56 protein-coding genes, 2 tRNA genes and 1 riboswitch (2 of these 59 cut by a window edge) are annotated in these 55,073 nt (G+C 64.2%); of the genes, 30 read left to right on the top strand and 28 right to left on the bottom strand.

Going from position 1 to position 55,073, the window contains the following annotated elements; all coding sequences use genetic code 11:
• The 6 genes from XH91_RS01385 to XH91_RS01410 all read right to left on the bottom strand — a co-directional run.
• A protein-coding gene (locus XH91_RS01385) for a P-II family nitrogen regulator (RefSeq protein ID WP_027535364.1) crosses the window boundary here: on the bottom strand, positions 1-60 show its beginning. The gene continues 279 nt to the left of window position 1, outside the view; only the first 60 of its 339 coding nucleotides appear in the window; the start codon lies at positions 58-60; the stop codon falls past the left edge of the window.
• Between the two features lie 382 nt (positions 61-442).
• A complete protein-coding gene (locus XH91_RS01390) occupies positions 443-1,045 on the bottom strand; it encodes an ATP-dependent Clp protease proteolytic subunit (RefSeq protein WP_128948929.1) in 603 nt (200 codons plus the stop codon).
• 41 nt (positions 1,046-1,086) lie between these two features.
• Complete coding sequence (locus tag XH91_RS01395) at positions 1,087-1,434, bottom strand: SRPBCC family protein (protein WP_128948930.1); 348 nt, start codon at positions 1,432-1,434, stop codon at positions 1,087-1,089.
• Positions 1,431-1,745, bottom strand: a complete 315-nt coding sequence (locus XH91_RS01400) for an ArsR/SmtB family transcription factor (protein WP_057752481.1) — start codon at positions 1,743-1,745, stop codon at positions 1,431-1,433. The genes XH91_RS01395 and XH91_RS01400 overlap by 4 nt, the downstream gene beginning before the upstream one ends.
• A 39-nt stretch (positions 1,746-1,784) precedes the next feature.
• Positions 1,785-3,086 carry an ammonium transporter gene (locus XH91_RS01405; RefSeq protein WP_128948931.1) on the bottom strand — a complete coding sequence of 434 codons (1,302 nt, stop codon included), beginning with the start codon at positions 3,084-3,086 and terminating at the stop codon, positions 1,785-1,787.
• A gap of 78 nt (positions 3,087-3,164) precedes the next feature.
• A complete protein-coding gene (locus tag XH91_RS01410; protein WP_028176997.1) occupies positions 3,165-3,503 on the bottom strand; it encodes a P-II family nitrogen regulator in 339 nt (112 codons plus the stop codon).
• Between the two features lie 246 nt (positions 3,504-3,749).
• Between XH91_RS01410 and XH91_RS01415 the strand changes: the two genes are divergently transcribed.
• A complete protein-coding gene (locus tag XH91_RS01415; RefSeq protein ID WP_128948932.1) occupies positions 3,750-4,640 on the top strand; it encodes a DUF4339 domain-containing protein in 891 nt (296 codons plus the stop codon).
• Positions 4,641-4,644: 4 nt separating this feature from the next.
• Here the strand turns inward: XH91_RS01415 and tesB are convergent, their stop codons facing one another.
• The gene (tesB, locus tag XH91_RS01420) at positions 4,645-5,508 is read right to left on the bottom strand and encodes an acyl-CoA thioesterase II (protein WP_128948933.1); all 864 of its coding nucleotides are present in this window, start codon (positions 5,506-5,508) and stop codon (positions 4,645-4,647) included.
• A 196-nt stretch (positions 5,509-5,704) separates the two neighbouring features.
• On the opposite strand from tesB, the gene XH91_RS01425 reads away from it, so the two are divergent.
• Positions 5,705-6,925: a ubiquinone biosynthesis hydroxylase gene (locus tag XH91_RS01425; protein WP_128948934.1), complete on the top strand. Its 1,221-nt coding sequence runs from the start codon at positions 5,705-5,707 to the stop codon at positions 6,923-6,925.
• A 204-nt stretch (positions 6,926-7,129) separates the two neighbouring features.
• Here XH91_RS01425 and XH91_RS01430 read toward each other — a convergent pair whose 3' ends face one another.
• Positions 7,130-7,327: a Trm112 family protein gene (locus XH91_RS01430; protein ID WP_128948935.1), complete on the bottom strand. Its 198-nt coding sequence runs from the start codon at positions 7,325-7,327 to the stop codon at positions 7,130-7,132.
• Between the two features lie 56 nt (positions 7,328-7,383).
• A complete protein-coding gene (locus XH91_RS01435; protein ID WP_128948936.1) occupies positions 7,384-7,914 on the bottom strand; it encodes a TetR/AcrR family transcriptional regulator in 531 nt (176 codons plus the stop codon).
• 106 nt (positions 7,915-8,020) lie between these two features.
• Here XH91_RS01435 and XH91_RS01440 point away from each other — a divergent pair, with 106 nt between their 5' ends.
• The 5 genes from XH91_RS01440 (at position 8,021) to XH91_RS01460 (ending at position 11,124) form a co-directional block, all read left to right on the top strand.
• Positions 8,021-8,371 (top strand): hypothetical protein, encoded by a 351-nt coding sequence (locus tag XH91_RS01440; RefSeq protein WP_128948937.1) that lies wholly within the window; start codon positions 8,021-8,023, stop codon positions 8,369-8,371.
• A 39-nt stretch (positions 8,372-8,410) separates the two neighbouring features.
• Positions 8,411-9,214, top strand: a complete 804-nt coding sequence (locus XH91_RS01445; protein WP_128948938.1) for a crotonase/enoyl-CoA hydratase family protein — start codon at positions 8,411-8,413, stop codon at positions 9,212-9,214.
• A complete protein-coding gene (locus XH91_RS01450; protein ID WP_128948939.1) occupies positions 9,211-10,023 on the top strand; it encodes an SDR family oxidoreductase in 813 nt (270 codons plus the stop codon). The genes XH91_RS01445 and XH91_RS01450 overlap by 4 nt, the downstream gene beginning before the upstream one ends.
• A 215-nt stretch (positions 10,024-10,238) precedes the next feature.
• Complete coding sequence (locus tag XH91_RS01455) at positions 10,239-10,517, top strand: PepSY domain-containing protein (RefSeq protein WP_164933951.1); 279 nt, start codon at positions 10,239-10,241, stop codon at positions 10,515-10,517.
• Positions 10,518-10,542: 25 nt separating this feature from the next.
• Positions 10,543-11,124 carry a cytochrome b/b6 domain-containing protein gene (locus XH91_RS01460; RefSeq protein WP_128948940.1) on the top strand — a complete coding sequence of 194 codons (582 nt, stop codon included), beginning with the start codon at positions 10,543-10,545 and terminating at the stop codon, positions 11,122-11,124.
• A 64-nt stretch (positions 11,125-11,188) separates the two neighbouring features.
• Here the strand turns inward: XH91_RS01460 and XH91_RS01465 are convergent, their stop codons facing one another.
• Together XH91_RS01465 and trxA are read right to left on the bottom strand one after the other, a co-directional pair.
• Entirely contained in the window at positions 11,189-11,866 is a 678-nt protein-coding gene (locus XH91_RS01465; protein WP_128948941.1) for an LON peptidase substrate-binding domain-containing protein, read from the bottom strand.
• A 32-nt stretch (positions 11,867-11,898) separates the two neighbouring features.
• The gene (trxA, locus tag XH91_RS01470) at positions 11,899-12,819 is read right to left on the bottom strand and encodes a thioredoxin (protein ID WP_128948942.1); all 921 of its coding nucleotides are present in this window, start codon (positions 12,817-12,819) and stop codon (positions 11,899-11,901) included.
• 274 nt (positions 12,820-13,093) lie between these two features.
• Here trxA and XH91_RS01475 point away from each other — a divergent pair.
• The 4 genes from XH91_RS01475 to XH91_RS01490 all read left to right on the top strand — a co-directional run bounded on the left by XH91_RS01475 (position 13,094) and on the right by XH91_RS01490 (position 15,568).
• A tRNA-Gly gene (locus XH91_RS01475) sits at positions 13,094-13,168 on the top strand.
• Positions 13,169-13,541: 373 nt separating this feature from the next.
• Positions 13,542-13,796: a hypothetical protein gene (locus XH91_RS01480; RefSeq protein WP_128948943.1), complete on the top strand. Its 255-nt coding sequence runs from the start codon at positions 13,542-13,544 to the stop codon at positions 13,794-13,796.
• Entirely contained in the window at positions 13,793-14,530 is a 738-nt protein-coding gene (locus XH91_RS01485) for a Fic/DOC family protein (protein ID WP_128948944.1), read from the top strand. Before XH91_RS01480 ends, XH91_RS01485 begins: the two co-directional genes overlap by 4 nt.
• Before the next feature lie 51 nt (positions 14,531-14,581).
• Positions 14,582-15,568, top strand: a complete 987-nt coding sequence (locus tag XH91_RS01490; RefSeq protein ID WP_128948945.1) for an NAD-dependent epimerase/dehydratase family protein — start codon at positions 14,582-14,584, stop codon at positions 15,566-15,568.
• An 8-nt stretch (positions 15,569-15,576) separates the two neighbouring features.
• On the opposite strand, the gene XH91_RS01495 is transcribed toward XH91_RS01490, so the two are convergent.
• Positions 15,577-16,827, bottom strand: coding sequence for an adenylate/guanylate cyclase domain-containing response regulator (locus tag XH91_RS01495; protein WP_128948946.1), 1,251 nt, complete (start codon positions 16,825-16,827; stop codon positions 15,577-15,579).
• A 14-nt stretch (positions 16,828-16,841) separates the two neighbouring features.
• Positions 16,842-18,542, bottom strand: coding sequence for an ATP-binding protein (locus XH91_RS01500; protein ID WP_245477263.1), 1,701 nt, complete (start codon positions 18,540-18,542; stop codon positions 16,842-16,844).
• 718 nt (positions 18,543-19,260) lie between these two features.
• Between XH91_RS01500 and XH91_RS01505 the strand changes: the two genes are divergently transcribed.
• Positions 19,261-20,538 carry a PQQ-dependent sugar dehydrogenase gene (locus XH91_RS01505; protein ID WP_128948948.1) on the top strand — a complete coding sequence of 426 codons (1,278 nt, stop codon included), beginning with the start codon at positions 19,261-19,263 and terminating at the stop codon, positions 20,536-20,538.
• 188 nt (positions 20,539-20,726) lie between these two features.
• Positions 20,727-21,320, top strand: a complete 594-nt coding sequence (locus XH91_RS01510; RefSeq protein ID WP_128948949.1) for a c-type cytochrome — start codon at positions 20,727-20,729, stop codon at positions 21,318-21,320.
• Positions 21,321-21,505: 185 nt separating this feature from the next.
• On the opposite strand, the gene panE is transcribed toward XH91_RS01510, so the two are convergent.
• The 4 genes from panE to XH91_RS01530 all read right to left on the bottom strand — a co-directional run bounded on the left by panE (position 21,506) and on the right by XH91_RS01530 (position 25,251).
• Positions 21,506-22,429: a 2-dehydropantoate 2-reductase gene (gene panE, locus XH91_RS01515; RefSeq protein WP_128948950.1), complete on the bottom strand. Its 924-nt coding sequence runs from the start codon at positions 22,427-22,429 to the stop codon at positions 21,506-21,508.
• An 88-nt stretch (positions 22,430-22,517) separates the two neighbouring features.
• A complete protein-coding gene (locus XH91_RS01520; RefSeq protein ID WP_164933952.1) occupies positions 22,518-23,126 on the bottom strand; it encodes a 2-hydroxychromene-2-carboxylate isomerase in 609 nt (202 codons plus the stop codon).
• A 90-nt stretch (positions 23,127-23,216) separates the two neighbouring features.
• On the bottom strand, positions 23,217-24,566 hold the full coding sequence (locus XH91_RS01525) for an MATE family efflux transporter (protein WP_206733524.1): 1,350 nt from the start codon (positions 24,564-24,566) through the stop codon (positions 23,217-23,219).
• Positions 24,567-24,654: 88 nt separating this feature from the next.
• Positions 24,655-25,251 carry a DUF2239 family protein gene (locus tag XH91_RS01530; protein WP_128948953.1) on the bottom strand — a complete coding sequence of 199 codons (597 nt, stop codon included), beginning with the start codon at positions 25,249-25,251 and terminating at the stop codon, positions 24,655-24,657.
• Between the two features lie 148 nt (positions 25,252-25,399).
• Here XH91_RS01530 and XH91_RS01535 point away from each other — a divergent pair, with 148 nt between their 5' ends.
• Positions 25,400-26,065 carry a glutathione S-transferase family protein gene (locus XH91_RS01535; RefSeq protein ID WP_128948954.1) on the top strand — a complete coding sequence of 222 codons (666 nt, stop codon included), beginning with the start codon at positions 25,400-25,402 and terminating at the stop codon, positions 26,063-26,065.
• A gap of 30 nt (positions 26,066-26,095) precedes the next feature.
• Here XH91_RS01535 and XH91_RS01540 read toward each other — a convergent pair whose 3' ends face one another.
• Together XH91_RS01540 and ggt are read right to left on the bottom strand one after the other, a co-directional pair.
• Positions 26,096-27,391, bottom strand: coding sequence for an MFS transporter (locus XH91_RS01540; protein ID WP_128948955.1), 1,296 nt, complete (start codon positions 27,389-27,391; stop codon positions 26,096-26,098).
• Between the two features lie 95 nt (positions 27,392-27,486).
• The gene (gene ggt, locus XH91_RS01545; protein WP_128948956.1) at positions 27,487-29,238 is read right to left on the bottom strand and encodes a gamma-glutamyltransferase; all 1,752 of its coding nucleotides are present in this window, start codon (positions 29,236-29,238) and stop codon (positions 27,487-27,489) included.
• Between the two features lie 100 nt (positions 29,239-29,338).
• Between ggt and XH91_RS01550 the strand changes: the two genes are divergently transcribed.
• Complete coding sequence (locus XH91_RS01550; RefSeq protein ID WP_128948957.1) at positions 29,339-30,724, top strand: MFS transporter; 1,386 nt, start codon at positions 29,339-29,341, stop codon at positions 30,722-30,724.
• A 118-nt stretch (positions 30,725-30,842) separates the two neighbouring features.
• On the opposite strand, the gene purH is transcribed toward XH91_RS01550, so the two are convergent.
• From purH to XH91_RS01565, 3 genes are all read right to left on the bottom strand, one after another.
• Positions 30,843-32,435 (bottom strand): bifunctional phosphoribosylaminoimidazolecarboxamide formyltransferase/IMP cyclohydrolase, encoded by a 1,593-nt coding sequence (purH, locus tag XH91_RS01555; RefSeq protein ID WP_128948958.1) that lies wholly within the window; start codon positions 32,433-32,435, stop codon positions 30,843-30,845.
• Positions 32,436-32,459: 24 nt separating this feature from the next.
• A riboswitch (ZMP/ZTP riboswitch) is annotated at positions 32,460-32,541 on the bottom strand.
• A 59-nt stretch (positions 32,542-32,600) separates the two neighbouring features.
• Positions 32,601-34,319: a heparinase II/III family protein gene (locus XH91_RS01560; RefSeq protein WP_164933953.1), complete on the bottom strand. Its 1,719-nt coding sequence runs from the start codon at positions 34,317-34,319 to the stop codon at positions 32,601-32,603.
• A gap of 157 nt (positions 34,320-34,476) precedes the next feature.
• A complete protein-coding gene (locus tag XH91_RS01565) occupies positions 34,477-35,823 on the bottom strand; it encodes an RsmB/NOP family class I SAM-dependent RNA methyltransferase (RefSeq protein WP_128948960.1) in 1,347 nt (448 codons plus the stop codon).
• Positions 35,824-36,011: 188 nt separating this feature from the next.
• Between XH91_RS01565 and XH91_RS01570 the strand changes: the two genes are divergently transcribed.
• Positions 36,012-36,221 (top strand): DUF1674 domain-containing protein, encoded by a 210-nt coding sequence (locus XH91_RS01570; RefSeq protein ID WP_128948961.1) that lies wholly within the window; start codon positions 36,012-36,014, stop codon positions 36,219-36,221.
• Between the two features lie 43 nt (positions 36,222-36,264).
• Positions 36,265-36,855 (top strand): thermonuclease family protein, encoded by a 591-nt coding sequence (locus tag XH91_RS01575; RefSeq protein ID WP_128948962.1) that lies wholly within the window; start codon positions 36,265-36,267, stop codon positions 36,853-36,855.
• 56 nt (positions 36,856-36,911) lie between these two features.
• Here XH91_RS01575 and XH91_RS01580 read toward each other — a convergent pair whose 3' ends face one another.
• Both XH91_RS01580 and acs read right to left on the bottom strand, forming a co-directional pair.
• The gene (locus XH91_RS01580) at positions 36,912-37,427 is read right to left on the bottom strand and encodes a L,D-transpeptidase (RefSeq protein ID WP_128948963.1); all 516 of its coding nucleotides are present in this window, start codon (positions 37,425-37,427) and stop codon (positions 36,912-36,914) included.
• 401 nt (positions 37,428-37,828) lie between these two features.
• Positions 37,829-39,775 carry an acetate--CoA ligase gene (gene acs, locus XH91_RS01585; protein WP_164933954.1) on the bottom strand — a complete coding sequence of 649 codons (1,947 nt, stop codon included), beginning with the start codon at positions 39,773-39,775 and terminating at the stop codon, positions 37,829-37,831.
• A 401-nt stretch (positions 39,776-40,176) separates the two neighbouring features.
• Between acs and XH91_RS01590 the strand changes: the two genes are divergently transcribed.
• Positions 40,177-41,346, top strand: coding sequence for a DNA topoisomerase IB (locus XH91_RS01590; RefSeq protein WP_128948964.1), 1,170 nt, complete (start codon positions 40,177-40,179; stop codon positions 41,344-41,346).
• 12 nt (positions 41,347-41,358) lie between these two features.
• Here XH91_RS01590 and XH91_RS01595 read toward each other — a convergent pair whose 3' ends face one another.
• The gene (locus XH91_RS01595) at positions 41,359-41,814 is read right to left on the bottom strand and encodes an SRPBCC family protein (protein ID WP_128948965.1); all 456 of its coding nucleotides are present in this window, start codon (positions 41,812-41,814) and stop codon (positions 41,359-41,361) included.
• Between the two features lie 100 nt (positions 41,815-41,914).
• Here XH91_RS01595 and XH91_RS01600 point away from each other — a divergent pair, with 100 nt between their 5' ends.
• Positions 41,915-43,006 (top strand): adenylate/guanylate cyclase domain-containing protein, encoded by a 1,092-nt coding sequence (locus tag XH91_RS01600; protein WP_164933957.1) that lies wholly within the window; start codon positions 41,915-41,917, stop codon positions 43,004-43,006.
• 83 nt (positions 43,007-43,089) lie between these two features.
• Here the strand turns inward: XH91_RS01600 and XH91_RS01605 are convergent, their stop codons facing one another.
• From XH91_RS01605 to tsaD, 3 genes are read right to left on the bottom strand one after another with little or no spacing between them, the layout of a single operon-like run.
• Complete coding sequence (locus XH91_RS01605; protein WP_128948967.1) at positions 43,090-43,503, bottom strand: EVE domain-containing protein; 414 nt, start codon at positions 43,501-43,503, stop codon at positions 43,090-43,092.
• Positions 43,504-43,505: 2 nt separating this feature from the next.
• Entirely contained in the window at positions 43,506-44,486 is a 981-nt protein-coding gene (locus XH91_RS01610) for an NAD(P)H-dependent glycerol-3-phosphate dehydrogenase (RefSeq protein ID WP_128948968.1), read from the bottom strand.
• Between the two features lie 2 nt (positions 44,487-44,488).
• Positions 44,489-45,562, bottom strand: coding sequence for a tRNA (adenosine(37)-N6)-threonylcarbamoyltransferase complex transferase subunit TsaD (tsaD, locus tag XH91_RS01615; protein WP_128948969.1), 1,074 nt, complete (start codon positions 45,560-45,562; stop codon positions 44,489-44,491).
• A 151-nt stretch (positions 45,563-45,713) separates the two neighbouring features.
• On the opposite strand from tsaD, the gene XH91_RS01620 reads away from it, so the two are divergent.
• The 11 genes from XH91_RS01620 to XH91_RS01670 all read left to right on the top strand — a co-directional run.
• Entirely contained in the window at positions 45,714-46,460 is a 747-nt protein-coding gene (locus XH91_RS01620; RefSeq protein WP_128948970.1) for a uroporphyrinogen-III synthase, read from the top strand.
• Between the two features lie 65 nt (positions 46,461-46,525).
• Positions 46,526-47,758 carry a COG4223 family protein gene (locus tag XH91_RS01625; protein WP_128948971.1) on the top strand — a complete coding sequence of 411 codons (1,233 nt, stop codon included), beginning with the start codon at positions 46,526-46,528 and terminating at the stop codon, positions 47,756-47,758.
• A gap of 35 nt (positions 47,759-47,793) precedes the next feature.
• Complete coding sequence (locus tag XH91_RS01630; RefSeq protein WP_128948972.1) at positions 47,794-49,563, top strand: heme biosynthesis protein HemY; 1,770 nt, start codon at positions 47,794-47,796, stop codon at positions 49,561-49,563.
• Positions 49,564-49,663: 100 nt separating this feature from the next.
• Positions 49,664-49,739 (top strand) — tRNA-Thr (locus tag XH91_RS01635).
• 187 nt (positions 49,740-49,926) lie between these two features.
• Positions 49,927-51,183, top strand: a complete 1,257-nt coding sequence (locus XH91_RS01640) for a tyrosine-type recombinase/integrase (protein WP_128948973.1) — start codon at positions 49,927-49,929, stop codon at positions 51,181-51,183.
• A gap of 12 nt (positions 51,184-51,195) precedes the next feature.
• Positions 51,196-52,134, top strand: coding sequence for a hypothetical protein (locus tag XH91_RS01645; protein WP_128948974.1), 939 nt, complete (start codon positions 51,196-51,198; stop codon positions 52,132-52,134).
• Between the two features lie 190 nt (positions 52,135-52,324).
• The gene (locus XH91_RS01650) at positions 52,325-52,540 is read left to right on the top strand and encodes a helix-turn-helix domain-containing protein (RefSeq protein ID WP_245477264.1); all 216 of its coding nucleotides are present in this window, start codon (positions 52,325-52,327) and stop codon (positions 52,538-52,540) included.
• A 95-nt stretch (positions 52,541-52,635) separates the two neighbouring features.
• Positions 52,636-52,827, top strand: a complete 192-nt coding sequence (locus XH91_RS01655) for a hypothetical protein (RefSeq protein WP_128948975.1) — start codon at positions 52,636-52,638, stop codon at positions 52,825-52,827.
• A gap of 301 nt (positions 52,828-53,128) precedes the next feature.
• Positions 53,129-53,992: a hypothetical protein gene (locus XH91_RS01660; RefSeq protein WP_128948976.1), complete on the top strand. Its 864-nt coding sequence runs from the start codon at positions 53,129-53,131 to the stop codon at positions 53,990-53,992.
• Positions 53,979-54,383 (top strand): hypothetical protein, encoded by a 405-nt coding sequence (locus XH91_RS01665; RefSeq protein WP_128948977.1) that lies wholly within the window; start codon positions 53,979-53,981, stop codon positions 54,381-54,383. Before XH91_RS01660 ends, XH91_RS01665 begins: the two co-directional genes overlap by 14 nt.
• 20 nt (positions 54,384-54,403) lie before the next feature.
• A protein-coding gene (locus XH91_RS01670) for a hypothetical protein (RefSeq protein WP_206736849.1) crosses the window boundary here: on the top strand, positions 54,404-55,073 show its 5' portion. Its footprint extends 320 nt past the window's final position; the window shows 670 of its 990 coding nt (coding positions 1-670); the start codon lies at positions 54,404-54,406; its stop codon lies off the right edge, out of view.

Below are 55,073 nucleotides of genomic sequence, written 5' to 3' on the forward strand. Positions count from 1 at the left end.
CAGGGCGTCACGGACTTCTTCCAGCTTGAATGGCTTGATAATCGCCATAACAATTTTCATGGGTCCTATCCCCGCTTGGGCCCGGTCCGGACGTGGCCGGGCGTTTCTCGACTGGTTCGCCACGAGGGAGAAGTTTCACTACGCGGGCACAGCCACGCCCCGTAGAATCAAATGCCGTGCCAGATCGGGCGACTTGCCTAACGGGCTATGAAAGCGGGTGTTTTCGCGCTCAGCTTGTACCGCGCTGCACTGCGCTAATACGTCGCGCTCAAAACGTGGTCACGGCTGATCAAAATGCAGGCACGACAGGCTGTCGACACAATGCTGCTCATGTGTCGGGCAGCAGAAAGGTATTTTGTTACAGGCATCGCCCGCCGAAGGCTGCAGAAGAGAGAGCGCGAGCTTCGGCTGCTTACAGGATGGTCGCAACCGGTCAGGCCAATCAGGCCGGGGCGCGTTCCGTGAACACCCGGTCGACCAGGCCCCATTCAACCCCCTGCTGCGCGGTCATGAAGTGGTCGCGGTCCAGGGTCCGTTCGACCTCCGCCTCCGTGCGACGGCAATGCTGCGCATAGAGGCGGATGATGCGCCGCTTGGTTTCCTGCATCTCGTTGGCGTGGATCAGGATGTCGGAGGCCTGGCCCTGAAAGCCGCCGAGCGGCTGGTGCACGTGAAGGCTGGCATTGGGCAGGGCGGCGCGGTGGCCGGGCTCGCCGGCCATCAGCAGGAACGAGCCCATCGAGCGCGCCGTGCCCATGCACAGCGTGTGCACCGGCGCCTTGATGAACTGCATGGTGTCGTACATCGCAAGGCCTGACGTGACCACGCCGCCATAGGAGTTGATGTAGAGATTGATCGGCCGGTTCGGATTCTCCGCTTCCAGGAACAGGAGCTGCGCGCAGACGAGGCCCGACATCGCGTCATTGACCTCGCCATTGAGGAAGATGATGCGCTCGCGCAAGAGGCGCGAATAGATGTCGAAGGATCGCTCGCCGCGAGCGGATTGTTCGACGACCATAGGGACGAGCTGAAGCATGTCGCGCATCGGCGACCTCCATGTCTGCAAGTGATGAAGTCGTGTGGGTGTCAGGCCGCCGCGCGCATCACGCAGCAATTGCTGTTGGCCGGCCGCGGCAGCGTCGCGCAGGCTTGCTGAATGATGCGAAAACGCGTGCCGCCCGACACGTTCGGCTCGATCTTGAAGATGACCTGGCTCTCACGGAACGGCGGCTCCGAATCGCGCATCCGGTAGCGCACCTCTTCGCCGGGAATCGATGTTTCAGGCTCGGCGCCGGCGAGGTCGCAATCCGGCAGCCAGCGCTCGCGCAATTCCGGAATCGTGACCGCGCGCCAGACTTTTGCAGGCGGTGCATCGAATTCATATTCGAGCACCAGCTGTTCATCGGAGGGACCAGGCTTCGCTGCGTCGCTCATTGATCCATCTCCTTCAAGAGATCGGCGAGTGCGTCCATGCGCTTCGGCCAATAGGCGCGGTAGCGCGCAAGCCAGGCCCCGATGGCGACGATTCCTTCGGGATCGACTTCGTAGTTCACGAAGCGGCCCTGCCGCTGCTCGCGCACGAGCCCTGCCGCGCGCAGCACCGAAAGATGCTGCGACATCGCCGGCTGGCTGATCTCCAATCCGTCGCGCAAGGCGCTGGCATTCAGGCTGCCGCCGGCGAGCTTCTCAAAGACCTTGCGGCGGGTCGGGTCGGCCAGCGCCTTGAAGATGTCGGCTTCGATCATGTCAACACATAAGCATTTACTTATGTGTTGCGCAAGCTCTTATTGCAGGGCTTCGCCGTGCTGGGTGATGTCGAGGCCTTCGAGTTCCTGCTCGCGCGAGACGCGCAGTGGTATGAACGCCCCGACCAATTTGAGCAGGATGAAGCTGATCCCGGCCGACCAGACGAAGGTGACGGCGACGCCGTAGAGCTGGATCAGCAATTGCTGCGGATGGCCCTCGAGCAGGCCGGCGGTGCCGCCGATTGCGCTGGTCGCAAACACGCCCGCGAGCAGCGTACCGGTCAGCCCGCCGATGCCGTGCACGCCGAACACGTCGAGCGAGTCGTCATAATTGAATCGGTGCTTCAGCCAGGTGCAGGCCCAGTAGCAGATTGCGCCGGCGGCGATACCGATGACGATGCCGTGCCATGGTGCGACGAAGCCCGAGGCCGGCGTGATGGTGCCGAGGCCAGCCACCGCGCCCGAGATCATGCCGAGCACGGAGGGCTTGCGCCGCGCATACCATTCGATCGCGCCCCAGGTCAGCGCGCCGGAGCAGGCTGCGAGATGCGTCGCGATGATCGCCATCACCGCGCGCGAATTGGCTGCGCCCGCCGAGCCGCCGTTGAAGCCGAACCAGCCGACCCACAACAGGCCCGTGCCCATCACTGCGAGCGACAGATCGAACGGCGAGAGATTCTCGGTGCCGTAGCCGTGACGCCGTCCCATCACCTTTGCGGCGACCAGACCGCCGGTGCCGGCCGACAGATGCACGACGAGGCCGCCGGCGAAATCCAGCACGCCCATGCTGTTGAGGAAGCCGCCGCCCCAGATCCAGTGCGCCAGCGGAATGTAGACGAAGATGAACCAGGCGACCGAGAACAGGAGATAGGCGGAGAACCGCATCCGGTCCGCGACCGAGCCCGCGACCAGCGCCACGGTGATGATCGCAAACGTCATCTGGTACAGCATGAACAGCGCTTCGGGGATGGTCTTCGCCGCCGGGTTGATGCTGTCCATGGTCATGCCGGCGAGGAACCAGCGGTCGAGCGAACCGAGCCACGGGCCGTCGCCGACGAAGCACAGCGAATAGCCGAACGCGACCCAGAGAATGGAGATCAGCGTCACCGCGGCAAGGCTCTGCGCCATGGTCGCGAGCACGTTCTTCTTGCGAACCATGCCGGAATAGAACAGCGCCAGGCCCGGGATCGTCATCATCAGCACCAGCGCGGTGGCGACGATCATCCAGGCGGTGTCGGCCGTGTTGATCTCGCTCGTTGCGGCCCGCGCCGGCGCAGCCATGGCCAACGCAAATCCTGATCCCGCAGCCATAGCGGCTACGCGGCGCAACAATCCCGCCATGTCATTTCCCCCGGCATCGTGATGGCGTCGCACGCTATGGCGTCGTTGCCCGGTGCGATCGAAGATGAAGAACTGGAGCTAGAGCGCGTCGCTGTCGGTTTCGCCGGTGCGGATGCGCAGCGCGTGATCGATCGGCGTGACGAAGATCTTGCCGTCGCCGATCTGCCCGGTGCGGGCGGTCGCGGTGATTACGCTGACGGCCTTGTCGGCGACGTCGGAAGCCACCGCGATCTCGATCCGCAGCTTGGGCAGGAAGTTCACGACATATTCCGCACCGCGATAGATCTCGGTGTGACCCTTCTGGCGGCCGTAACCCTTCACCTCGGTCACGGTCATGCCGTGGACACCGATCGCCGTGAGGGCCTGACGGACTTCATCGAGCTTGAAGGGTTTGATGATCGCGACGACGAGTTTCATGATTAGGCCTGTTCCCCGGGGATGCGCCCGCCGTGTGTCCCCGGCGATGCGTCAATCTGGCATCTTTCCGGGCAAATGGCACAAAAAACTTGCATATTGAAGCGGAAAAACGCTTGGCCAGGGGCGGTCATGTGAACGGCCGCCTCTGTACAGGGCATCCGTTCATCCCTCACAATCCACTTTTGGCATGGATGCGGTGAACCCGCGACGGCCGAACGGTACATAAGTATTTTGGGGGGACGCGTCATGGCGAGTTGGTTTTATGCATCCGAGGGCAAGCAGCAGGGGCCCTATCCGGACGGGCAATTCCGCGATCTGATCGCACAGGGCGTCGTGCGCCCGGACACGTTGGTGTGGTCCGAGGGCATGGCCGGCTGGCAGAAGGCCGCCGAAATTCCAGGATTGATCTCGGGCGGCGGCACACCGCCGATCATTCCGGGCGGGGGCCCGCCGATGACGGCGGGTGGCGCCTATGCCGGCGCCGGCAGCGCGGCCGGCGGATCGCTATCGGTCGATTTCGGGATCGTCGACTTCACCTGGCGCACGCTGGTGATGCTGATCCTCTCGTGCCTCGTCATCCCGGTGCCGTGGGTGTTCGTCTGGTACACGAAATGGATCGTGTCCTGCATCAAGGTCCCCGGCCGGCCAAACCTGTCCTTCACCGGCAATGCGATGACGATGGTGCCCTGGTTCTTCGGCTTCATCGTTCTGGCTGTCGTCGTCGGCTATTCCGGCGTCCAGGTGCTGAACCTTGCGCTCTTTCTCGTCGAGATCGTCCTGTACTGGATGCTGCTCAAGTGGATTGTCGCCAACCTCGCCTCCAACGGGCAGCCGCTGGGCCTCAGCTTCAACGGATCGATCGTCGGCTATATCGGCTGGAACCTGCTGTTCGCGGTCTCCATGATCACCATCATCGGATGGGCTTGGGTCGCTGCCGCCCAGCTGCGCTGGATCTACCGCAATATCGAGGGCACGCGCCGCGAGATCATCTTCAAAGGCACCGGGCTCGGAATCCTCTGGCGCGGAATCGTGGCGGCGTTCCTGTCCGGCTTCCTGATCCCGATCCCGTGGGTCTATCGCTGGATCATGAACTGGTTCGCCTCGCAGACCGAGCTCGCGCCGCGCGGCTCGCGCTGAACGATCAGCTCCTCCGCTCGCGCACGGAACCTTCCTGCGCGACGGAGGCGATCAGCGTGCCGTCGGGCTTGAAGATCGAGCCGCGGGTCAGGCCGCGGCCCGATTGCGCGCTCGGCGAATCCTGCGCGTAGAGCAGCCATTCGTCGGCGCGGAACGGGCGGTGAAACCACATTGCGTGGTCGAGGCTTGCCGGCATCATGCGCTTGTCGAACAGCGTGCGGCCATAGCGCGCCATGATCGCATCCAGCAGCGAGAAATCCGAGGCATAGGCCAGCGCACACATGTGCAGCGCCGGATCATCGGGCAGCTTCGCCGCCGTCTTGATCCAGACGTGGATGCGGCCGTCCTCGATCTTCTGGCCGAAATAACGGCCGAGCTCGACCGGGCGCAGCTCGATCGGGCGATCGGATTCGTAATAGCGGCGGATGAACTCCGGCATCTCGCGGAACATCGGCTGCTTCGCCACCTCCTCCGCCGTGAGCTTCTCGGGCGGCGGCACGTCAGGCATCTTGTCCTGGTGGTCGAATGCGCTCTCTTCCTCGGCATGGAACGACACCATGATCGAGAATATCGCATTGCCATGCTGGATGGCGGTGACGCGGCGTGTCGAATAGCTCTTGCCGTCGCGCAGGCGCTCGACCTGGTAGATGATCGGGATCTGCGGATCGCCCGGCAGGATGAAATAGCAATGCAGCGAATGCGGCAGCCGCCCCTCGACGGTGCGGCACGCCGCCACCATCGCCTGGCCGATCACCTGTCCGCCGAACACCCGCTGCCAGCTCGTCTTCGGGCTGTTGCCGCGGAACAAATTCACCTCGAGCTGCTCGAGATCGAGGATCGAAATCAGGTCGATCAGGCTTTTGGACATGACAGCAACTCTCTCAGTCGTCATTCCGGGATGCGCCGGAACAGCGCAGGCCCGGAATCCATAATCCCGGCTCGTGTCGCGACTTTGCCGCGCCCCGGAATGGCACAGGCGGGCGTCGTTCCGCCCTTGTTTCACCGCACTGTTTCGCCCACCTCAAGTCTGCTAGCAAGACCCAGAGTTAGACGGGAATTTTGGTATGTCGGTACAGGGTCACATTGTCATCGGTGGCGGCGCGTTTGCGGGCTTGGCGCTCGCGTTGGCGCTACGGCAGGGGCTCGGGCCCGAGATTCCCGTCATCGTCGCCGACCCCGCTCTCGCCACGCGGCCGAGCCGCGATCCGCGTGCGACCGCGATCGTGGCGGCCTGCCGCCGCCTGTTCGAGGCGCTCGGCGCCTGGGACGATGTGAGAGCTGAAGCGCAGCCGATTCTCGACATGGTCGTCACGGATTCGAAGCTGGAGGACGCCACGCGTCCGACGTTCCTGAATTTCGCCGGCGATGTCGCGCCCGGCGAGCCCTTCGCGCATATGGTCGAGAACCGCCGCCTGATCGACGCGCTGGTCGTCCGTGCCGAAGCTGCCGGCATCGATCTTCGCGCAACCACCGTGTCGTCCTACGATGCGCGCAGCGAGGGCATCGACGTCACGCTCGGCGACGGCAGCGTGATTGCGGCGAGCTTGCTCGTCGCAGCCGACGGTGCGAAGTCCAAACTTCGCGAGCGCGCGGACATCGCCACCCATGGCTGGGAATACGATCAATCCGGCATCGTCGTCACCGTCGGCCACGAGCGGGATCATGAAGGCCGCGCCGAAGAGCACTTTTTGCCCGCGGGTCCGTTTGCCATTCTACCGCTCACCGGCAAGCGCTCCTCGCTGGTCTGGACCGAGCGCCGCACTGAGGCCGCCCGCATCATCGCGCTCAGCGACGAGGAATTCCACGCCGAGCTCGAGCGACGTTTTGGTCTGCATCTCGGCGAGGTGAAGGCGCTCGACAAGCCGCGCGCGTTTCCGCTGTCCTATTTCGTGGCGCGTTCCTTCGTCGCCGAGCGCCTCGCGCTGGTCGGCGATTCCGCGCACGTCATTCATCCGATCGCGGGGCAAGGCCTCAACATGGGGCTGAAGGATGTCGCCGCCTTGGCCGAGGTCGTGGTCGATGCCGCGCGGCTCGGCATGGATCTCGGCGGCGCCGACGTGCTCGATCGCTATCAGCGCTGGCGTCGCTTCGATACCATGGCCATGGGCGTTGCCACCAACTCGCTGAACTTCCTGTTCTCGAATCAGTCGACGCTCTTGCGCACCGTCCGCGACATCGGCCTCGGCATCGTCGATCGCACCCCGCCGCTGAAGAATCTCTTCATCCGCCAGGCGGCGGGTCTGACCGGAGAGATCCCGAAGCTGTTGAAGGGTGAGGCGTTGTAGTTTTCGCCCTCGACGGGGCCTAACTCTCCGCTGTCGTCCCGGCGAAGGCCGGGACCCATACGCCGCAGCAGTCGTTTTGCGAAGACTCGGAGTGACAAGCTCGCCCCAAACCACTCAGTGTGATTATGGGTCTCGGATCTGCGCTTCGCTTGTCCGGGACGACACCGAGCGTATGGCGCGATCATCGCACATCGGCAGCCACCCTCAGTCGATCTTCCTCGCTTCTTCCGGCAGCATGATCGGGATGCCGTCGCGGATCGGATAAGCGAGTTTTGCAGAGCGCGAGATCAGCTCCTGCCTGCCTGCGTCGAATTCCAGCGGGCCCTTGGTCAGCGGGCAGACCAGGATCTCCAGCAGTTTCGGATCGACGCTGTTTTCGGGGCGTTCGGTGGACGCGTTCATGGGGGTCTCCGGCATTCCCTTGCCTCTAACATAGAAATTCGCGGTCGCCCATCAACTCAGCCCGAGACCATCTTCCGGATCTCGTCCAGCAGACCCTGCAGCCGTGCGGCCGGTACCGGCACCGCCGACAGCGCGAAGCCGAGAAACGTCCAGTACAGGATCTGCGCCCGCGCCTGCGCCGTCGCAGCGTCGAGCCCCCGCTTCTCCAGCAACGCCCCGATATAGTCGAGCCTGCGGCGGTCGATGGCGCGGACGGCCGCCTGCGCCGCCGCGTCGAATGCGGCCCAGTTGCGCACCGCGCGCTCGAGATCAAGCCGGGCGCCGAAGGTCCGGCGCAACAGCGCTTTCAGCTGTTCGTCGCTGTCGGCCTCGACGCGTGCGATGATCTCCTCGGCCGCGATCTCGCGCCAGCGTTTCAGCACGGCCGCGTGGAACGCGCCGAGATCGGCAAAATGCCAGTAGAAGCTGCCACGCGAGACGCCCATGGCCCTTGCCAATGGATCGGCCTTCAGCGCGGTAAAGCCGCTTTTGCTGAGCGCCTTGATGCCCTGGCTGATCCAGTCGTCCGCGGTGAGCTGTTCGGTCATGTCCGGTCCCGATATCGGACCATACACTAGTGTATTGACAGGCCGCAGGCCAGCCTCTATCTCACCATACACAGATGTATGGACGAAGATCCAGGGAGCCTTGTCGATGCGTGATCTCCTGCTGCAGTGCGCCGGCATCCTCGCGATTCTGGTCGCCCTGATCCACGGCCTGCTCGGCGAGACCAAGGTCTTTCCCCGCGCCACCATCGAGCCGCCGCGGCTCCGCACCCTGATCCGGCTGGTCTGGCAGGCCTCGACCGTCGCCTGGATCGGCTGCGGGGTGCTCCTGATTGCAACGCCCTGGATGGATTCGGCGTCGGCGCGCCGCTGGATCGTGCTGACCATGATCGGGGTGTTCGGCTTCTCCGCCTGCGCCAACGCATGGGCGACGCGTGGTCGCCACTTCGGCTGGATGGCGCTCACGGCAGTCGTGGTCATGGCGGTGGCCGGCTATTGATCGTCGCAACGACAGGCCACGCATAAGCGGAGTGACGTTATGGAAGATTGTGTTCAGTTGACCATCGTAGACGGCGTGGCCCATGTCCGTCTCAATCGGCCTGACAAGATGAATGCCCTCGACCCCGCCATGTTCGAGGCACTCATCGCCGCCGGCACAAAACTCGGTGCGCGCAGGGATGTCCGCGCCGTCATTCTCTCCGGAGAAGGACGGGCGTTCTGCGCCGGCCTCGATCTGGATCGCCTTCTTGCGACGACGCGAGGCGAATCGCTGATCCCGTCCGTCGACCTCATGCAGCGAAGCCACGACATGGCGAACTATGCGCAGCACCTGGTCTGGCTGTGGCGCGAGCTGCCGGTGCCCGTCATTGCCGCGGTCCATGGCGTCGCCTTCGGTGGTGGCTTCCAGCTCGCGCTCGGTGCGGACCTTCGCTATCTGGCGCCGGCGACGAAGCTTGGCGTCATCGAGGCCAAATGGGGCTTGGTGCCCGACATGGCCGGCACGTTGTTGATGCGCCACCTTGCGCGCGAGGATGTCGTGCGCGAGCTGACCTATACCGGCCGCGTGTTCTCGGCCAGCGAAGCGCTGGCCTACGGCTTCGCGACGGGAGTGGCCGACGATCCACTGGCGGCGGCGCAGTCGATCGCCCACCAGATCGCCAGCCGCAGCCCGGATGCCGTTCGCGCTGCCAAGCGTCTGCTCAATCTCGCCGCGACCTCCGACGTCGCCACGGGTCTTGCCGCCGAGACCGCCGAGCAGGCCGCACTGCTTGGCACCCCCAATCATATCGAGGCCGTGAGCAGCAATCTGGAGAACCGCGCACCGCGATGGAGCCGGGCATGACGCTGACACTCGTTACCGGAGGCACCGGTCATCTCGGTCGCGACATCGTCGATCGTCTCGTCGGCGACGGCCATCACGTCCGGCTGCTTGCGAGGTCTCCAGGCGCGCGCCCGGATGTCGAATGGGCCGTTGGCGATCTTGCCACAGGCGTAGGCCTGAGCGACGCCTTGCAGGATGTCGACACGGTCATCAACGCCGCGACGTATTCGCCGATCGCGCGGCGCGGCGGCGTTCGGCCAGTCGATTTCTTCAGGTCGCCTTCGGCGGTGGATGTCGAGGGAACGGAGCGCTTGCTGTCGCTCTGCCAGCGGCAATCCATCCGGCACTTTCTGCACGTGTCGATCGTCGGTCTCGATGATGCGACATTGCCCTATGCTCGCGTCAAGCTCGCCGGGGAAAGGCTGGTTCGTGCCTCCGCACTGTCCTGGTCCGTCGTTCGCGCAATGCCGTTCTATTATCTGCTCGACAAGATGATTACGAGCTTCGCCTGGCTTCCGCTGTGGCCGATGCCGACGACGTCCTTCAATCCCGTCGATACCAGCGATGTCGCCGATCACATCGTGGCCTGCGCCTTCGACGGGATATTCGGCGAGCGCACCGAGATTGGAGGTCCCCAAGACATTAGCATCGCCGAGCTTGGCGGCCAGTATCGGGATGCGCGAGGGCTGCACCGAAAAATCCTTCCGGTGCCGATGTCCGAGGCAAAAGCGCGCGGCATGGGCTTTGTCATCAGCCGAGGCGCACGTGGACGCCTTACGTGGGCGGACTGGCTGCAACACCGATATTCCGTCACACACCAAGCGGCTTAGGGCTCGCTCGCCGCTGAATCCGGCCGTGAGGCTTAAGGCCGCAGCACGCTGCCAAACCCGTGTTGCACGCGGAGCGCGCTGATGTTTTGGCCACCGCTAGAATATCTCTAACGGCGCGCCGACATGCGGCGCAATTGACTTCACCTTCGTCTTCGCTTCCTTCCATCGCGCGTCGCGCAAGCGCTGCGCATACGACAGAAGAGGGAGATACATCAGTGAGTGTCATTCGTGTTCTTGCCATCGCGCTGATCGTCGGGACCGGCATCGGATCGACGGCGATGGCCGACGGCTTCAGGGACTGCACCAAGCTCGACAAGCCGTCGTGGAAGCCGGCGAGCGATGCCGAAGCCAAGGCGAAAGCCGCGGGTTATGAGGTGCGTCGCTCCAAGATCGAAGGCTCCTGCTATGAAGTCTATGGCGTCAAGGGCGGCAAGCTGTTCGAGCTGTTCTACAGCCCCGAAGATCTCAGCCTGAAACACACGATCGCCAAGTAAGGCCTAAGTTAAGGGTTGTGCCGGCTTGAACGACAAAGCGGTATCAGACGCGCGCGGGGTGTCCGACAGACGTCTCGCTCATCGGACCATCTCAGTCTGGGATCTTCCGCTGCGCCTCTGGCACTGGACCCTCGCGGCGTGCGTCCTGGCCGCGTGGTTCACGCCGACTGTCTACGACAGTCTTCACCGCATCGTCGGTTATACCGTCATTGCGCTGCTCGTCTTTCGCCTGGCCTGGGGCTTTTGCGGCAGCCGCTATTCGCGCTTTCGCATGACCGGTGTCAGGCTGCGCGCTGCGCCCTCCTATCTCCGGAATCTGGGCCGCGGCATTACCGGCCGCTATATCGGACTCAATCCCGCGGGCACGTTGATGCTGGTGGCGCTGCTGCTGTTACTCGCCGTCTCGGCGATCACGGGCGCGCTGTCGGTGACGGTCGCCTTCTTCGGCGTCTGGTGGATCGAGGACACGCACGCCGTCGCGTCGGACGCGGTCATGATCCTGATCGTGCTCCACGTTGCAGGCGTGGTGCTGATGAGCTGGCTTCAGCGCGAGAACCTGCTCCGCTCCATGATCACCGGCCGCAAGCGGATCCGTGGTCGGTCGTAGCGCGCGAACACTCTCTCCTCGTCATGCCCGGGCTTGACGGAGTTTGTGGCTTGCCGCGGACGCCTCACTGCAACGGCGGGTCGCCGCTGGTGCGTTTCTTGGCGAGGTCCATCTCGGTCACCGCGATCAGGATCTCGGCACGGGTCTTCAGGTCGGGCGCTTCCAGCATCGCCTGCTTCTCTGCGGGGCCATAGGGCGACATCATCGCCAGCGCATTGACCAGGGCCTCGTTGGGTGCGCTCTCGACGCCCTCCCAGTCGACCTTGAGATTGTTGGCTTTCAGAAAATCCGCCAGCGCCACCAACAGCGCCTCGCGGTTGACTGCCTCCTCGCCGAGGCGCGCCTTGAAATCGTCGGCGAAGGCGAAGAAATCGACCTTGCACTGCCGGTAGGCGGTCAGGACGTCGAGCTCCTCGATCACCTTGAAGCGGGCAACGCCCGTCAGCTCGAGGATGTAGCGGCCGTCGCCGGATTCGGCGAGCTGGGTGATGCGGCCGACGCAGCCGACGCTGAACAGCGCCGGCTTGTCGGAATTTTTCGGCGAATGCGCCACGTCGGGCTGGATCATGCCGATCAGGCGGTGCCCGTCGCGGAAGCTGTCGTCGACCATCGCCAGATAACGCGGCTCGAAGATGTTGAGCGGCATCTGGCCGCGCGGCAGCAGCAGCGCGCCCGGCAGCGGAAACACCGGAATGATTTCCGGAAGGTCGGCGGGGCCGCGATATTCGATGTTGATCGGCATCTCAGTCCCCGCGTCGATTTTGCGACCTGCGCTTACGAAAACAGGATCGTCGACAAGCGCTTGCGTCCCTCGACGGTGGCCTCGTCCGCACCGCCCCAGGCCTCGAAGAACTGCACAAGCTGCTTGCGGGCGCCGTCGTCGTTCCACTTGCGATCGCGCTTGACGATCGCGAGCAGCTGCTCGGTGGCGGCGGCCCGGTCGCCCTTTGCGTTCAGCGCGGTGGCAAGGTCGAAGCGGGCCTGATGATCGAGCGGGTTTGCGGCGACTTTCTGTTCCAGTTCAGCGATCGGCCCGAGCTGCTCCGCCTGTTCGGCGAGATCGATCGCCGTCTGCACCGCCTTCACTAGGGGATCGTTGCGCTTGGATTCCGGCACCATGGCCAGCGTCTGCTTGGCCTGCTCCATCGCGCCCGAAATGGCATAGCATTTGGCAAGGCCTGCAAGCGCGGGGATATTGGTCGAATCATACTGCAGCACTTCGGCGTAGATCTGTGCGGCGGCCGCAGTGTCGCCCTCGGCGAGAACGGCCTCCGCCTCCTGCAGGATCTCGGCGATGTTGGGCTCGCCCGGCGCAGTGACGCCCTTGGTCAGCTTCTCGATGAAGGCGTTGACCTGGCTCTCAGGCACCGCGCCCATGAAGCCGTCCGCGGGCTGGCCGTTGACGAAGGCGATCACGGCTGGGATCGACTGGATGCCCATCTGGCCCGGGATCGCCGGATGCTGGTCGATGTTCATCTTGACCAGCTTGACCTTGCCCTTGGCCGCCTTGACCGCCTTTTCCAGCACGGGGGTGAGCTGCTTGCAGGGGCCGCACCATTCCGCCCAGAAGTCGATCAGCACCGGCTGGCGCTTCGATTCCTCGATGACGTCCTTCACGAAGGTCTGGGTGGTGGTGTCCTTGATCAGATCGGCCGCAGCCGGGCCCGCTCCGTTACCCTGGTCGATGATCGTCACGGGATCCCCTCGTCAGATGTCTGGAATGGCGGCTCTTTAGCACGTCGCCATCGCATATGCTTCGTTTCAGGCCCTAAAATTGGGCCGGGGCGGCCGAATTTCAATCCATCGCAGCCGATTCGGCAGTTCCGGGCCAGTTTCGGTCGATTTGGCCGCTTCAGGGCTCATATTGGGGCTCGGAATGCGCATCTACGCTGCCGGTAGCTGTTGCATTCGCCTCGCGCTTTTGGCATACGACAGCCGTTGCCGGCGCGTCATGCGACCGACACAGGATGCGGGTGTAGCTCAGTGGTAGAGCACGACCTTGCCAAGGTCGGGGTCGAGGGTTCGAGCCCCTTCGCCCGCTCCAATTTTTCCCAGAGCATCCAGCCAAATCAGGTCGGGCCGTGGTTTCCCACGCCGCTGGCGGCTGGCTTGGGTCTCACATGACAATCTGGTCACTGGCAGTGCCGGCCACTATTGGGCTCGGGCTGTTCTCATTTGGCGTTTTTCGTGCGCTTTTGGCAGCCTCTAATCAAGAACGTCCCACCTGTTCCAACGCCTGATTCAGATGAATGCTTTTGTTGTCGGCTTCGGCCTTCCAGAAGACCCTGTTCGTTGGAAAAGGTGGAAGAGATTTTGAGGGCTTTTCAGAGGCTTACAGGCTCGTGGAGGCCGTTTGGAAGCCTGCAACTTAATGGATTTTCAGGCCTCGACGTACTATATTTGGCGGAGGAGAATCCATGTCCGCCCAACGTTCCGCGACCAAGCCCCATTACACCGCTGGCGTAATCCAGCGGCTGGCGACCGCCAACAACGTAGCGGTGGTCGTGACCTCGAACGATGTCTTTGCACAGCACGTGACACGGCTTTCCGGCGATGACGTGAATTTCGATCCCATCGAGAACACGATCGTCGCGCTTCAGCGCGCCGGGATTTTGGACCGCGTTCAGGCCGTGCGCCTTCAGGCCCGCTATCTACGCGAAAGCCGTCCGTGACGTTTGATCCGTTCGGGGATTTTGCGACGCGCGGCTATTTGCGCAACGTCGCAAAAGCCAAGGATCCCGCGATCGTTCATCGCCTCCTGCACAATTCTTTCCTGACCGGCATCGACGCGGCATTGGAACACCTCAAGGCGCGGCCTTCCTTAGGCTACACCGACGTCCTGCAAACGCACAAAACGCTTTTCGAAGGTGTGTTCCCGTGGGCTGGAGAGGATCGCCTCGCGAACGCATCCCATATCTTCGTGAAGAAGGATTCCGTGATCTTCGCCCACCCCAATGACATTCGCAAAGCGATCGACTACGCGCTGGAAAGGGGACAAGACAAGGCGTTCATGGTCGAGAAGCCCGGCGAGGTCATGGGTTATCTCGCTTACGGTCATCCGTTCCTCGACGGCAATGGCCGTACCATCATGCTGATCCATGCGGAGCTCGCGCGCCGCGCCGGCATCGGCATCGCCTGGGTCGCGACGGATAAGGACAAATACCTCGCTGCTTTGACGGAGGAGCTCGAAGAACCGGGCAAGGGCAAGCTGGATGCTTATCTGAAGCCGTTCATCCGCAAGGGCTCGGAGAAAAACACCGCCGATGCGATCAAGGCCGCGCCGGGGCTGGACGGCGGCAATGCGGACACGGTCGCGGGCGAGACGAACAATCCCACGCTCAAGGCGCAATACGAAGCTCAAGAGGTCAAGCGTAAGGGCGAGCAAGGTGCTGGGCAAAACGAATAACGATACTGAACGGACGGTGGTTCTGTTGTTGTCGGGTTCACTCGATCCCACATGACAATCCTGGTCACCGGCAGCGCCGGCCACCTCGGAGAGGCCATTCTCCGGACGCTCCGGCGCCGCGGGTCGCCGGCGCGCGGGCTAGATCTGAAGGCGTCGCCCTTCACCGATGCCGTTGGCTCGATCGTCGATCACACCTTCGTCCGGGCGCAGATGGACGGCGTCACCGCCGTGATCCACACGGCGACGCTGCACAAGCCGCATGTGGCGACCCATTCCAAGCAGGCGTTTGTCGACACCAACGTCACCGGGACACTCAATCTGCTCGAGGCGGCCCTGGCGGCCGGCGTGAAGAGTTTTGTCTTCACCAGCACCACCAGCGCGTTCGGCGCGCAGCTCCGGCCCGAGGCCGGGCAGGCGGCGGTGTGGGTGACCGAAGAGCTGGCGTCGGTGCCGAAGAACATCTACGGCGCGACAAAGCTGATGGCGGAAAATCTGTGCGAGCTGTTCTTTCGCGAGAGGGGCCTGCCGGTCGTCATCTTGCGGACCTCGCGGTTTTTTCCGGAGGACGACGATGATGCCGCAACGCGCTCGGCCTATTCGTTGGACAACGCGCAGGCCAACGAGCTGCTCTATCGACGGCTGGATATAGCCGACGCGGTGAGCGCCCATCTGCTCGCCGTCGCGCGCGCGGGCGAGATCGGTTTCGGCCGCTACATCGTCTCCGCGACCAGTCCGTTCGCGCAGCATCACCTCGCGGCGCTCGCCCGTGACGCCACCGCTGTCGTGTGCGAGCTCTATCCGGATTGCGCACAGCTCTATGCTACGCGTGGCTGGCGGCTCTTCCCCGAGATCGACCGCGTCTATGTCAACGAGCGCGCGCGGCGCGAGCTCGGATGGCACCCGGAATTCGATTTCGATGATGTGCTGCGCAGCCTGCGTGCAGGCCTCGATTTTCGCAGCGCCCTGGCGCGCGAGGTGGGATCGAAGGGCTATCACGATGCGCAATTTGATGACGGGCCGTATCCCGTCGCCACGTAACTCGACCGTTATTCCAGGCGGATCCGCACGCCGCCGGCTCCGTTCAGCAGACGTCGCAGATGATATCCGGCAAGATGATCGCCGGCATTGCTTGCCACCAGCGCTGCGAAAGCCGATACCGCATCCGCCTCCCGCGCTTCCAGCTTGGCATAGGCCTTAAGATAGCTGGCGGTGTTGTCGCTCTCGAAATCTGCCACCGACAAGGGTTCGAAACCCTGAATGGGTTCGCTCTTGCCGCGCAGCATCAATTGGCCGATCGGCCGTCCCTGGAAGCGGTCCGCACGGCTGGCGACATCGCCGCTGACGCAAATCCTGGTTCCCAATATCTTGTTCGCGGCCTCCAGTCTCGCGACCGTGTTCATGGTATCCCCGTGAGCGGTGTAATCGAAAAACCTCGCCCCTCCGAAATTGCCCACCAGCGCCGTGCCCGCGTGCACCCCTATGCGGGTCGAGCCGAAATCGACGCCCTTCTGCTTCCAGCGCAATCTGAAATTCTCGGCCCAATTGTCGAGGGCATGTGCGCATGAAAGGGCACGCGTTGCATAGTCAGTCTGGTCGGCCGGCGCATTGAACAGGACCTGGATCGCGTCGCCGACCACCTTCGCAACCGTACCGTCATAGTCGAAGACGATCTCGGTCATGCCGAACATGTATTCGTTCAGCATGTCGCCCAGAATCGAGGGCGACATCTTCTCGACGAGTGAGAGAAAGCCGGTGATATCGGTAAAAAGGACGGCAATCTCCCGCGAGTGTACGTCCATGCCGTCGCCTTCCGAACCCGAGGCAAGCCGCGCCGCAAGTTGCGGCGAGAAATAACGTGACAGAGAAGCGTGGGCGCGTTCGGCTTCCATCTGGCGCCTGCGAATGTCGCGCATCATGTTGACGTGACGCACCGTCCTCTTGAGCGTCAGCTCCAGATCTTCGAGGTCGATCGGCTTGGTCACGAAGTCGAACGCTCCCCGGTTCATTGCGCTGCGGATGTTCTCCATGTCTCCATAGGCCGAGACGATGATCGTGGACTTCATGTCGTCCGCCTGTTGTAGCTTCTGCAACGTGGACAAGCCGTCGAGACGAGGCATGTTCAGGTCGAGCAGCACGACCTCGATTTGCGGGTTCCCCTGGACGGACTGCAGCGCTTCCAGCCCGTCATGGGCGAACATGAAGCTGATTTGTCCTTCGCCAATCTGCCGCTCGAAATGCTGGAGGATGACCTCCTTCAGGTCGGGCTCATCATCGACAACAAGAACCGTTGCGGTCATGGGCGTTTCCCAAGTTACTCGAACTTTCCGCGGGGCAAGCGCACGATGAACTCACAGAAGTCGCCCGGCGCCGTTTCGACGTTGATGGTGCCGCCATGCTGCTTCACCACCACATCGTGAGAGATGGACAGACCGAGGCCCGTGCCTTCACCGGCGGGTTTGGTCGTGAAAAAGGGATCGAATATCTTGTCCCTGATCAGCGGGGAAATGCCCTCGCCGTTGTCGCGGATGCGCACCTCGACAGCATCACCCAGATTGACGGTCTTGACCGTCAGTATCGGCTCGAATTCGGGTTTCGAACTGTCGGTCCGACGATGCGTCGCTGCGTAAAAGCCGTTTGCGATCAGGTTGAGAAAGACGCGGGAAATCTCTTGCGGGTAGAGTTCGACTTTCCCGGCTTGGCCGTCGAGTTCCCTCACCACTTTCACACTGAAGCCGGGCTGTTGAGCCCGCGCACCGTGAAACGCCAGATTGAGAGTTTCGTCCAAAAGGCAGTTTATCTCGACGGAGCGATGGTCGCCCGATCCGGAGCGCGAGTGCAGAAGCATGTTGTTGACGATGCTGTCTGCACGTTTGCCGTGCTGATTGATCTTGGCCAGATTTTTCTGAATGACCGTCGTGAGGCGGTTGATATCGCCCGCGGCTTTCGAAGTCGACGGGACCTCATCGAGCAGGGCCGCCAGCTCTGCGATCCGGTCGATCGACAAGCGGGCGAAATTGTTGACGAAGTTCAGGGGATTCTTGATTTCATGCGCGATGCCGGCGGTCAGTTGACCAAGGGATGCCAGCTTTTCGGCCTGGATCAGTCGATCTTGCGTGGCGCGCAGCTCTTCGAACGACTGGGACAGTTCCTGCGCCAGCTTCTTGTACTTCTCTTCGCTCCGGCGCAGGGCCTGTTCGGCGAGCACCTGGTCCGTGACGTCGGCGTGGGCGCCGACCAGGCGGATGGCCTTCCCGTTTTCGTCGCGCTCGATCTCTGTCTTTGCCAGGATCCATCGCGTCTCGCCGTCACAGGGCCGAATGATCCTGTACTGTATTGAGTAGCCTGCGACGTTGCCGTTGACGGCATTGAGAAACGTCCCTTCGGCGCGGCGTCGATCCTCCGGGTGGATGCGCTTCACCCAATCATCGTGTGTTTCGGTCGCGGCCTCCGGCGGGAGGCCGTGGATCGCCAAATATTCGGGCGAGCGACGATTCCGGAAGCCGGCGGTGAGATTGACTTCCAGGCCACCGATCTTTCCGATCTGCTGAACGCGGGCCAATTCGGCTTCGCGCGCCAGCAGTGCAAGGGTCGCCCGATATTCCTGGGTCTCGTCGCGGCAGATCACCAGCACCCCCTGGACAACGCCTCTCTCCTCTATCGGGCTAAAGCTGTAGGTCCAGTATTGCTGCTGTGATCCGGCCACGTCCGTCGGCATCAATTGATGCTCTCGCCAAACTCCCCCTCGGCCGCTCATGACATGTTCGACATCGGGACCAATGACTGCCCAGAGGTCTCGCCAATAGGATCGCCCGGATGTTCCGAGCGCCGGCTTCTTGAGCACGCCTGCCGCGATCTCGGAGAATGCGTCATTGTAGAACTGAACGAGGTCCGGTCCCCACCAGACCAGCATTGGATGATTTGTATTGAGCAGGACTCTTACAAAGATCCGGAGAGGTTCCGGCCAGCACTCGGGAGCGCCGAGCCGGGTCTTGGACCAATCGAACTTACGCATGGCCGCGCCCATGTCCCCGCCATGGGAGAGACACGATTCCAGCAAGTCTCCTGAATCCGACATTCTAATCGTCCAGGCAGAGAGCGAATTGAACCCCGCAATTCCAGTCGGTCGGGCACAACGAAAAGCAGTGCGCTGGCGTCAAGCTACTAAAACGCGAGTTTATTGAAAACTCTGAAAGTCAACGGATCCGTCGGATCGCTGATGGCGCGGTAGCCCGGTCCGGCCTCGTGCTCGCGTCGGCCGCCTAGATGCTAGCAGGGATCATCGGCCTCATGTGTGAACGGCTTCACTGCCAGGCGGCCGCATCCGGCTCGATGACTTGCGGCGTCGGCCCGCTCTCGACACGCCGAATCGGTCGGGGAACGCACCTGGAAGGCCGACGGTCCGGCGCACCGTTCGTCTCGGCCGTTCTACTGTGCATGGGGTTGTTTTCGCGCTTTTGTCCCGATGGGCTTCCTTCGCTGCTCGCAAATGAGGCGGCGCATCCCGATTCCGCGTTGCAGCGAGAACAATGTCGTCGCCGGCTGCCACGATGTGAGAACATCCGTCTCAATTTTGATTGAGCGCAACTGCCGCGCACGCGACGTGCTTCTCACCGCCCGTAGATGTGCTAACCTTTTTATGTCTGCCTCTCTGGCAGACTCCGAACTTCGCCTACTCACACAGCAAAACAAAGAATGTGCAGCCCCGACGGCTGCCTTAGGGGAGTGACGCGATGAAATCGATCATCCATCGATCCGTGTTGGCGCTTGCAGCGGTTGCCCTTCTTGCCGGGACCAGCGCTGTCAGTGCACAACAACAGCAGGACAAGAACCGGGCGCTCAAGAAGTACGAATCCGGCACCAAGGAATTCTGGACCCATCCGCCGGATGACTGGTTCCTCGGCGACGAGACCGAGGCGCAGAAGGGCCTTGCGCCGCCATCGGGTCCGCCGACCGGCGCCTCCGATGCCGAGCTCGCCAACATCATCAAGAAGGTGAAGCTGCCGGCGGGCTTCAAGATGGAGGTCTACGCCTCCGGCGTGCTGGCCGCGCGGCAGATGGCCTGGGGTGACAAGGGCACGCTGTTCGTCGGTTCGTTCGGCCTCGGCAACGTCTATGCCATCAAGGACAACAACGGAAAGAAGGAGGTCAAGACCATCCTCAAGGGGCTGAACATGCCCACGGGTCTCACCGTCAAGGATGGCGCGCTCTACGTCATCGCGGTCGACAAGCTGATCCGCTACGACGACATCGAAAACAAGCTCGACAATCCCGGCGAGGGCAAGGTCGTCTATGACGACATGCCGTCCTACGCCGCGCATGGCTGGAAGTATATCGCTGTCGACAAGGACGGCTGGTTCTACATTCCGTTCGGACCGCCCTTCAACATCGGCATTCCCCCGACCAGCGTCTCGCAGATCCGCCGCGTCGATCCCAAGACCGGCAACGCGGAAATTTACGCGCTCGGTGTTCGCAACTCGGTCGGCGGCGACGTCGATCCGCGCACCGGCAAGTACTGGTTCACCGAGAATGCCCGAGACTGGGTCAGCGATGATCTGCCCTCGGACAAGCTCAACATGATCAGCAAGCTTGGCGAGCATTTCGGCTATCCCTACTGCCACCAGGGCGATCTTCCGGATCCGAAGTTCGCCATGGGCCACAAATGCTCCGAGTTCACGCCGCCGGTGCTGAACCTCGGCGCTCACGTCGCTCCGCTCGGCATGAAGTTCTATACCGGCGACCAGTTTCCCGCCGAATACAAGAACAACATCCTGATCGCCGAGCACGGCTCCTGGAATCGTCACAAGTACCAGGGCGCCCGCATCATGCGCGTGATCGTCGGGCCCGACGGCAAGAACCCTAAGCAGGAGGTGTTCGCCTCCGGCTGGATCGAGGGTGACCAGGGCTATCTCGGCCGTCCCGATGACATCGTTCTCGCCAAGGACGGCTCGATCCTCGTCGCCGACGACTGGGCCGGCGCGATCTACCGCATCAGCTACAGCAAGAAGTAGCCGGCATGACAGAGGAGGCTGCGGGCCCGCGAGGCGCCGCAGCCTCTTTCATTTGCAAGCCTCACTGTCGTTCCGGATTGCGCGCCAGCGCAAGTCCGGAACCCATGACCCCGACCAGTGGTTATGGAGTCCAAGCTCGTGCTCCGCACGCCCTGGAATGACAAGTTTGTCAGATTGGAATTCCCGTCATGCGCCGGCTGTTCATATCGCACGCAATCAGCGCGGCTGCGCTTCTCGCGCTCGGCGTTTTCTCCGCAAGCGCCGCCGACAATGCGGCGGTCCAGGAGAAAGCGGCCGTTTGCTCCGGCTGCCACGGCGAGAATGGCATCTCGCAGACCGAGAACATCCCCTCGTTGGCGGGCCAGCCCGATCAATTCCTGCAATGGCAGCTCGTGTTCTTCCGCGCCGGCTCGCGCAAGAACGAGCAGATGCAGCCGATCGCCGAAGAGATCACCAATGAGGACGTGCGCAGTCTCGGCGCCTATTTCGCGGCGATGACGCCGCCGAAGCCCGCCGAGGACGGGGATCCCGACCTGTCGAAGAAAGGCGCGCAGGTTGCGTCCGGCCGCCGTTGCGCCTCGTGTCACACGGACAGCTTTGCCGGCACCAAGGCCGTCGCGCGGCTCGCGGGCCAGCGCGAGGAATATCTGGTCAAAGCGCTGCACGATTACAAAGCGGGCCAGCGCGTCGGCGGCGGCGTCGCCGCGATGGCCGACGTCGCCTATCGCATGAGCGATGAGGAAATCACGGCGGTGGCGCACTATCTGGCGTATTTCAAATAGCGCAGAGGTGTTGCGCAGACCCCGCCGTCGTCCCTGACAAGCGTCAGCGCAGATTCGAGACCCATACGCCGCAGCATGAGTTTGGCGAAGACTGGGAGTTAGCAGTCTCGCGCAATGATTCAATCTTGTGGTCATGGATCCCGGGCTCGCGCTACGCGCGCCCCGGGATGATGGAAGAGTATGTGCTACCCCGCCCGCTGCTTCTCATACGCCTTCAGATGCGTGTACGCGATACGCAGCTTCGGCACCGGCACCTTGGCCGCGTCAGCGCGGGCGATGAGGTCGCCGATCACGTGATCGGCCTCGACAGGCAAACCCGCGTTGACGTCGCGGAACATCGAGGCCGTCATCGGCGAGCCCTCCGTGGTGAGGTTGCCCTTCACGCGCTCGAAGAACGGACCGCCCGGCGGGTAGCCCGACGCCGTTGCGATCGCGCTGGTCTCGTCTAGCATGCCGAGCAGGAAATCCCGGCCGCCGGGCGCGGCGAGGATGTTGCCGACAGAGGTGCGCATCAGGCTGGTGGAGGCCGCGAGTGAAGACAGGAACACCCACTTCTCCCACATGTCCTGCATGATATTCTGGCTGGCCGTGGCACCCTTGATGCCGCTCCTGAAGGCCTCGTCGATCGTCTTGACGCGATCCGACATCGTGCCGTCGCGCTCGCCGTAATTGATCGACTGCATTGGCTGCAGCTGCACCACTTCGCGCTTCTCGTTCAAGGTCGCGGCAATGGCGCAGAGGCCGCCGAGCACGCGCTCCTTGCCGAAGACGGCATCGAGCGTGTCGAGATGCTTCATGCCGTTGAGCATCGGGATGATCGCGGTGTTGGAGCCTACCGCGGGCGCAAACGACTTGATGGCATCGTCGAGGTCGAACGCCTTGCAGCTGAGCAAGACGACGTCGAACTTGTCCTTGATCGCGTCGGCTTGAACAGTCGGCGGATTTTTCAGCGTCACATCGCCATTCGGGCTCTTGATGACGAGGCCTGCGCTCGCAAGCTCGCCGGCGCGCCTGGCGCGGACCAGGAATGTGACGTCGCGGCCGGCCTGCAACAGCCTGCCACCAAAATAGCCGCCGATGGCGCCAGCGCCGACCACGAGGATGCGCATGGGAAAGTCCTTATTGTTGTTTCTTCCGTCGTCCCGGAGCATGCCAGAACGACCTTAAACAGACCACCCGCTTTCTGGGGATGCTGGATCACTTCCCAAGCACCATCTCCTCGACCTCGCGGAGCTGCTCCTTGCCGAAGAACATCTCGTTGCCGACGAAGAAGGTCGGCGAGCCGAACGCACCGCGCGCGACTGCTTCCTCGGTGTTCTTGATCAGCTTGCCCTTCACCTCCGCCTCCTGGGCACGGGCGAACAGTTTTTGGGCATCGAGACCCGAAGACGCGAGCGCCTTCACTGCTACTTCAGGATCGTCCATCTTCTTCGGCTCGCGCCACATGTGATGGAAGGCCGCGTCCACGTATTTCTCGAACACGCCCTCGAGCTGCGCCGCGATCGCGGCGCGCATCAGGTTCAGCGTGTTGACAGGGAAGTTGGGATTGAAGACGTAAGGCTGAACCTTGAAACGCTTGAGGAAGCGCTCGGTCTCGACCTGCTGGAATTCGCGCTTGTTCTTGACGCCGGCGAGCGTCTCCGCCGGCGATTTGTTGTTGGTCGACTTGAAGATGCCACCGAGCAGAATCGGCACATACTCGAACTTGACGCCGATACGCTGCTCGATCGCGGGAATCGCCAGATGACTGAGGAAGGCGTTCGGGCTGCCGAAATCGAACAGGAATTGCGGGGCTGTACGGGTCAAATGCGTTCTCCCTGACGTCACTTTTCACCCATTGTGGCGCAGGGCGCGCCACAGGTCCACCTTTTAATGATGGTCATAATATCTTGAGGATCAGACCAGGCGCTGGATCGCCTGCTTGCGCCACACCAGGAGGTAATAGCCCATCTGCAGGAGGAACATGGCGCAGAACACGATCGGATAGGCGGCCCACACGCCTTGGAGGCCGATCGCGCGGCTGAGGATCACCGCCGACGGCAGCTCGATTACGACAATGGCAAAGATCGACAGCAGCATCGGCGTCAGCGCCACACCCGCCGCGCGCATCGCACCGGAGAACGTGGTCGCAAGGCCGAACGGCACCGAGCTCCACAAGGCGACGAAGAGCAGTGCCTTCGCCAGGTCGAGCACGGCGCCGTCGGTGATGAAAATGCCGAGCACGGCGCGCGGCATCATATAGATCAGCGCCACCAGGCCGCCGGTCAGGACGAGGTTGAACGCAAGACCGGTACGCACGATGCCGTCGAGCCGGGCCCGGTCGCCGCCGCCGACGGCCTGCGCGCCGAGGATCGAGACCGCGATCGAAATCGACATCGCCGTGAACTGCGTGTAGCCCATGACCTGATTGACGGCACCATACGCAGCCGTCGCATCGGATCCAAAGCCGTTGACGAGGCCGAGCAATACCAGCTCGGCGATCGCCATCACGACCATACCGATCGCACTGGGCAATCCAATGCCCAGAATCTGTCCGATCACGGCGCGGTTGAGCCTGATATGGCGCAGCAGAGCGATATCAGGCGCGAGCGCGTGCTTCTTCCGCAGCAGATAGGCGCCGAGCACGAGCAGCGTCACGGCATTGCAGATCGCAGCCGCCCAGGCCGGGCTGGTGATGCCGAGCGCCGGCAGGCCGAAGGCGCCGTGGATCAGCATCGGTGTCAGGATCAGGCCGATCGTCGTTGACAACGACAGCGCCAGCAGCGGTGTCACGGCATCACCGACGCCGCGGATCATTGCCGTCATCAGCAGGAAGGTGAAGCCGAGCGGCATCGTCAGCAGCATGACGCGGGCGTAGGCACTGGCAGGAGCGAGAATGTCCGCGGGCGTTGCGAGCGCGATCATCAATTGCCGGCTGAACAGGCCACCGATCAATCCCACCGATATTGCGAGCAGCAGGCCGACCGCGAGCGTCGTGCCTGCGACAATCTTGATCCTGTCGTGCTTGCCAGCGCCGAAGGCCTGGCCGATCAGCACGGTGGCGCCCGTGCTCAGGCCCATGACGAAGGCGAACAGGAAGAAGAACACCGGAAAGAATGTCGAGACCGCTGCGAGCGCGTCGACGCCCATCATCTGGCCGAGATAGACGTTGCTGACGGTGCCGAACAGCGATTGCAGCGCGTTGCCCAGCATCAGCGGCGCGAGGAAGCGCAGGAAGTTTTTCCAGGGAGGCTTTGGGGCGGACATGAGGTTGCCTTTCATCAGGGCGAGCAAAGCTGTTGCCGCGTGAGGCGCGGCTCGGCCGTTGATGGGTGGTTGGAGAGCGGCGCGCGGCTTACGCGCGGTCGCTGTAGGCGAGCTTGACGATGTGGTCGCGAATGTCGGCCGGCCAGTCGGCAATCAGTGCGGTGAAGCGCCGCCGGTCATCTGCGAACAGTGCGCGCGAGGCTTCCTCGAACTGAGCGAGGTTGCCGGCCATGGTCGACATGAAATGATAGGCCGCATCGCGCGCCTGCCGTTCGCGGTCCTTGTCGCCGCTCGCGCGCCTGGCCTCTTCGACGAGTTTTCGCAACGCGACCGATGCGCCGCCGGGCTGCGCATTGAGCCATTCCCAATGCCGCGGCAACAGCGTCACCTCGCGTGCGACGACGCCGAGCTTCGGCCGGCCGCGCCCGCGCGGCTCGGCCGGCGGCTCGGTTTCCTCGACCGGCGGCGGGATCTGCTTCGCCAGACGCGCCAGCACCTCGCGATCCCCGCCACGCAGATCGAAGTCGATCGATCGGCCCGTAGCGTCCGAGAAGATGATGATGGTCTCGTTCGGCCGCGGCGCGACCCGTTTGACGACCAGCGCGACCTCTCCAGCCGGCCCGGACACCAGGCGGCGCTGCCCCTGGAAGGCGGTGAAAATCGTCTGCATTGAAATCATTGCCATATTGACCACGTTGGCGATTTTAATATCCGGGTAAATAGCTGCCGTCAATATACCCGGGTGAAAATATCCGGCCGGCCGGCTCGACATTGTGTTCCCGGGCTGGCAGGTACTCGGCCGACCGACCACGCCCGCCTTTAAGGATTTCGCGATGCTGACCGTCCATCACCTCAACAATTCGCGTTCGCAGCGGGTGCTGTGGCTGCTCGAGGAGTTGGGCGTGCCCTACGAGATCGTGCGCTATCAGCGTCAGCCGGATATGCGCGCGCCGAAGGAGCTGCGTGCGATCCATCCGCTCGGCAAGTCGCCCGTCATCACAGATAACGGCAACACCATCGCCGAGTCAGGTGCGATCATCGAATATCTCGTCGCGACTTACGGTAATGGCCGGTTGATCCCGCCGCCAAACACACCGGAGCGGCTGCGCTTTACCTATTGGCTGCATTACGCGGAAGGCTCTGCGATGTCGCCGCTGCTGCTCAAACTGCTGTTCACGCTGATGCCGAAGCGCGCACCCGCGCTGCTGCGTCCGCTGGTGCGCAAGGTCTCGAACCAGGCGCTCACCGCGCTGGTCAATCCGCAGCTCAAGCAACACATGGATTATTGGGAGGGCGAACTCGCAAAGAGCGAATGGTTCGCCGGCAGCGAGTTCACCGCGGCAGATATCCAGATGAGCTTCCCGCTGGAAGCCGCGCAAGCGCGCGGCGGGCTGGAGCAGGGCCATCCCAAGGCGATGGCTTTCCTCGAGCGCATTCATGCGCGGCCGGCCTATGCGCGCGCTCTGGAAAAGGGCGGGCCGTATCAAGTGGGGCGGTAAGCTTCCTCACCGCCCCGCGTCGATCACCTGTCAGTTCGCGTGCAGCACGCGCCCGCGTGTCTCCGGCAGTGCGAACGCCGCGATGAAGAACAGCGCGTAAGCCACCACCGCGAAGATCGCGATCGCATTGGCCAGTGACGTCGACGCGGACAGCGCGCCGACCAGGAACGGAAACAGCGCGCCGATGCCACGGCCGAAATTGTAGCAGAAGCCCTGGCCGGAGCCGCGTAGACGCGTCGGATAAAGCTCGGTCAGGAACGCGCCGACCCCGGAGAAATAGCCCGACGCGAAGAAGCCGAGCGGGAAACCGAGCACCCACAGGATCTCGTTGGTGAGCGGCAGCTGCGTATAGAGCAGCACCACGGCCATCGCGCCGATCGAGAAGATCAGGAACAGGTTGCGCCGTCCGATCCGGTCGGCAAGCCAGGCGCCGGTGAGATAGCCGATGAACGAGCCGATGATCAGCGTCGAGAGATAGCCGGTCGAGCCGACGATCGACAGATGCCGCTCCTTGGTCAGGAACTGCGGCACCCAGAAGGTGATGGCGTAATAGCCACCCTGGCAGCCGGTCGCCATCAGCGATGCCAGCACCGTGGTCTTTGCGATCGGAAAGGTGAAGATCTCCCATAGCTTCGGATGACTGCCCGTTTCCGCGTGCTTGGCGCGCGCGGCGGCGGCGATCTCCGGCTCGGTGACGGAGCGGCGGATGTAGAACACCAGCAGCGCCGGCAGCGCGCCGACCACGAACATCCAGCGCCACGCCGTCTCCGCCGGCATCACCGAAAACAGGATCGCCTGCGACAGCACGGCAAGGCCCCAGCCAACGGCCCAGCCCGATTGCACCGAGCCGACCGCGCGTCCGCGATATTGCGGCCGGATCGCCTCCCCCATCAGTACGGCGCCCGCGGCCCATTCGCCGCCGAAGCCGAGACCGAGCACGGCACGTGCGATCAACAGCTGCTCGAAATTCTGCACGACCGCGCAGACCAGCGAGAAGAACGAGAACCAGATGATGGTGATCTGGAGCGTCCTGACCCGGCCGATGTGGTCGGACAGGTAGCCACCGAGCCAGCCGCCGATGGCGGACGCCAGCAGCGTCACCGTGCCGGCTAGACCTGCAGAGGCCGCATCGACCTTCCAGAGCACGATGATGGTGCCGATCACCAGCGGGTAGATCATGAAGTCCATGCCGTCGAGTGCCCAGCCGGACGCGCAGGCCCAGAAGGTTCGGCGCTCGGCGACGTTCATGTCGCGATAGAAAGCAAGAAGGCTGGTGTCCTCGATCTCGGCGCGCTCGATGCGCTGGAGCGGATCGGCTGTCGTCATGTGCGTTTCCCCGGCAAATTCTTTTGGCTGGCCGGTGGTAGCACGCGCGGCGGCCGGCGCAAGCCAGTGCGCGCCGTTGTGCCATGCGGGAGCGGTTACTGTCCCGCCGCCGCCGCACCGCGCGTGCGCGGATCGGGCGCCCCGAGTGGGCCGTTCGGCGTCACGGCAATCGAATTGGCTGACGTTTGTCCCATCGGCTCGACAATGAGATGGTCCATCGCCTTCAACTCGAACAGCACGTCGTCTGGAAAGCCGTGTTCGACGCGCACTTCATCCGGGAGCCATTGATGATGCAGCCGCGGCGCGGCCACGGCGGCCGCGACGTCCATCTTGTAGTCGAGCACGTTGACGATCACCTGGAGCACGGTCGAGATGATACGGCTGCCGCCGGGCGAGCCCGTCACCAGCACCGGCTTGCCATCCTTCAGGACGATGGTCGGCGACATCGAAGATAACGGCCGCTTGCCGGGCCCGGGCAGATTGGGCTCGTATCCGACGAGGCCATAGGCATTGGAGGCGCCGACCGCCGCGGTGAAATCGTCGAGCTCGTTGTTGAGCAGCACGCCGGTGCCGTCGGCAACCAGGCCGACGCCGTAGCTGAAGTTCAGCGTGTAGGTGTTGCTGACGGCGTTGCCGCGGCTGTCGACCACCGAGAAATGCGTGGTGTTGCTGCCCTCGCGTGGCGACGTTGCCGCGGAAACGAGATCCTTGGACGGCGTGGCGCGCTCGGTCGAAATCCCTGCGCGTAGCTTCGCGGCATAGTCCTTCGCAATGAGCCGATCGATCGGCGCGTTGACGAAGGCGGGATCGCCGAGATAGCGCGCGCGATCGGCGTAGGCGCGTTTCATGGCTTCGATCAGCAGATGCAGAGACGCCGGCGAGCCCTGCTTCAGATCGGCGAGCTGAAAGCCTTCGAGAATGTTGAGCGTCTCGACCAGCACGATGCCGCCGGACGACGGCAGCGGCATCGAGACAATGTCGTAGCCGCGATAGGTTCCGTGCACCGGGGTGCGGATCACCGGCTGATAGGCCTTCAGATCGGCCGGCGTCATGATGCCGCCGGCATCGGTCACGGACCTCGCGATCTTTTCAGCCACCGGCCCCTCGTAGAAGCCGCGCGGTCCTTGCGCCGCGATGCTCGCCAGCGTGTCGGCAAGATCGCTCTGCACCAGCCTGTCGCCTTCACCAAACGGCGTGCCATCGGGCTTTGCGAAAATCCGGGCTGACGATGGAAAGCGTGCCAGCCGCGGGTACCCGCCGGGCAGCGTATCGGCGATGTCGTCGGTGACGATAAATCCATCGCGGGCAAGCTTGATCGCAGGCTCGAGCAACTGCGCCAGCGTAAATTGACCCGAGCCGTATTTCTCCAGCGCCATGGCCAGGCCCGCGACCGTGCCGGGCACGCCGATGCCGAGCCCGGAATCACGCGATTTGGCGGCGTCGGGCTTGCCGTCGGGCCCGAGGAAAATCTGCGCCGTGGTCGCCGCGGGTGCGGTCTCGCGATAGTCGATTGCGACATCCTCATTGCGTTCGGCCGAATGGATCACCATGAAGCCGCCACCGCCGATATTGCCGGCGCGCGGATACGTCACCGCCATCGCGAAGCCGGTTGCGACGGCCGCGTCGACGGCATTGCCGCCACGCCGCAAGATGTCGGCGCCGACCTGCGCTGAGATCTTCTCTTGCGCCACCACCATGCCATGCTCGGCGGGGATGGCGTGCACGGTGTCAAGCGCGGGCGGCACATACGCCCGCCGCGCATCCTGAGCGGTCGCCGATGCGAGGCCAAACGCCAGAGTGGCGATCAGTCCGAAAAAAGCACGTCGTGTCGAAAATGACGCCATCATCAAATTTCCGCCAAGCATTCGGGCCAGTTCAAACGCGTCGTAACAATGCTATACGGTTTGCGCAAAGCGAGGCAAAACTGTTTGTGATGAGGACTGCGTGATGACGACGATCGCCCCGGATGCGCGCCTGGCCGGCGCCCCGCGGACTTATCCGCCGCGCGCCGCCGTCATCAGCTGGATCTTCTTCGATTGGGCCGCGCAGCCCTATTTCACCCTGGTCACGACCTTCGTGTTCGCGCCCTATTTTGCCACCAGCGTGGCGTCCGATCCGGCCACTGGCCAGTCGCTCTGGGGGTTTGCGATGGCAGCAGCTGGCATGGCGATTGCGCTGTTGTCCCCGGTGCTTGGCGCCATCGCGGATGCTTCGGGCCGCCGCAAGCCGTGGATCGCCGCGTTCGGCGCAGTTCTGGTGGTGGCTTCGTGCGCGCTGTGGATCGGCAAGCCTGGCGATCACGCCATCATTCCGCCGTTGCTCATCGCCGTTGCACTTGCCAGCGTCGGCGCGGAATTCGCCACCGTCTTCAACAATGCGATGATGCCGACGCTGGTGCCACCGGAGCGCATCGGCCGGCTCTCCGGCACCGGGTGGGCCACGGGTTACATCGGCGGCATCGTCAGCCTGATCATCGTGCTCGGCTTCTTTGCCGCCAATCCCGAGACCGGCCGCACGCTGCTTGGCTTCACGCCGCTGTTTGGGCTCGATCCCGCCACTCACGAAGGCGATCGTGCCGCGGGACCGTTGACCGGACTTTGGTTCATCGTCTTCGTGACGCCGATGTTCCTGTTTACGCCGGATTATCCGGCGAAGCTTCCGGTTCGCGCGGCGTTGCGTGAAGGACTGGCTGACCTCAAGCAATCGCTGAAGGATCTGCCGCAGCAGAAATCGCTCGCCGCGTTTCTGCTGGCCAACATGATCTACACGGATGGTCTTGTCTCGCTGTTCGCGTTCGGCGGCATCTATGCGGCCGGCACCTTCGGCTGGCATACGATTCAGATCGGCACGTTCGGAATCATCCTCGCCATCGCCGGCACCTTTGGTGCCTGGCTTGGTGGCAAGCTCGATGATCATCTCGGTCCGAAGCGCGTCATCGCCGGCAGCATGCTGATCCTGCTGCTCTCGGTCGCGGCGATCCTCCTCGTCGACAAGGACAGCATACTGTTCGTCAAGGTCGCGCCGCCGGTGCCGGGCGGGCCAATGTTCGGCGCCGCCGCCGAGCGCGCCTATATCGTGCTCGGCTGTCTCATCGGCGCGGCCGGGGGCCCGCTTCAGGCGGCCTCGCGCACGCTGTTGATCCGGCTCGCGCCGAAGGATCGCATCGCGCAGTACTTTGGCTTGTTCGCGCTGACCGGGAAGGTGACGTCCTTCATCGGGCCGCTGCTGATCGGCGTGATCACCGCGGCCACCGCGAGCCAGAAGGCCGGCATGGCCGTGCTGGTGGCGTTTTTCGTGACGGGATTTGGGTTGTTGATGCGGGTGCGGGAGTAGCCGCACCACGCAATCCCATCCCCGTCATTGCGAGGAGCGAAGCGACGAAGCAATCCAGACTGCATCTGCGGAAAGATCCTGGATTGCTTCGCTTCGCTCGCAATGACGTGTTGATAGATCAGTGCCTGAAGTGCCGCGTGCCCGTGAACACCATGGCGATGCCGTGCTCGTCGGCGGCCTTGATCACCTCGTCATCGCGCATCGAGCCGCCGGGCTGCACCACTGCGGTGGCACCGGCCTCGATGCAGGCGAGCATGCCGTCGGCGAAGGGGAAGAACGCATCCGACGCGACCACCGAGCCCTTGGTCAGCGGCTCGGCAAGCTTCAACTCGTTCGCTGCATCCTGGGCCTTGCGTGCCGCGATCCGTGCCGAATCCACGCGGCTCATCTGGCCGGCGCCGATGCCAACGGTGGCGAGATCCTTGGCGTAGATGATGGTGTTGGACTTGACGTGCTTTGCCACCCGGAAGGCGAATTTCAAGTCACGCATTTCAGCATCCGTCGGTGCGCGCTTGGTGACGACCTTGAACGTCATGTCGTCGACCACCGCGTTGTCGCGGCTCTGCACCAGCAGGCCGCCCGCGACGGTCTTCGCGGTCAGGCCCGGCGCGCGCGGGTCGGGCAGGCTGCCCGCGAGCAGGAGGCGCAGATTCTTGCGCGCACCGATGATGGCGATCGCCTCTTCGCTGGCGTCAGGCGCGATGATCACCTCGGTGAAGATCTTGGTGATCTCGCGCGCAGTATCGGCATCGAGTGGCCGGTTCATCGCGATGATGCCGCCGAACGCCGAGGTGGAGTCGCAGGCCAGCGCCTTGCGATAGGCCTCGACGAGGTTTGCGCCTTCGGCGACGCCGCAGGGATTGGCGTGCTTGACGATCACGCAGGCGGCGGTGCGCTTGGTGTCGAACTCGCCGATGCACTCGTAGGCGGCATCGGTGTCGTTGATGTTGTTGTAGGAGAGCTCCTTGCCCTGGAGCTGCCGTGCGGTCGAGACGCCCGGCCGCTTGTCGGGCGTGGCGTAGAACGCCGCGGTCTGGTGCGGGTTCTCGCCGTAGCGCAGCGACTGGATCAGCTTGCCGCCGAAGGCGCGGAAGTCGGGGGCATCGATCTCGAGCTGCCGGTTGAACCAGTTCGAGATCGCAGCGTCGTAAGCGGCTGTGCGCGCATAGGCCTTCGCGGCGAGGCGGCGACGCAGCTTCAGCGTGGTCGCGCCGTTGTTGGCGGCAAGCTCGTCGAGTACGGCCTTGTAGTCGTCCGCTTCGACCACGACGGCGACGTCGTCATGGTTCTTCGCTGCGGCGCGGATCATTGCGGGGCCGCCGATGTCGATATTCTCGATGCAGTCCTCAAAGCCCGCGCCTTTGTCGACGGTCGCTTCGAACGGATAGAGATTGACGACGAGGAGGTCGATCGGCGCGATGCCATGCGTCTTCATCGCTTCGGCGTGTTCCTTGTTGTCGCGGATCGCGAGCAGGCCGCCATGCACCTTCGGATGCAGCGTCTTGACGCGGCCGTCCATCATCTCGGGGAAGCCGGTGAGATCGGAGACGTCCTTCACCTTGAGGCCGGCCGCGGCGATCGCTTTCGCGGTGCCGCCGGTCGAGACCAGCTCGACGTCATGCGCGGCAAGCGCCTTGGCGAACTCGATCAGGCCTGATTTGTCGGAGACGGAGAGAAGGGCGCGGGTGACGCGGCGGGGATGGTCAGTCATGAGCAAGATCCTCTGCTAACGGAGTGTCTATGCCCAGGCGCGCGGCGGATATGTGTCGCGCTTCCCGATGGTGCTCCATCCAAGGTCGCCAGTCGCGCGAACGAGCGCTCGATAGCAGCTTTCGGGCCTGTTCTCAACGGGTAGATAGGGCCGGATCTCGCCTGTTTACAGCGGAAGTTCCGGCTCGCGCCGCGCATTGCGGCGGGCATTGGTCACGGCGGGCGAAGCGGTAGAGCGAACGAAGCTCCAGCGGATCGAGGGCGCATGGCGGGCATCCTGGCGGATCACGATCTGGGCGGTGCGGCGGGGGCCGTCATTGCCGGCCAGGAACACGCTGTCCTCGAGATCGACCTTGTCGTCCAGGGCCTCGAAGGTCCAGACGTCGCGGTTCGGCAGCACCAGCATGACGCCGCGGGCATCAGACAGCCGGCTCGCCTTCACCGCGGGATGCAGATGGAAGCGCAGCGCGAAATCGGCGTCAGCGCCCTTGAGCCGGGCACCTTGCGGCGGCGACAGCGTGTCCTCGCCGTCGATCCGCGCGCCGTCATTGGCCACCATCAGCACGCGGCGATGGATCACGCCGAACTTGGCGAGATAGCCGTCATGCGAGGTCGTCAGCAGCGTGCCGCCCTCGACGATCTCGCGATAGCTCTCGACCTCATGAGGGCCGCTGATGATCGGCGCGCCGTGCAGCAGCCGCTTCATCGCCGACATCTCGACGAACTGGCAGGACGAGGTGTCGTGATAGGTCAGCGTCGAATGTGCCGCGGTGCCGCGCGCGAACGGCCGCCAATTGTCGCGGCCCGTGGTCGGCATGCCGCAATTGGTGACGATGCGGCTGATGCCGGAGGAGAGCTCGAACGACAGGCAGCCGGCATGCGCGTCGTGGCTGACGCCGGGCGGCGGCGGCGGCCCGGTGTCGATGATCACGGTGGTGGGGCCGGCATCGAGGCGCTGGAAGCCGGTATGCGGCATATTCGCCATCGGAGCGCCGTGGGCATCGTCATAGGCGAGCAGAGTGGCCAGCAGGTCGGATGACGTCGCACTCATGCCGTTGAACAGCGCGAAATTGCCGTCGCCGTGGCGGAAGAAGCGCAGCATCGGCATCATGCGGTCGATCGCATTGAGCAGCGCCGGCGGCGGCGCGATGTTGCGCGCGGCAAAGGTTTGCCGCAGCGGCAACAGGTCGATCAAGAGCTCGATCAGCGCACCTGGGTTGCGGGAGATGTGTCCGCCGTCAGGGAGAATCTGCCGCTGCAACTCGTCGGAGAGCTTTTTCGACGCGCTGCGGATATGACCAGCCTGATTGGCGAGGCAGAGCGTGGTGTAGCAGAGCGCGATCTGCACCTGAAGCTTCGGCACCCCGTCGGGGATGTTGACCATGGTGTAGCGCAGGAAGCGGATCTCGCGCGCGAGCGCGCGCAAATAGCGGCGATAGAATTTGTTGTCGGTGTCGTTGAGCACCAGTGGTGCCTGCGACAGCAGGGAGATTACGCGTCGTGCCAGCACGTCGGCCCGTCGGGCGACAGGGCGGCGTTTGTTGGCGGGATTGGTGATCCAGTCCTCGACCAGCGCGCGCGCATTCGCCCGGGTCAGCGCGGTATCGGCGGCACGCAGGTGCCGCAACCAGCCGAAGCCGAGCAGCGCGACCTCCCAATCCTCCGACGGCGGATCGAGATCGAAGATCGAGCGGCCATGGCAGTTGACGATCTTGCCGGCGAAGACGAAGCGGCCGGCATAGATCTCGGCGGCACGCGTCGCATCCGCGGTGCGCAAATCATGCGGCGCGATGATCAGCCGATCGGTCCGGCCGGGCCAGACCCGCGACAAGGCAACGGAACCGCCGCTCGCGCGCGCGAGCATGTTCCGCGCGAAGCGGTTCATGACCAGCGTCGAGATACGTCTGCGTTGAGCGACCGACACGCCTTGCCTTGAAGGGGGAGAGGATTCCGACGAATCCTTATTAATCCCAAAATCGGACGGCCGACACCACCTTGAAAGGCCCCGAATCAGGCTCGCGGTCGCAAAATCCGGTGCAAAATCAGGATTTAACGAGTCGGGCGGCGAAAAATCCGTCGAGCCCGCCGAGCTTTGGGTCGGCATGCGGCAGATGGCTCGGCAGGGTCCGCAGATCGCCGTCGGCCGTGATGATCTCGCTGAGCCCGGAGACCTCGCTGGCCTCGATCGGCACACGGCGAAGCGAGGGCTCTGCGGCCAGCAGCGTGGCGACGGCGTGCTCGCCTTCCTCGGGTTCCAGCGAACAGGTGCAATAGACCAGCGTCCCGCCCGGCTTGAGCAGCGAGACGGATTTCTTCAGCAGTCGCTGCTGGAGAACGGTCATCGCGGCGACGTCGGATTCCTGCCGCAGCCATGCGACGTCAGGATGCCGGCGGATCGTTCCCGTTGACGTACAGGGCGCATCGATCAGGATTCCATCGAAGCCGTCCGCTGGCCCCGTCCATTCCACGGCGTCAGCAACGACAGTCTCGGCCTGAAGCGACAGGCGGTTCAGATTTTCGCGCAGGCGCGCCACCCGGGCGGGCGAGCGGTCGAGTGCGGTGACGCGCGCGCCTGCCAGCGCCAGCTGCGCGGTCTTGCCGCCGGGCGCGGCGCAGAGATCGGCGATGGACTTGCCCTTGATGTCGCCGAACAGCCGGACCGGCAGCGCCGCAGCGGCGTCCTGCACCCACCATTGTCCCTCGGCGAAACCCGGCAGCATGGTCACCGAGCCGTGCAGCAGCGTGCGCACCGAGCCGGTCGGCAGCACCTCACCATGCAGACGGCTCGCCCATTGCGCGGCATCGGACTTCACCGTCAGATCGAGTGACGGTTCGTGGCCGAGCGCGAGCGCCATGTCCCGCGCGGTCGCCTCGCCGTAATGCGCGCTCCACCGCGCCAGCAGCCAGGGCGGCAGGTCCAGCGATTGCGATGCGACTTCCTCGACCAGCGCCTGGCCCTCGCGCGCGCAGCGGCGCAGCACGGCATTGACGAGGCCGGCATAGCGCGCGGCGCGCCGGTCGGATTGCACCAGGCGTACCGAGAGATCGACCGCGGCGTGATCGGGCACGTCCATCCAGAGAATCTGGGCGGCGCCGATCAGCAGCGCGCTCTGCGCGCGCGGTGCGTCTGAGGGAATGCCCTTGTCGAGCAGGCGCGACAGCACATGGCCGAGCGTGCCGAGACGGCGCAAGATGGTTGCGACCAGGCGCCGCATCAGCGCGCGGTCGCGGTCAGCAAGTGTCTTCAGTCCGGGATGGGCGCCGGAGCCGTCGAGCTGGTCATCGAGGGTGCGGTGCTTGTGCAGGACGCCGTCGACGATGTCGGCAGCGATCCGCCGCGCCGCAAGACCGGGCACTTCGGACGGAGGGGCAAAACGTTGAGATGGCATGCAGACGTAAGGTTCTGAGCGAGCGGCAGTTCCGCCGATAGGGGCGCATGCCTTGAGAGAACCTTCTGTGGCATGCGAATATGCCAAATGTAAGAATGGTCCCTGGCGATTTCAGCCTTTGGCCGCCATTTCAGCAATGCGTTATTGAACGTCGCGCGCATGACGTTCCTGCGCTAGGACCCCGAACGATGAACGACCCGTCTTCCGCCCCCCATCGTAAGCCCCTGCCACCGGCGGCGCAGCGCGCCCTGGCCGAAGCCGAGGCGCGCCGGCAAGCTGCCGCTGCGCATGCCAAGGACGATGCGAAGGCGGCACCGAAGGAATTGCAGGGGCCGAAGGGACCTGAGCCCACCCGTTACGGCGATTGGGAGCGCAAGGGCATCGCCTCGGATTTCTGAGGCTCTCTTGCCGTCTGCGCCGACTCAGCCCTAGCGTGCGCGGATGTCGCGCTTCGACCCCGGTCATCCATATCGCCCGTCTTACAGCGCCTCACCGTTCGGCCGCCGCTTCGCCGGGCTGGTGCCGTGGATGTTCGTCGTCGGGGTGGTGGTGGCGGTCGTGCTCACTTTCCGCCATGGGACGAAATGGCCGGTTCCGCATCCGGCCAACGAGCGCTCACAGGATGCCGAGATCATCCTGCAACAGACGACCAGTCCCGATATTCGCCTGCCGATCGATGTCGTCCGCACCATCGATGGTGACACTTTCGTAGCGCGCGTACGGCAGCGCGACGGGCGCGATCTCGTCGCGCGGGTCCGCCTGCGCGGCATCGATGCGCCCGAGATGAAGGCGTCCTGCCGGGACGAGCTGGACAAGGCCGAAGCGGCCACCGGCGCGCTGCGCAACCTGCTCGGCCAGGGCGGCGTCACGATCTACAATCTCGGCTCGGAAAAATATGGGCGCGTTCTTGCCGACGTCTCGACCAGGCGGACCGCCAATGTGTCGGCCGCGATGCTCGCGGGTGGCTATGCGCGCAGCTACAATGGCGGCCATCGCGACGGCTGGTGCAGGCGCGGCTGGCGCTTCTGGTGACAAAAAAGCCGCGTGTGACGGCGCGGCTTTTTCGATCTCTGCTTTGATCCCTTCGATCAGCGCGTCACGACCACCGTCGTTCCGACCGAGACGCGGCTGTAGAGGTCGGTGATGTCGTCGTTGAGCATGCGGATGCAGCCATAGGATACGAAGCCGCCGACCGAGCCCGGCACGTTGGTGCCGTGGATGGCGTATTCGCCGCCGGCCAGCGTCATCGCCGCGACGCCCATCGGGTTGCGCGGCGAGCCGCCCGGGATCACGTCGGGAAGCTGCGGCTTGTCGCGCTTCACTTCGGCGGGCGGCGACCAGGCCGGGTTGCGATACTTGCCGTCGATGCGGGTGGTGCCGGCCCACTGCTTGCCGGATTTGCCGACGCCGACCGGATATCGCACGGCGTGGCCGCTATCGAGGATGAGATAGAGCCGGCGCTCGTTGGTTTTGACCACGATGGTGCCGGGCGAATAGTTTTCGAGGTGGGCCCCCACCATTTCCGGCCGCGCCTCTGCCGCTGTCGACATCAAGACTCCGGTCCCGATGGTGGCGGCCAGCGCCAGCGCAATCTTCATCGACATCGATTTTCCCCTAGCCCGAAAAGATCGTCCAAATTCACGCAAAACCGGCAATTGCCCGCCTGCCCAGACATTCTTAACCGCGCTTGTTAACCGGACGGTTTCCACGCGCGGCCGCCAAGGGCGAGCCAGCAGGGGGAAGAAAGGAAATGTTCGAAATAAAGTAAATGACTTGAAAACAACACTCGGCGGGAAAGATGCGGCCGCGACGGCGCGCGCTCTGACAAGCGCGTGAAGATGTGAACTGGGGGCTGTTTGCCAGGGTGGCCGCCGGAACAGCGATCGCGTGTCCCGGACAAGCGGAGCGCAAATCCGGGACCCAGTTTCTTTACGTGGATGGGTGGGCCCCGGCTCTGCAGCGCACCGCCAAAAGAGGCGCTGCGCTGCGTCCGGGGCACGAGCGCTCAGGCCGACTTCTTGTTCTGCCGGTTCTTGACGAGATCGTCGACGACGGCGGGATCGGCCAAGGTCGAGGTGTCCCCCAAGCTGCCCGGTTCGTCCTCGGCGATCTTGCGCAGGATGCGGCGCATGATCTTGCCGGAGCGGGTCTTGGGCAGGCCCGGCGCGAACTGGATCTGGTCGGGCGACGCGATCGGTCCAATCTCCTTGCGCACCCAGGTGACGAGTTCCTTGCGCAGTTCCTCGGTCGGCTCGATGCCGGCCATCAGGGTCACATAGGCGTAGATGCCTTGGCCCTTGATGTCGTGCGGGAAGCCGACCACAGCCGCTTCCGACACCTTCTCATGTGCCACCAGCGCGCTCTCGACTTCGGCGGTGCCCATGCGATGGCCAGAGACGTTGATGACGTCGTCGACGCGGCCGGTGATCCAGTAATAGCCATCGGCGTCGCGGCGGCAGCCGTCGCCGGTGAAGTACTTGCCCTTGTAGGTCGAGAAATAGGTCTGCTCGAAGCGGGCGTGGTCGCCATAGACGGTGCGCATCTGGCCCGGCCATGAGCGCGTCAGACACAGATTGCCAGTGGTTTCACCCTCCAGCACCTTGCCGTCGGCATCGACGATCTCGGGTGCCACGCCGAAGAACGGCTGCGTCGCCGAGCCCGGCTTCAGCTTGGTCGCGCCCGGCAGCGGCGTGATCAGGATGCCGCCGGTCTCGGTCTGCCACCAGGTGTCGACGATCGGGCAGCGGTCGTCGCCGACGACGCGGTGATACCACTCCCAAGCCTCCGGATTGATGGGCTCGCCGACCGAGCCGAGCAGACGGAGCGAGGCGCGCGAGGTCTTCTTCACCGGTTCGTCGCCGCTCTGCATCAGTGCGCGGATCGCGGTCGGCGCAGTGTAGAAGATGTTGACCTTGTGCTTGTCGATGACGTTCCAGAAGCGCGAATTGTCAGGGTAATTCGGCACGCCTTCGAACATCAGCGTGGTCGCGCCATTGGCGAGCGGTCCATAGAGAATGTAGCTGTGGCCGGTGACCCAGCCGACGTCGGCGGTGCACCAGTAGATGTCGCCGTCGTGATAGTCGAACACGTATTGATGCGTCATCGAGGCGAACACGAGATAGCCGCCCGAGGTGTGCAGCACGCCCTTGGGCTGGCCGGTCGAGCCCGACGTGTAGAGGATGAACAGCGGATCCTCGGCGTGCATGTGCTCGACCGGGCATTCGGTCGTCACCATCTTGGCAGCGTCGTGATACCAGAGATCGCGCGACGGATTCATCTCGACCTGACCGCCAGTGCGCTTGACCACGATGACCCAGTCGACGCCGTCGGCCTTGGCGAGGGCCGCGTCGACATTGGCCTTCAGCGGCACCTTCTTGCCGCCGCGCAGGCCTTCGTCCGCGGTGATGATGACCTTTGACTGGCAGTCGTTGATGCGCTGCGCCAGTGAATCAGGCGAGAAACCCGCGAACACCACCGAGTGAATCGCGCCGATCCGCGCGCAGGCCAGCATCGCATAGGCGGCTTCCGGAATCATCGGCAGGTAGATGGTGACGCGATCGCCCTTCTTGACGTTGCGGGTGCGCAGGATGTTGGCCATCCGGCAGACCTCGTCGTGCAGCTCCTTGTAGGTGATGTGCTTCGACTGTGAGGGATCGTCGCCTTCCCAGATGATCGCGGTCTGGTTGCCGCGCTTGGCGAGATGGCGATCGATGCAATTATGGGCGACGTTGAGGATGCCGTCCTCGAACCATTTGATCGAGATGTTGCCGGGCGCAAAGGAGACGTTCTCGATTCTAGTCGGCGCGTGCATCCAGTCGATACGCTTGGCCTGCTCGGCCCAGAAGGCGTTCGGATCCGCGATCGAGCGGGCGTACATGTCCTTGTACTTGGCCTGGTCGACCCAGGCGCGCTTGGCCCATTCCGCGGGGACGTCGTAGATCTTCTCGGACATGCTTCCCTCCACATACGGCAAGCCGAGCACAGCTGACTGGCGAGCCGACTTCATCGTTGCACGATTATGCGTCGGGCTAACCGGCCCCGACAAGCATCACAAGCTGGACCTTCGGTGAGCTTCCGGCCATGCGGGAGATCAAGCTGCAAAGGCCTGATGTCGCAAATCTGAAACAGGCCGAGGGCAGCCGCGTCTGGCTCTTTACCCAAATCGCCGGAAGGGGCGCGCGCAGGGCGCCCATGCGTCGTAGGAGGTATTTAGAAACCGCTTTTCACTGATTCGGGACTCGCAATGCGGTTCGGAACACCCTAAATGGCCAACCCGGGTCCAAAGAGACCTCAGGGAACAAAAATCAGAACAGCGGCATTGAACGGTAACAGACAGGGCCAAGGCATAAGACTATGATGGATCAGCAGAATATCGGGACGATGCGGCCCGCCGCGGCCGATCCTGCTGCCATTGCGCTGGCCAAAGCCCTCGGACAATGGCCGAAACCATCCGGTTCCCCCCGTCCCAGCCCCAAGAAAGTGTTCGATCAGGCGTCCCCGGCGACGGTCGAGGCCCTCGCCAAGGAGCTGGGCCTGCGGCTCGGCGACCAGAACGAGCTGACCATCCGCCGCATCCGCCGCGGCAAGGGCTATTCCTTCGTCCGCCCCAACGGCGCGCATATCCGCGATGCCCGCACCATCCGCCGCCTGCACGCCATGGCGGTGCCGCCGGCCTATCGCGAGGTGCGCTATTCGGCCGACCCGAGCTCGCATCTCCAGGCCGTGGGCCGCGATGCCGCCGGCCGCCTGCAATATCGCTATCACGCCGATTGGGAGAAGGTCCGCGAGCACCGCAAGGCGCATCGCCTTGAAAAGCTCGTCGGCGCGCTGCCAAAGATCCGGCGCAAGGTCTCGGCGTTCCTGTCGGGCGACGAGCCGACGCGCGAATTTGCACTTTCGGCGGTGATCGAGCTGATCGCGCGCACTGCGATCCGTCCAGGCAACGAATCCTATGCCCGTCTCAACGGCACCCGCGGCGCCACCACGCTGCTGAAGTCCAACGTCACGCTTGAAGACGACAGCTTCGTGCTGACCTTCAAGGCAAAGGGCGGCAAGGCGGTGCGCAAGGAATGCGACGCGGCCAAGCTGGTGCGCGCCATCGGAATTCTGCAGAGTGTCCCCGGCAAGCGCATGTTCCAATACCGCGATGCCTACGGCATCGTGCGGTCAGTCAGCACCACGCAGGTGAACGCGTTCCTGCGCGAGATCGCCGGCATCAAGATTTCGCTGAAGGATTTCCGCACGCTGATGGCATCCGCCGTCGTCGTGGAATCGCTGTCGCGGATCACGCCGGCGACCAGCCAGCGCGGCCGCAAGAAGCAGGTGCTGGATGCGATCCGCGCCGCGGCCGACAAGCTCTCCAACACCCCGGCGATCTGCCGAAAGAGCTACGTCCACGACACCATCGTCACCGCTTTCGAGGACGGTATCCTCGAGCGCTTCGCTGCGACGATGAAGGGTCAGCGCTCGCAGGCAAGGCGCGAGCAACTGCTGGCGCAGGTGGTGGCGACGGCGGCGGTGTAACCCGCCACATCGCTACATGTTGTCCGAAATCCCCTTGTCCGGACCGGGATCGCAGCCCGCGGCGGCGTTCGTGAGCCGGCTTAGATAATGCGCCCAGCCCTTGGCGTGCGCGGCCATCTGCTCCTCGGTCGGCAGCCCGCTATGCGTCATGCGCAGCAATGTTCCGCCGTCGCGTTCGATCAGGTCGATCTCGATCAGGCTCGAACCGGGCGGCACTTCCTGGCCGCCCTCCCAGCCGAACGTGTAAGCCAGACGATGCACCGGCACGACTTCGCGGAAGGCGCCACGGGCGACGCTGGCGCGCGGGCCAATGCCCTTGAGTAGATAGAGCCCGCCAGGATGCGGCTCGGTGGTCGCATCCGATCCCATCCAGCTCAGGATTTTCTCGGGGTCGGTCAGATAGGCGAAGACGGTGGCGCGCGGGGCGGCGATCTGGGTCTCGCGACGCAATACGAACGGCTCGGTCATCAGCGATCATCCCTAGGGTTCATGGGCAAATGGCGGCGTCAAAGCGGCTCGTCAAGGATTGCCCGTGACAAGGGTGGCCCTCCTTCGCCATCATCTGATCATGCAACTCTCCCCGACCCTCGCCTGGCTTGTCGATGCCGCCTCGGACAGTGCCGGGGCCGATCGCCTGTTGGCGGAACTCGGGGCGCATCTGCTTGCCGATGGCGTGCCTCTTGCGGCGGGCGCCCTGACCTTGGAGGTGCCGCACCCGCTGATCGCGAAGCGGACATGGCTGTGGCGGGCGGACAACGGCCGCGTGATCGAAGCGCTCGGCTTTGCGCCGGGCGGCCTGGCGCCCGATTTGCCCGACGATGCCGGCCGCCGCTGGCTGCGCGGCATCGCTGATGGCGACGTGCACGAAGACGTTGTCGGGCGTGATGGGCCGCTGCTCGGCTGGATCGGGCCGCGTCCGTTCACGCCAGACGAGATCGAGCAACTGCGCCAGGCCGCGCGCTTTGCCGCGACGCCGCTCGCCGCGCTCGCTGCGCGCGCCACCTTGCGAGCGACGCTGGAGGCCTATCTCGGCAAGCGCAGCGCCGAGCGGGTGCTGGCGGCGCCCCTGCGGCGCGATTTAGGTGAGACGATCCAGGCCGCGCTGCTCTATGCCGATCTGCGTGGCTTCACGAGCTTGTCGGAAACCAGCCCGCCGGCCGACATCATCGCCGCGCTCGATGCCTGGTTCGATCGCATCGCCGGTGCGGTCCACGCCTTCGGCGGCGAGGTGCTGAAATTCATCGGTGACGGCGTGCTGGCGATCTTTCCCGTGGTGGAGGCGTCGCCACGTCGTGCCTGCGAGGCCGCTCTGCGCGCTGCAGGCGCCGCCGAAGCCGGGATGGCGTATCTCAACGCCGAGCGGGGCGCGCAAGGTTTGCCGCCACTTGCGTTCGGGGCTGCCCTTCATCTCGGCGAGATGCTCTGGGGTAATATCGGCGCCGCCAACAGGCTCGACTTCACCGCGATCGGCCCCGCCGTCAATCTCGCCAGCCGGCTCGAAGGGTTATGCAAGCCTCTCGGCAGGACCGTGCTGGTCTCGGGCGCGCTCGCCGCAGAGACTGACATGCCCCTGGTCGCGCTCGGGCTGCACAAGCTGCGCGGCATTGCCTCGCCCTGCGAGGTGCTCGCGCTGCCGGAGAAGCATGCTCCGATACCGTAGCCCGGATGGAGCGAAGCGTAATCCGGGTCTTACCCAAGCTCGAATTCCCCGGATTGCGCTCCGCTCCATCCGGGCTACGGGAGCTACATCCCGCCCATCTTGCACACGAGCTTCCACTCCTCCGCGGTCACCGGCTGCACCGACAGGCGCGAATATTTCACCAGCGCCATCTCGGCCAGCTTCTTGTCGGCCTTGATCGCCGCCATCGTCACCGGCGTCTTCAGCGGCTTGTCCGCCTTGATGTCGACGCAGACGAACTTTTCGGTCTTGTCGGTCGGATCCGGATAGGCCTCCTTGATGATCTCCGCGATGCCGACGATCTCCTTGCCCTCGTTGGAATGGTAGAAGAACGCCTTGTCGCCTTTCTTCATGGCAACGAGATTCTGGCGCGCAGTAAAATTACGCACGCCGGTCCAGGCTTCGCCCTTGGCGCCTTTCGCAACCTGCTGATCCCAGGACCACACCGACGGTTCGGATTTCACCAGCCAGTACGCCATCTTTATTCCTCTGCCTTGAAGGGTCGGGTCAAAAGCCCTGAGATCGCTGCGTCGATGGTGCTTCGGCCACTCAGGATCGAAGCGACCGCTACGGATACCGGCATCTCGATGCCTTGCGAAGCCGCAAGTTCAATCAGGACCGGCGCGGTGAACTCGCCCTCGGCCAGCTTGCCGGCGGGCGGCTGCTCGCCACGGCCGAGCGCGAGCCCAAGCGCGAAATTGCGCGATTGCGGGCTCGAGCATGTCAGGATCAGATCGCCAAGACCAGACAGGCCGGCGAGCGTCTCGCTACGCGCGCCGAGCGCGCGGCCGAGGCGTGACAGCTCCGCGAAGCCGCGGGTCGTGAGTGCAGCCTGCGCGGAAGCGCCGAGCTTCCGCCCGACCGCAATCCCGACCGCAATCGCCAGCACGTTCTTGGCCGCCCCGCCGATCTCGACACCGCGGATGTCGGTGGAGTGATAGGGACGGAATGTCGGAGAGCCGAGTGCCTGCACGAGGCCGCTTGCGAGCGCATCATCCCTGGCCGCGAGCGTCACAGCCGTCGGTAAGCCGCGCGCGACGTCGTCGGCAAAGCTCGGGCCCGACAGGATCGCAGGTTGCGCATGGGGCGCGGCTTCCGCGATCACGTCGGTCATGAATTTGTGGGTGCCATGCTCGATGCCCTTGGCGCAGGCGATGACCGGCACGGGTCTCGTCAGATACGAGGCCAGCATGTTGACCGCACCGCGCAGATGCTGCGCCGGCGTTGCGATCAGCAGCATCTCCGCGCGCGCCGCCGCTGCAAGATCGCTCGTCACCATGATCTCGGGTGCCAGGTGCACGCCGGGCAGCCGCGGATTGTCGCGGGTCGATTGGATGCGCGCGGCGTGTTCGGCGTTACGCGCCCACAGCGTCACGTTCTGTCCGGCGCGCGCAGCCACCGTCGCCAGCGCGGTGCCCCAGGCCCCGGCACCGATCACCGCGACGGAGCGGAACGCGGTCATCGTCAGTACCCCGCCCGCGTCTTGCCGTAGCCATCTGGCGCCGTGGCGTTGGCGTCGAGCAGCCAGCGCGCGCGAGGCTGCACTTCCATCGTATCCGTGATGCCGAGGGCAAGGCGTTCGGCGCCGGCCCAGGCGATCATCGCGCCATTGTCGGTGCAGAGCGCCGGCGGCGGCATGATCAGCTGCGTCCCGGCTTGCCGCGCGACATCATCAAGCGCGCCGCGGATCGCCTGATTGGCCGCGACACCGCCGGCCGCGACGAGTGCGCGCGGCGCGCCGAACTGTTCGCGGAACAGCTTCAGGCCAACCTTCAAACGGTCGGCTGTCGATTCCAGCACGGCAGCCTGGAAGCTCGCGCAGAGATCGCTGACGTCCTGCGGCGTGATCTCGGCCAGCCGGCTCGCCTCGGTGCGCACGGCCGTCTTCAAACCCGATAGCGAGAAATTGGCGTCGGGCCGATGCTGCATCGGCCTTGGAAACGCAAAGCGCGTGGCATCGCCATTCGCGGCCGCGCGCTCGACCTCCGGGCCGCCGGGATAGGGCAGGCCCAGCATCTTTGCGACCTTGTCAAAGGCCTCGCCGATCGCGTCATCGACGGTGGTGCCGAGCCGGACGTATTGGCCGACGCCGGTGACCGCGACGATCTGGGTGTGGCCGCCGGAAGCGAGGAACAGGCAGTAGGGAAATTCGATGCCGTCGGTGAGACGCGGCGTCAGCGCGTGCGCCTCGAGATGGTTGACCGCGACCAGCGGCGTGTCATGCACCATTGCAATCGCCTTTGCGGTGGTGAGCCCGACAATGACGCCGCCGATCAGGCCCGGCCCCGCAGCGGCGGCGACACCGTCGAGCTGGGCGAAACCGATACCGGCCTCACGCATGGCGCGATCGATGATGCCGTCGAGCAGGTCGACATGGGCGCGTGCAGCAATCTCCGGCACGACGCCGCCGAAGCGGGCATGTTCCTCGACTTGCGATCGCACGATATTTGACAAGATCTTGCCGCTGCCGTCAGGCGCGCGCTCGATGACGGCCGCCGCGGTCTCGTCGCAGGTGGTCTCGATGCCCAGTACCAGCATTGGCGAATTGTTATCCAATTTGCGCCCTTGCGCTCATTCGTAAAGCAGAGTTCTGCTAACGCGGTAGCATTCCGGGGTTGGCCTATGCAATCGTCACGCGCCGCCATTCCTCGCGAATGTGTCACCGCCACGTCGTCCGGGAACAGCAGCGATGTCCATTCTTGTCACACGGCCGCATCCCGACAACGCGGTGACGGCGGATAGTCTGCGCGCGCGGGGACATGTGGTGCTGCTTGCGCCGGTGCTCAAGTTCGAGCCGGTCGCTTTCCATGACGAGAGCGAGGCCGGCTACGGCGCCATCATCGTCACATCGGCCAATGCAATCCGTGCCGTTGCCCCGCAATTGCAAGATCTTGGCCTCGTGGAGCTGCCACTGTTCGCGGTCGGCGAGCACACGGCCTCCGTGGCGCGCGAATTCGGTTTCAAGGATGTAATCGTCGCCGGCGGCGATGCTGCGTCCTTGCGTACCAAGGTGATGCAAGGCGTGCGTGGCAAGGCGCTGAAGAAGAAGAGCACACTGCTCTATCTTGCGGGTGCGGATCTGTCGCGGGATCTCGGCGGCGAGCTCGGCGCGGAAGGATTTAGCGTGGTCACACAGACGACCTATCGCATGGCTCCGGTCAAGATTCTGCCGCGCGAGGTCTGCCAAGGCTTCGCCGCGCATGGCATCGAGGCGGTGCTGCATTACTCCAGGCGCAGCGCGCGGGCCTTTCTGGACGCGGCCCGGGACGAGGGTGTCGAAATCTCGGCGCTGGCGGTGCCGCAATGCTGCCTGTCCGAGACGGTCGCAAGCGTATTGCGCGATGCCGGTGCGTCGCAGGTCCTGGTCGCCGCGACCCCCGACGAAAATGCCTTATTCGACGCCTTGGAGCGTGCTTTGCGGACCCGTTTGGCGTAAGAGGACGGGCCGAATCCGACGCGATCGGGCTCGTCTCTGGTATGCAAGTGTGAGGAACCGTCACGATGGCCGACGACAAGCCTGAAGACGCGGGATTGGCTCCCGAGTCCGGCCGTGCCAAGCGCACCCCACCGACCATCGACCTCGAGGCGACCGAAGTCTCCACCCAGCCGCAGGACCTGGCGGTCGAGCCGGAGGCGGCGCCATCCTCCGAGCAGGCCAACGCTGGGCACGCGAGTGCCGAGGAAGCCGAGGTCGAAGCCACCGAGGCAAAGCCGGAGCGCAATGAGGCTCAAGCCGCGGCTGTGTCTGCCGCCATTTCGCCCTGGGTCATCGCGCCATTTTCCGGCGCCGTTGCAGCCGCGGTCGTGATTGCGGTCGGCTGGGTGCTGGGCTGGCCCGCGGTGCAGGCGCCGCCGGCTGCGCCGCAGGTGACGAGTGCAACCGTCGATGCGCTGAGCGGACGTGTCGCCGCAGTCGAAGCCAAGGTCGACGCAAAGGCGGCCAAGCCCGTCGCCGATCCGGCTGTTGTCGCGCGGCTCGATGCGCTGGAGAAATCCGTCGGCACCCTGCGCAGCGACATCGCCAATCTGCGCGCGCAGTCCGACAAGACCGCGAGCGCGTTGAACGATGCCAAATCCACGCCGCGCGATACGACAGCTTCGTCCGGCCTCGCCGCCCTCGACGAGCGCATCTCCCAGCTCGAGCGCGCCAGCACGACCGCACGCGCCGAGCTCGCGCAGCAGGGCGAAAAGATCGCCGACGCGAAGGCGATGGACGACCAACCGCTCCGCTATGTCGTCGCCGCCACCCTGCTCGACGTCGCCGTTCGACATAACGATCCCTATGAGGCGCAGCTCAAGGCTGCGCGGTCGTTCGCAGCCAAGCCTGAAGTGCTGAAGCCGCTCGATGCGTTTGCCGCCTCGGGCATCCCGACGCCGGTCGCGCTGTCCCGCGAGCTCCTCAACATCGTGCCGAAGCTGTCACCGCCGCCGGAGGCTCCGGCCGCTGGTGCCGGCATCGTCGAGCGCCTTGAGGCGGGCGCGTCGAAGCTCGTTCGCATCGAGCGCACCGACGGGGTCGGCAACGGTCGCGGCGCCGTCGTTGCGCGGGTCACGGCGGCGGCGCTGCGCAATGATTTCGCCGAGGCGCGCCGCGAATTGAAGGCGTTGCCCGAAGCTGATCGCGCGCCGGCGCAGGCCTGGCTCGACAGGGCCGATGCCCGCGATGCCGCGCTCGCGGCCTCCCGCAAATTCGCCGACGACGCTCTGGCTGGTCTCACCAAGCCTGCTCAATAAGACTCGCGCAACACTCCGCGCGTATAGGGATAGAAATGCTTCGCATCGTCCTCTTCCTCGTTCTGATCGCGCTTGCAGGCGCCGGCGCGGCCTGGATCGCAGACCAACCCGGCAATGTCGTGCTGACTTGGGGTGGCTGGCGCGCCTCGCCGAGCATTCCGGTGTTCGTGCTCTGCCTCGGCATTTTCGCGATCCTGGTCGTGTTCCTCTGGAGCGTCCTCACCGCGGTCTGGCGCACGCCGGGACGGGTGCGCCGGCGCCGGCATGACAAGCGTCACGCGCGGGGGCGCCACGCCATCACCCACGGCCTGCTCGCGATCGGCCATGGCGATACCGCGCTCGCCCGCCGTCACGCCGACGCGGCGCGGCGGCATACGCCCAATGATCCGCTTGCGCTGCTGTTGCAGGCGCAGTCGGCCCAGCTCGACGGCAATCGCGACGAGGCGCAGCGTGCCTTCCGCGCCATGGCCGAGCGTGAGGATACGCGGCTGCTCGGCTTGCGCGGCCTGTTCATCGAGGCGCAGCGCGCCGACGATGCCGTTGGTGCCGTGATGATCGCGGAGGAAGCGATCAAGCTGTCGCCGGCCTCGACCTGGGCCTCGCATGCCGTGCTCGGCTTCCGCTGCGCGCGTGGTGACTGGAGCGGCGCGCTCGCGATCCTCGATTCGAATCTGTCCGCGGGCCTGATCGACAAGCAGGCCTATCGCCGCCAGCGCGGCGTGCTGCTGACTGCGCGCGCGCTGGAACTGGAGACGATGGACCGCGACGTCGCGCGCGAGAGCGTGATGGAAGCGGTCAAGCTCGCGCCGACCCTGGTGCCGGCCGCCGTGCTCGCGGCGAAATTCGAGAGCGAAGCGCATCAGGTGCGCCGTGCCATGAAGCTGGTCGAGGCCGCCTGGCTCGCCAACCCGCATCCCGATCTCGCCGATGCCTACGCCCATGTGAAGCTCGGCGATGCGGCGCGGCAGCGTTTGCAGCGGGTCGAGACGCTCGCGGCCAAGACGCCCGCCGACAGGGCCGGCCATGTCGAGGGCCAGCTCGCGATCGCGCGCGCCGCGATCGATGCCTCCGAATTCGCCCGCGCGCGCGAGGTGCTCGCGCCTTACGTCAACGATCCGACCCAGCGCGTGGCGCTGCTGATGGCCGAGCTCGAGCGCGCCGAGCACGGCGACAGCGGCCGTGCCCGCGCCTGGACACTGCGCGCGGTCCGCGCCCGCCATGACCCGGCCTGGACCGCGGACGGCTATGTCAGCGACCGCTGGCGTCCCGTCTCTCCGGTCACCGGCCGCCTCGACGCCTTCCAGTGGCAAACGCCGGTGGCGAGCCTGCCCTCGGACAAGGGCACGACGATCGAATCCTCGGCCTTCGAGGAAGCCATGCTTGCCGCCCCGCCGCCGAAGCGCGTGACGGCAGCGAATGAAGCGCCTGCGGAACCGGTCGTGATGGCGCCGGCTCCGACCCAGACTCCGAACCAGACACCAGTCGCCGCGCCTGCTCCGGCCGCGCAGGACAATGCGCCGCCGGTGGCCAAGGACGAGCCGGCGGTGGCGCCTGCCGACCCGGTCAAACCGGCTCCTGAAGCTGCCGAATCATCGCCGGTGGCAGAAACCCCGGTGTTCCGCACCCGTGCCGACCTCGGCAAGCCCGCACAGGTGCCGATCCAGGCCGTCATCCCGATCGTCCGCGCGCCTGATGATCCCGGCATCGATGACGACGGTCCGAGCGATGAATTTACGGAACAAATCGGCACGCCGAAGGCCCAGGCCGGCGGGTGGCGCGGATTCTGGTCCCGCTGGGGCGCGTGAGCCGCATTTCACCTGCCGCTTGTCCTTGCCAATTCGGGCCATGCCCGATATCAGAAGCGCGCGTATCGGGGTCGGCATCGCCCGGGCCCCGGCAGGGTTCGCCGCAATAGCTCAGTCGGTAGAGCACGTCATTCGTAATGACGGGGTCGGGGGTTCGAATCCCTCTTGCGGCACCACCTCACATTCGCAGCCGTTCTCCACTGTTCATTTTTGATGCTCAAGACACTGAAATCAGTGTCCTTTTAAATCATTTCGCTCGCTCGCGTTCATGCCCGTTCGTTGACAGTCACGAAAACAGTGGTTCTTTTGGTGGTGCTCGGTGCAGCGAGCGATTCCGAAAGGACCACACTTCGGGAGCGGGGAATGGCGGGCGGGAAGCTCACGGACAAGGCCATCAAGAACGCGAAGCTGGGTGAACGACTGGAGATCCTGTCTGATGGCGGGGGGCTGCAACTGTGGCTCACGCCGAAGGGCGGGAAGCTTTGGAACTACGCCTATCGGTTTAGAGGTAAGCGCAAACGGCTCGCGATCGGTCCATACGGCAAGGATCCGGCTGGCGTTCCTTTGGAAGCCGCCCGGAGGCGACGGGATGAGGCTGCAGGGCTGCTGAGAGAAGGCGTCGATCCGGCGACGCGAAAGCGTCAGATGAAGGCCGCTCAAGCAGAAGCTCACGCAAACACGTTTGCACTGATCGCCGACGAATTGATCGCCAAGAAGAAGCGAGAAGGTGTCGCCGACGCGACCGCCGGCAAGTTGGAATGGCTGCTGGGGCTCGCCAACGCCAGCCTCGGGCCGCTTCCGATCTCTGACATTTCAGCCGGCGAGATCCTGCGCGTCCTCCGTCCGTTAGAAGCAGCGGACAAGCTCGAGACCGCCAAGCGTTTGCGGGCCGTCATCGGTTCTGTGTTTCGCTATGCGATCGCCACTGCCCGCGCCGAAGTCGATCCAACACTCGCTCTGCGAGGTGCGATCGCCTCGCCGAAGCCGCAACACCGTGCCGCGGTCACCGATCCGACGGAGTTCGGAGGGCTCTTAAGGGCTATCGACGGTTTCATGGGGCAGCCAACAACGAAGGCTGCGCTACAACTGATGGCATTGCTTGCTTGCCGCCCCGGCGAACTGCGGCAGGCGAGCTGGGCGGAGTTTGATCTTGATCAGCGAGCCTGGGAAATCCCTGCTGAGCGGATGAAGATGCGCCGCCCTCACCGCATCCCGCTGCCGGCGCAAGCGGTCACTGTTCTGAAAGCTCTGCACCCGATCACGGGACACGGCGCGGCCGGGCTCGTGTTCCCAGGCCTGCGCAGTGTGAAGCGGCCGATCAGCGAGAACACGATGAACGGTGCTCTGCGGCGCATTGGTTTTTCCCAAGAAGAGGCCACCGCGCACGGCTTCCGCTCGACGTTTTCGACCCTGGCCAACGCAAGCGGTAAATGGACCGTCGACGCCATTGAGGCGGCACTTGCGCACATCGATCCGAATGCGGTGCGTCGAGCCTATCAGCGCAGTGATTTTTGGGATGAGCGCGTGAAACTCATGACGTGGTGGGCTGATTACCTCGATACGCTGCGGCGAGGCGGTCGTGTGGTGCCGTTCAAACAATCCGCGAACTCATCTGGCTGAAAAGGGCGAGCAATGCAGAATCCCCAAGACGGCTGGATTCCGCTCGGGCGTGCGATCTTTCGTTTCGGAGTTGCTGACACCAAGGTTGCCGCACTGAACGAGCCCGTCGGCGCCGACCTATTTTCGGTCGGGGCATTCGAACAATCCAAGAGTGACGATGGAGTTTCACAGGTCCGGTACGAGCCAGAGCTGTCGACGCTTGAGGATCTCACCGTGCTTCTTCGAGAGAAGGCCGGCGCATCCAATGCTGAGATAGATCGAGAAAGCGGGAGATTTCTGTTCTTCTTCCTGTCGCCGGGCGGTGGAGTGACGTGCCATGGCGGCACGCCCTGGGCGATACTGAGGGAGGCGGATGAATCGCTGAAGCCGCGCCTTGAAGCGCTACTGAGCAGTTCAGGTTTGGCCAGCGAGTACGAAGCACCCTACGTTGGCTTCGCCAAGATCGAGGACGACCAAGCCGTGGAAGGAGCTCGACAGTCAGAACGTGTGCGTTTTGCGACCGGCCTCGTTTGGCGACGGTTCTTGCTCCCCGCATTTGATCGCGCGGTCAAGGCGCGCCGGGTGAAGCTATTTGCCCGCTGGCCGTCGACCGGCGACGACGTTCAAGAACTGCCGAGCGATATCTGGCCGCTCCTCGAGGTGGTGGATTGGGAGCATGGAGTGGCGCGCGGCATAGACGGCATGCTCTATAGTTCTATCCATGTTGCAGACTCGAATGACGCCTCGGCCATATCGGACGAGCCAACATCTCCCGCGCATCACCTGAAGATACGTCAGGCGGCGAAAGCGCTCTGGCCGAACGGCGACATGCCGGCAAGCGTTAAGGAGCGCGACGCAGCCATCTGCGCTTGGTTTGGAGAGAAATCTCAACACGCGCCTAGCAGTAGAACGATCCGCCGCGCGCTTGCCACCTCTCCGGCTTTCGGCCCTGGCGGCCTACCGAAGTCGTAGGGGTCCCCCACCCGTGGGGAAGCAGTGGCACACGCGCGGCTTCCGGCGCGTCGTAGCTTGAAGTCGGCCAATTTCGGCCAAGCGCGGACAGTCCGCCCTTGTCAAATGACTGTCCGCCCACGTCCCGTGATGCTTGCAGCAAGTCACGCTCGATAGAGCGCGGCCATCACCGTCCGAAAGGAAGTGCTGCATGCCGACTACCCACTCTCCCAATCAAATTGCGTCTCCGCCGCCGGCCGCGATGACGATCCCCGAGTTTTGCCGGTGGTCGCGTATCGGCCGTACTGCGGCCTATCGCGAGATCAAGCTTGGGCGCCTCCGCCTCGTGAAGGTCGGCGCGAAGAGCCTGATCCTCGTCAGCGATGCTGAGCGTTGGCTGAGCTCGCTCAGCGCCGTCGCGGCCTAGCACCAAGCCCTCAATAGTCGCCCTCGCTGGAGCCTTCTCCGAACGAGAAGGCCCGCGCCACCTGCAAGTGGACACGGGCCCAAAGGACACTTCGCATGAAAACCGATACCAAACGCGTCTCTCTGGCGCAATCCGTCCGCAATCCTCCATCCATAGATTCCAACATCGTCGTCCGCTCCCGTCCGAGTTCGAGGGCTGGCAGCTATGTTGCGCGCCGTTTTTGCGTCGATCCGGCGCTTGCCGATCTCGTCGCGGACCTGGCCGGCCTCGGCGAGGTGCGCTCATGAATCATCACCATCGCTACCCCTATCACCCCGGTTTCAAGGCCACCGAGACGAGCAGTGCGGCTGCGGACCGGATTGCAACGCATGCATCAACGCTGCGAGATCGTGTCCACGCCTTCCTGTGTCAAAGTTATCCGGCGTCGTTCACGGCTGACGAGGTTGCGGACCGACTCGGAGCCTCAATCCTGAGTGTGAGGCCGCGCGTCACAGAGCTGCGCCGCAGCGGGCTGGTCGAGGCGACCGCGGAGCGGCGCCTGAACGCGTCCGGTATGCGCGCAATCTGCTGGCGAGCGAAGGTGGTCCCATGAGCGAGCGGGGCGTCTTCGCAGTCGATCGAGGCATCTGGGACCACGATGTATTAGCCGACAGAAAGCCGTTCTCCCGTCGCGAAGCGTGGCTTTGGCTGGTGTCTGAGGCGGCATGGAAGCCGCACAAGCGCCGGATCATCGGTAGGTCGATCGAGCTCGCGCGCGGGCAATTTGCCGGATCGCTCCGCTTCATCGCGAGCAAATGGCGGTGGAACGAGCCGCGGGTCCGTAGATTTCTAGGTGCGCTGATTTCCGCAGAGATGGTTGACGCAAACACCGACGCGGGTGTGACCGTAATAACCATCTGCAAATACGACGAGTATCAGCGGGTCAGCCTGCCGAGCGACGCAACGCGCGAAAGCGATGCCGACGCACTAACGACGCAGGAGCGACGCAAAGTAGAAGACAGGGAAGACAAGGAATCTCTCTCCTCACTTCGTTCGGAGAGAATGCCGGCAAAGCGGCCGGCGCGCAGCCGAGCTCGGGCTCAGCTTCCGGATTGCTGGCAGCCCGACGACCGGGATCTGGAATACGTCATCAGTCGCGGCTTCCAAGGGCCAAAAATTCGCGAGATGACGAACGCGTTCAGTAATCACCACCGCAGCAAGGGATCGCTCATGGCCGATTGGCATGCGGCATGGCGAACCTGGGTCGACAACGAAATCAAATTCCATGGAGGAACGAATGGGTACCGAACCCGCGATTCACGAACCGCTCAACCTTCCGGATCCTCGTCGACCAGCTCTGATGCCATCCTTGCCGGCATGGGTCGACTCGCGGATCGCATCACTGCAAGAAAACTGGCAGAGCGGCAGGAAGGCACTGACTTTGCCGGCAGGGATGGTGGTGAGCGGCACTGAAAGAGAACAGCTCCTTCTCAGCCATGCTTGCGAGCTCAAAAAGCTCCTGCAATACACGCCGATCGCCAGCGCAGATGCCGAGGCCGAAACACTAGCGATCGTCACGAAGATGCTCTTCGCGCTGCCCGGCCAGCGCGCGAGTGAAACCGCTAACGAGGCCCGCGGGGAGGCCTATCTCGCGGCGCTCGAGGACATCCCGCCATGGGCCGTTCAGGAAGCGGTTCGCAAATGGTACCGGGGCGAACACGGACCGAAATACGACTATCGTTGGTCTCCGTGCCCCGCCGAGCTGCGCGAGGTCGCTTATCTCGAGCAATATCCAATGAAGAGCCGCATCACGATGTTGGAGCGTGTCGCGGAGGCAGTGGCGCTCGTTGAGTATAAGCGATGACGACTGGCGGGACGATCCAATTGGCCGAAGATACCTCCGCTTCCGTCATTTCCTTTCGGGCCCCACAGAAGAAGGACAAGACAGCAGCTGCCCGGGCCAAAGCCTATCGGGAGCGCAAAAAGCGAAAAGCCAAGCCGGTGGTAGTCGACGGTCCATCCTCAGAAGCTCTGCTGTCTTCAGAGCTTCTCCCAGTGAACAGCGTTGTAGACGCGGCCCCCGTTACGCCAATCCCGCCCGTCACGGCGGCGTCACGGGTCGTCACGCCGCCTTTCGCCCAGGAAAATAGCGCGCCGTCACGGCACAACGCGGCCTCGATCCTCCTCGTGTCGGCCGGCCTTGCCCTGGGGGCTGTTGGCATCGCGATCAACGGATGGTTCGCCCGTTCCCTGGGCGCGACCGAACTAGCCGGATGGCTCTTCCTCGCCATTGGCGTGGCCGCTGACTTGGTTGCCCTCGCGATGCCGTCTTGCGCTTCCGCCCAATGGCACGGCCGCCGGTGGGCGACCGCAATGGCGGGGTGGGCACTCTGGCTGGTGACGTTCGCCTACGCCCTGATCGCAGGGATCGGCTTTGCGGCAGTCAACATCAGCGACGTGGCGCTGGCGCGGGCGTCACGCGTGACGACGGCCGTCTCGATCGCTCAAGCCGCTCTGTCGGACGCCATGGCGGCTCGCGATCGGGAGTGCAGGG

Source organism: Bradyrhizobium guangzhouense (assembly GCF_004114955.1).
GTDB lineage: Bacteria > Pseudomonadota > Alphaproteobacteria > Rhizobiales > Xanthobacteraceae > Bradyrhizobium > Bradyrhizobium guangzhouense.

Bases quoted from the DNA above. Each gene is read 5' to 3' on its own strand.
- XH91_RS01590 (WP_128948964.1), top strand. From the start codon at position 40,177: ATGATGGATCAGCAGAATATCGGGACGATGCGGCCCGCCGCGGCCGAT.
- panE (WP_128948950.1), bottom strand. From the start codon at position 22,429: ATGCGCATCCTCGTGGTCGGCGCTGGCGCCATCGGCGGCTATTTTGGT.
- XH91_RS01605 (WP_128948967.1), bottom strand. From the start codon at position 43,503: ATGGCGTACTGGCTGGTGAAATCCGAACCGTCGGTGTGGTCCTGGGAT.
- XH91_RS01575 (WP_128948962.1), top strand. From the start codon at position 36,265: ATGTCGCGCTTCGACCCCGGTCATCCATATCGCCCGTCTTACAGCGCC.
- XH91_RS01570 (WP_128948961.1), top strand. From the start codon at position 36,012: ATGAACGACCCGTCTTCCGCCCCCCATCGTAAGCCCCTGCCACCGGCG.
- XH91_RS01415 (WP_128948932.1), top strand. From the start codon at position 3,750: ATGGCGAGTTGGTTTTATGCATCCGAGGGCAAGCAGCAGGGGCCCTAT.
- XH91_RS01560 (WP_164933953.1), bottom strand. From the start codon at position 34,319: ATGAACCGCTTCGCGCGGAACATGCTCGCGCGCGCGAGCGGCGGTTCC.
- XH91_RS01540 (WP_128948955.1), bottom strand. From the start codon at position 27,391: ATGACGACAGCCGATCCGCTCCAGCGCATCGAGCGCGCCGAGATCGAG.
- XH91_RS01480 (WP_128948943.1), top strand. From the start codon at position 13,542: ATGTCCGCCCAACGTTCCGCGACCAAGCCCCATTACACCGCTGGCGTA.
- XH91_RS01500 (WP_245477263.1), bottom strand. From the start codon at position 18,542: ATGCGTAAGTTCGATTGGTCCAAGACCCGGCTCGGCGCTCCCGAGTGC.
- XH91_RS01610 (WP_128948968.1), bottom strand. From the start codon at position 44,486: ATGACCGCGTTCCGCTCCGTCGCGGTGATCGGTGCCGGGGCCTGGGGC.
- XH91_RS01525 (WP_206733524.1), bottom strand. From the start codon at position 24,566: ATGTCCGCCCCAAAGCCTCCCTGGAAAAACTTCCTGCGCTTCCTCGCG.
- XH91_RS01600 (WP_164933957.1), top strand. From the start codon at position 41,915: ATGCAACTCTCCCCGACCCTCGCCTGGCTTGTCGATGCCGCCTCGGAC.
- XH91_RS01400 (WP_057752481.1), bottom strand. From the start codon at position 1,745: ATGATCGAAGCCGACATCTTCAAGGCGCTGGCCGACCCGACCCGCCGC.
- XH91_RS01390 (WP_128948929.1), bottom strand. From the start codon at position 1,045: ATGCGCGACATGCTTCAGCTCGTCCCTATGGTCGTCGAACAATCCGCT.
- XH91_RS01595 (WP_128948965.1), bottom strand. From the start codon at position 41,814: ATGACCGAGCCGTTCGTATTGCGTCGCGAGACCCAGATCGCCGCCCCG.
- XH91_RS01650 (WP_245477264.1), top strand. From the start codon at position 52,325: ATGCCGACTACCCACTCTCCCAATCAAATTGCGTCTCCGCCGCCGGCC.
- XH91_RS01410 (WP_028176997.1), bottom strand. From the start codon at position 3,503: ATGAAACTCGTCGTCGCGATCATCAAACCCTTCAAGCTCGATGAAGTC.
- XH91_RS01655 (WP_128948975.1), top strand. From the start codon at position 52,636: ATGAAAACCGATACCAAACGCGTCTCTCTGGCGCAATCCGTCCGCAAT.
- XH91_RS01530 (WP_128948953.1), bottom strand. From the start codon at position 25,251: ATGGCAATGATTTCAATGCAGACGATTTTCACCGCCTTCCAGGGGCAG.
- XH91_RS01430 (WP_128948935.1), bottom strand. From the start codon at position 7,327: ATGAACGCGTCCACCGAACGCCCCGAAAACAGCGTCGATCCGAAACTG.
- XH91_RS01425 (WP_128948934.1), top strand. From the start codon at position 5,705: ATGTCGGTACAGGGTCACATTGTCATCGGTGGCGGCGCGTTTGCGGGC.
- XH91_RS01510 (WP_128948949.1), top strand. From the start codon at position 20,727: ATGCGCCGGCTGTTCATATCGCACGCAATCAGCGCGGCTGCGCTTCTC.
- XH91_RS01630 (WP_128948972.1), top strand. From the start codon at position 47,794: ATGCTTCGCATCGTCCTCTTCCTCGTTCTGATCGCGCTTGCAGGCGCC.
- XH91_RS01535 (WP_128948954.1), top strand. From the start codon at position 25,400: ATGCTGACCGTCCATCACCTCAACAATTCGCGTTCGCAGCGGGTGCTG.
- XH91_RS01490 (WP_128948945.1), top strand. From the start codon at position 14,582: ATGACAATCCTGGTCACCGGCAGCGCCGGCCACCTCGGAGAGGCCATT.
- XH91_RS01620 (WP_128948970.1), top strand. From the start codon at position 45,714: ATGTCCATTCTTGTCACACGGCCGCATCCCGACAACGCGGTGACGGCG.
- XH91_RS01660 (WP_128948976.1), top strand. From the start codon at position 53,129: ATGAGCGAGCGGGGCGTCTTCGCAGTCGATCGAGGCATCTGGGACCAC.
- XH91_RS01435 (WP_128948936.1), bottom strand. From the start codon at position 7,914: ATGACCGAACAGCTCACCGCGGACGACTGGATCAGCCAGGGCATCAAG.
- acs (WP_164933954.1), bottom strand. From the start codon at position 39,775: ATGTCCGAGAAGATCTACGACGTCCCCGCGGAATGGGCCAAGCGCGCC.
- XH91_RS01395 (WP_128948930.1), bottom strand. From the start codon at position 1,434: ATGAGCGACGCAGCGAAGCCTGGTCCCTCCGATGAACAGCTGGTGCTC.
- XH91_RS01450 (WP_128948939.1), top strand. From the start codon at position 9,211: ATGACGCTGACACTCGTTACCGGAGGCACCGGTCATCTCGGTCGCGAC.
- XH91_RS01550 (WP_128948957.1), top strand. From the start codon at position 29,339: ATGACGACGATCGCCCCGGATGCGCGCCTGGCCGGCGCCCCGCGGACT.
- XH91_RS01465 (WP_128948941.1), bottom strand. From the start codon at position 11,866: ATGCCGATCAACATCGAATATCGCGGCCCCGCCGACCTTCCGGAAATC.
- XH91_RS01440 (WP_128948937.1), top strand. From the start codon at position 8,021: ATGCGTGATCTCCTGCTGCAGTGCGCCGGCATCCTCGCGATTCTGGTC.
- tesB (WP_128948933.1), bottom strand. From the start codon at position 5,508: ATGTCCAAAAGCCTGATCGACCTGATTTCGATCCTCGATCTCGAGCAG.
- ggt (WP_128948956.1), bottom strand. From the start codon at position 29,238: ATGATGGCGTCATTTTCGACACGACGTGCTTTTTTCGGACTGATCGCC.
- XH91_RS01565 (WP_128948960.1), bottom strand. From the start codon at position 35,823: ATGCCATCTCAACGTTTTGCCCCTCCGTCCGAAGTGCCCGGTCTTGCG.
- XH91_RS01640 (WP_128948973.1), top strand. From the start codon at position 49,927: ATGGCGGGCGGGAAGCTCACGGACAAGGCCATCAAGAACGCGAAGCTG.
- tsaD (WP_128948969.1), bottom strand. From the start codon at position 45,562: ATGCTGGTACTGGGCATCGAGACCACCTGCGACGAGACCGCGGCGGCC.
- XH91_RS01495 (WP_128948946.1), bottom strand. From the start codon at position 16,827: ATGACCGCAACGGTTCTTGTTGTCGATGATGAGCCCGACCTGAAGGAG.
- purH (WP_128948958.1), bottom strand. From the start codon at position 32,435: ATGACTGACCATCCCCGCCGCGTCACCCGCGCCCTTCTCTCCGTCTCC.
- XH91_RS01505 (WP_128948948.1), top strand. From the start codon at position 19,261: ATGAAATCGATCATCCATCGATCCGTGTTGGCGCTTGCAGCGGTTGCC.
- XH91_RS01445 (WP_128948938.1), top strand. From the start codon at position 8,411: ATGGAAGATTGTGTTCAGTTGACCATCGTAGACGGCGTGGCCCATGTC.
- XH91_RS01625 (WP_128948971.1), top strand. From the start codon at position 46,526: ATGGCCGACGACAAGCCTGAAGACGCGGGATTGGCTCCCGAGTCCGGC.
- XH91_RS01645 (WP_128948974.1), top strand. From the start codon at position 51,196: ATGCAGAATCCCCAAGACGGCTGGATTCCGCTCGGGCGTGCGATCTTT.
- XH91_RS01580 (WP_128948963.1), bottom strand. From the start codon at position 37,427: ATGTCGATGAAGATTGCGCTGGCGCTGGCCGCCACCATCGGGACCGGA.
- XH91_RS01405 (WP_128948931.1), bottom strand. From the start codon at position 3,086: ATGGCGGGATTGTTGCGCCGCGTAGCCGCTATGGCTGCGGGATCAGGA.